Consider the following 57671-nt stretch of genomic DNA (forward strand, 5'->3'; position numbering starts at 1 on the left):
CCCCGGCTGAACCCTGAACAATGCTACCGCCATACTGCGTCATGTCGCCCTGACGCGCCGCCGGTTTTCCGCTCATCTGCTCATCCTTGTTTTATCGGGTTATTTGTCTGCTGACAGGCGAAACCCTACAGATTTATAAGAAAGCCTTAAGTGAGATATCTGTCAGATAAGAACAATTAGGAAAATATTTATATCACCATGATAAATATGTGATTTATTGGGAGGTAACAAACCATCAACATTTTCTGCCCTTTTTCCCATCACCAGGCCATACTGATATTTTTCCTCGCACAAAGGACTCGGCATGAAACTCGTCGGTAGCTACACCAGCCCGTTTGTACGCAAACTTTCTATTCTGTTGTTAGAAAAGGGCATAACTTTCGAATTTATTAATGAACTGCCCTATAACGCGGACAACGGCGTGGCGCAATTTAACCCGTTAGGGAAAGTGCCGGTGCTGGTGACCGAAGAGGGCGAATGTTGGTTTGATTCGCCGATCATCGCTGAATATATTGAATTAATGAATGTCGCTCCGGCGATGTTGCCGCGCGATCCGCTGGAGTCGTTGCGGGTGCGCAAAATTGAGGCGCTGGCGGATGGCATTATGGATGCCGGGCTGGTGTCGGTGCGTGAACAGGCACGTCCGGCGGCGCAGCAGTCTGAAGATGAATTGTTACGCCAGCGGGAGAAAATCAACCGCAGCCTGGATGTGCTGGAAGGATATCTGGTCGATGGCACGCTCAAAACCGATATGGTCAACCTGGCGACTATCGCCATTGCCTGCGCCGTTGGATATCTCAATTTCCGCCGCGTTGCGCCAGGCTGGTGTGTCGACCGCCCACACTTAGTCAAACTGGTCGAAAACCTGTTTAGTCGCGAAAGTTTTGCCCGCACCGAACCGCCAAAGGCTTGATGCGCGATATGTCCTCCTGACCCATCTCACGTTACAATCCGTGGTTATGTTAAACGCCCTTCTCCGTGTGAGAGGGCCTTGATCAACCAGGTTTCCTATGACAACCGAAACGCGTTCCCTCTATAGTCAACTTCCGGCTATTGATCGCTTATTGCGCGATAGCTCTTTCCTTTCTTTGCGTGATACCTATGGTCACACCCGCGTGGTGGAGTTGCTGCGTCAGATGCTTGACGAAGCGCGAGAAGTGATTCGTGACAGCCAGACGCTACCCGCGTGGTGTGAAAACTGGGCGCAAGAAGTTGATGCCCGGTTGACGAAAGAGGCGCAAAGCGCGCTGCGTCCGGTGATCAACCTGACGGGAACCGTGCTGCATACCAACCTTGGGCGAGCTTTACAGGCGGAAGCCGCGGTGGAGGCTGTTGCGCAGGCTATGCGTTCGCCAGTAACCCTCGAATACGATCTGGATGACGCCGGACGCGGACATCGCGATCGGGCGCTGGCGCAGCTGCTGTGCCGTATTACGGGGGCGGAAGATGCCTGTATCGTTAATAACAATGCGGCGGCGGTCTTGTTGATGTTGGCGGCCACTGCCAGTGGGAAAGAGGTGGTGGTATCTCGCGGCGAACTGGTGGAGATTGGCGGCGCGTTTCGTATTCCTGATGTCATGCGTCAGGCAGGCTGCACCCTACACGAAGTGGGGACCACCAATCGCACGCACGCTAATGATTATCGCCAGGCGGTGAATGAAAATACTGCGCTGTTGATGAAGGTACATACCAGTAACTACAGCATTCAGGGGTTCACCAAAGCGATAGATGAAGCTGAACTGGTGGCGCTCGGCAAAGAGCTGGATGTTCCCGTAGTGACTGATTTAGGCAGTGGCTCGCTGGTTGATCTTAGCCAGTACGGTTTGCCGAAAGAGCCAATGCCGCAGGAGTTGATTGCGGCGGGTGTCAGTCTGGTGAGCTTCTCCGGCGACAAGCTGTTAGGCGGGCCGCAGGCAGGAATTATTGTTGGTAAAAAAGAGATGATCGCCCGCCTGCAAAGCCACCCGCTGAAGCGTGCATTACGCGCGGATAAAATGACCCTCGCGGCGCTGGAAGCCACGTTGCGTCTTTATCTACACCCTGAAGCACTGAGTGAAAAATTACCGACTCTGCGTCTGCTTACCCGCAGCGCAGAGGTCATTCAAATCCAGGCACAACGTTTACAGGCCCCCCTTGCCGCACATTACGGCGCGGAGTTTGCGGTACAGGTTATGCCATGTCTTTCGCAGATTGGCAGTGGTTCGCTGCCGGTTGATCGCCTGCCGAGCGCGGCATTAACGTTTACACCCCATGATGGACGCGGTAGCCACCTTGAGTCATTAGCCGCCCGCTGGCGTGAATTGCCAGTGCCGGTGATTGGTCGTATTTATGACGGACGATTGTGGCTGGATTTACGCTGCCTTGAAGATGAGCAACGGTTTTTGGAGATGTTGTTGAAATGATTATTGCGACTGCCGGACACGTTGACCACGGCAAAACGACCTTATTGCAGGCGATTACTGGCGTAAATGCCGATCGTCTGCCGGAAGAAAAAAAGCGCGGCATGACCATCGATCTCGGCTATGCCTACTGGCCGCAGCCGGATGGTCGTGTTCCGGGTTTTATCGACGTTCCCGGTCATGAAAAGTTTCTTTCCAACATGCTGGCGGGCGTCGGGGGTATCGATCACGCGCTGTTGGTGGTGGCGTGCGATGACGGCGTGATGGCACAGACTCGTGAGCATCTGGCGATTTTGCAGCTGACCGGTAACCCGATGCTGACAGTGGCGCTGACCAAAGCCGATCGCGTGGACGAAACGCGTGTTGATGAAGTTGAACGCCAGGTAAAGGAGGTGCTGCGGGAATACGGTTTTGCTGAGGCAAAACTGTTTATCACCGCAGCAACCGAAGGCCGGGGAATTGATGCCCTGCGCGAGCATCTGCTTCAGTTACCAGAACGTGAACACGCCAGCCAACATAGCTTCCGCCTCGCTATCGACCGTGCTTTTACCGTAAAAGGTGCCGGGCTGGTCGTCACCGGTACGGCGTTAAGTGGGGAAGTGAAGGTAGGCGATTCACTCTGGCTGACTGGTGTAAATAAACCGATGCGCGTGCGTGCGCTGCATGCGCAAAATCAGCCAACAAATGCAGCTCATGCCGGGCAGCGTATTGCGCTTAACATCGCGGGTGATGCGGAAAAAGAACAGATTAACCGTGGGGACTGGTTGCTTGCCGATGCGCCGCCGGAGCCGTTTACGCGGGTGATAGTCGAGCTTCAAACTCATACACCGTTGACCCAGTGGCAGCCGCTGCATATTCACCACGCCGCCAGCCACGTTACGGGACGCGTTTCGCTGCTGGAAGATAACCTTGCCGAGTTGGTGTTCGACACGCCGCTGTGGCTGGCAGATAACGATCGCTTAGTGCTACGCGATATCTCGGCCCGCAACACGCTGGCGGGGGCGCGCGTGGTGATGCTTAACCCGCCGCGTCGCGGTAAGCGTAAGCCGGAATATCTGCAATGGCTGGCGTCTCTTGCACGGGCGCAGAGCGATGCCGATGCGTTAGCTATTCATCTGGAACGCGGAGCGGTTAACCTTGCTGATTTCGCCTGGGCGCGCCAGCTCAACGGCGAAGGGATGCGTGAACTGCTGCAGCAACCGGGCTATATTCAGGCCGGTTACAGCTTGCTGAATGCACCGGTTGCCGCTCGTTGGCAGCGGAAAATTCTCGATACCCTGGCGACTTATCATGAGCAGCATCGCGATGAACCAGGTCCTGGGCGCGAGCGTCTGCGGCGCATGGCGTTGCCAATGGAAGATGAAGCGCTGGTGCTGTTGCTGATTGAAAAGATGCGCGAAAGCGGCGACATCCTCAGTCATCACGGTTGGCTGCATCTGCCGGATCATAAAGCGGGATTCAGCGAAGAGCAGCAGGCTATCTGGCAAAAAGCGGAGCCGCTGTTTGGTGACGAGCCGTGGTGGGTGCGTGACCTGGCAAAAGAGACGGGAATCGACGAGCAGGCAATGCGTTTGACGCTACGCCAGGCGGCCCAACAGGGGATAATCACTGCGATCGTCAAAGATCGTTATTACCGTAACGATCGGATTGTCGAATTTGCCAATATGATCCGCGATCTCGATCAGGAATGTGGTTCAACCTGCGCGGCGGATTTCCGCGATCGCTTAGGCGTAGGCCGAAAGCTGGCAATTCAAATTCTGGAATATTTTGACCGTATTGGCTTTACGCGTCGCCGTGGAAATGATCATTTATTGCGCGACGCATTATTATTTCCAGAAAAATAAGGGAACGATTAATTCATAATAAATATGAATTAATACAAAGTTCTTATTAATGTTAAGGAAGCACGTTATTTGATGAATGTAACGTGCTTTTTATTAAAAATATTTTAATAAACGGTAATGTTGATCATATTTTCAAATGAAAATCCTCAGTAAGCTGCCGGCCCTTTTTTACTCTTTCAGGAGTGTGTTATGGCAGCTTCAACCTTTTTTATTCCTTCCGTGAATGTTATTGGTGCTGATTCATTGAATGATGCAATGAATATGATGGCAGATTATGGATTTACCCGTACCTTAATTGTCACTGACAATATGTTAACGAAATTGGGTATGGCGGGCGATGTGCAAAAAGCACTGGAAGAGCGCAATATTTTTAGCGTTATTTATGATGGCACCCAGCCTAACCCAACCACGGAAAACGTCGCCGCAGGTTTGAAATTACTTAAAGAAAATAATTGCGATAGCGTAATCTCCCTGGGCGGTGGTTCTCCGCACGACTGTGCAAAAGGTATTGCGTTGGTTGCAGCTAACGGCGGCGATATCCGCGATTATGAAGGCGTTGACCGCTCTGCAAAACCGCAGTTGCCGATGATCGCCATCAACACCACGGCGGGTACGGCATCAGAAATGACCCGTTTTTGCATCATCACCGATGAAGCACGTCACATCAAAATGGCGATTGTGGATAAGCACGTCACTCCGCTGCTTTCTGTCAATGACTCCTCGCTGATGATCGGTATGCCGAAGTCACTGACCGCTGCAACGGGTATGGATGCCTTAACGCACGCTATCGAAGCGTATGTGTCTATTGCCGCCACGCCGATCACCGACGCTTGCGCACTGAAAGCGGTGACTATGATTGCCGAAAACCTGCCCTTAGCCGTTGAAGATGGCAGCAATGAGAAAGCGCGCGAAGCAATGGCTTACGCTCAGTTCCTCGCGGGTATGGCGTTCAACAATGCGTCTCTGGGTTATGTTCATGCGATGGCGCACCAGTTAGGTGGTTTCTACAATCTGCCGCACGGTGTATGTAACGCCGTTCTGCTGCCGCACGTTCAGGTATTCAACAGTAAAGTCGCTGCTGCACGTTTGCGTGACTGCGCTGCCGCGATGGGTGTTAACGTGACAGGTAAAAACGACGCGGAAGGTGCAGAAGCCTGCATCAATGCCATCCGTGAACTGGCGAAGAAAGTGAATATCCCGGCAGGCTTGCGTGACCTGAACGTGAAAGAAGAAGATTTCGCGGTACTGGCGACCAATGCCCTGAAAGATGCCTGCGGCTTTACTAACCCGATTCAGGCAACTCACGAAGAAATTGTGGCGATTTATCGCGCGGCGATGTAATCATCATTCCCACAATGGCTGGCTAATTGTCAGCCATTTTTTCAACTCTCTCAAAATTTGCGATTTTTGAGAGAGTTTTAGTTATCTCTGTAATCCTTGCCCGTAAATTCGTGATAGCCGTCGTAAAGCTATCACCAGCTGGCGAAGATTTCGCCAGTCACGTCTACCCTTGTTATACCTCACACCGCAAGGAGACGATCATGACCAACAATCCCCCTTCAGCACAGATTAAGCCCGGCGAGTATGGCTTCCCCCTCAAGTTAAAAGCCCGCTATGACAACTTTATTGGCGGCGAATGGGTCGCGCCCGCCGACGGCGAGTATTACCAGAACCTGACGCCGGTGACCGGGCAGCTACTGTGCGAAGTGGCGTCTTCGGGTAAACGAGATATCGATCTGGCGCTGGATGCTGCGCATAAAGTGAAAGATAAATGGGCGCATACTTCGGTGCAGGATCGCGCGGCGATTCTGTTTAAGATTGCCGATCGAATGGAGCAGAACCTCGAACTTTTAGCGACGGCTGAAACCTGGGATAACGGCAAACCCATTCGCGAAACCAGTGCTGCTGATGTGCCGCTGGCGATTGACCATTTTCGCTATTTTGCCTCGTGTATTCGGGCGCAGGAAGGTGGGATCAGTGAAGTTGATAGCGAAACTGTGGCTTATCACTTCCACGAACCGTTAGGCGTGGTGGGGCAGATTATCCCGTGGAACTTCCCGCTGCTGATGGCGAGCTGGAAAATGGCACCCGCGCTGGCGGCGGGCAACTGCGTGGTGCTGAAACCCGCACGACTCACTCCGCTTTCCGTTCTGCTGCTAATGGAAATTGTCGGTGATTTACTGCCGCCGGGCGTGGTGAACGTGGTCAACGGTGCGGGCGGAGAAATTGGCGAATATCTGGCGACCTCGAAACGCATCGCCAAAGTGGCGTTTACCGGCTCAACGGAAGTGGGCCAACAAATTATGCAATACGCTACGCAAAACATTATTCCGGTGACGCTGGAGCTGGGCGGCAAATCGCCAAATATCTTCTTTGCTGATGTGATGGATGAAGAAGATGCCTTTTTCGATAAAGCGCTGGAAGGCTTTGCACTGTTTGCTTTTAACCAGGGCGAAGTTTGCACCTGTCCAAGTCGTGCCTTAGTTCAGGAGTCTATCTACGAACGCTTTATGGAGCGCGCCATCCGCCGTGTCGAAAGCATTCGCAGCGGTAACCCGCTCGATAGCGTGACGCAAATGGGGGCGCAGGTTTCTCACGGGCAATTGGAAACCATCCTTAACTACATTGATATTGGTAAAAAAGAGGGCGCAGACGTGCTCACCGGCGGGCGGCGCAAGCTGCTGGAAGGCGAACTGAAAGACGGCTACTACCTCGAACCGACGATTCTGTTTGGTCAGAATAATATGCGCGTGTTCCAGGAAGAAATTTTTGGTCCGGTGCTGGCGGTAACCACCTTCAAAACGATGGAAGAAGCGCTGGAGCTGGCGAACGACACGCAATATGGCCTGGGCGCGGGTGTCTGGAGCCGCAACGGTAATCTGGCCTATAAGATGGGGCGCGGTATTCAGGCAGGGCGCGTGTGGACCAACTGTTATCACGCTTACCCGGCACATGCGGCGTTTGGTGGCTACAAACAATCAGGCATTGGCCGCGAAACCCACAAAATGATGCTTGAGCATTACCAGCAAACCAAGTGCCTGCTGGTGAGCTACTCGGATAAACCGTTGGGGCTGTTCTGATGTAAGAAGCTGGTCGCATCGGGTATTCATTGCCTGATGCGACGCTTTCGCGTTTTACCAATTCAAATGTCTACGTCTTGAATGACTGAATATTGATTGAACTTAATTACGAGTCTCCTCGCATCTTTTCAACAAGTTACTGCACACCGTTATTCTTCTTCCGAACGGCATTCCTGAGTCAACTTTATCCCCCTGACGGCCCATATAAATCGCGCTATCGTGATTGTTATTGCTAAATGTGTGTGTGTCGTGTGTATAATCATGGAAGGGCAGGGATGTGAAAAGTGCAGACGTGATCGCCATCCTGAAGCAGCATGGCTGGGAACATATTCGAACCCGTGGTAGTCATCATCAGTTCCGCCACCCTGTTCATCCGGGTCTGGTGACGGTTCCGCACCCTAAAAAAGATATTAAGCCCGGTACGCTGGCGCAAATTGGGCGTCAGGCTGGTTTAACATTTTAAAATTTCAGGAGGCAATATGTTTTATCCCGCCTATATCCACAGTGATCCTGACGGCAGCGCCAGCGGTTTTTTCCCTGATGTTCCAGGCTGTTATTTTGCTGGTGATACGCTGGACAACGCTTTCCAGGATGCGCGAAGTGCACTGGTCGCGCACTTCGAAACCTTATGCGAGATGAATGAAGAGTTGCCGCTTCCAGGCTCTGTGGAAACACATCTGGTCCAGCGTGCGCAGGACTTTATTGGCGGGCAATGGTTGCTGGTGGATATCAATATGAATCAGTTCGAAGGTCGGGCTGAACGTATCAATATTACGATGCCGAAAAGATTACTGAACAAGATTGATACCTACGTGCGCAATAACCCAGACTACGCCAACAGAAGTGCGTTTCTGGCGGAAGCTGCCCGGCGTGTATTGCCGGGCGTTTAATCTCGCGTTTCGATGGTGAGCGGGCGGACCAGGCTGTACAGCCACAGACCAAAACAAGCGATGGTGCCAATCACCACGGTGAGGAACACACTGACTGACAGGCCTGCAAGCAATCCCGCAGGCAGGGCCAGCAGGCCGTGGATCACGGTGTCGTTCCATCTCACCTGATCGTAGCCAAACATGCCTAAAACGCCGCAAACCAGACCGTAAATCACCATTGGTGTTCCGAGGCCAATCAGCAATAAACGGTAGATAATTGAAGGTTTAATACGCTTTATCTGTACTGTGGATGTTTTACTGGGGTTATTCATTAGTTTGGTCAATAGTTCCATTATTTCAATATGATAAACCTCGACCTGTTGAAAAGCCAGGTAGCACACTTCAGAAAGTATATAAAAAACAATATGTCGTTATATAAATAAGGAAATTGCACTGCATCATGGCATTTCATAATATGCGTTAATTGTTCTTTTTTATATTCTCTGAGGGAAATATGTTCCTGGACTATTTTGCACTGGGAGTGCTTATTTTTGTATTTCTGGTGATATTCTATGGGATTATTATTTTACATGATATTCCCTACCTGATTGCTAAAAAACGTAATCATCCTCATGCCGACGCCATTCATGTTGCTGGTTGGGTGAGTCTTTTTACGCTGCATGTTATCTGGCCATTTTTGTGGATTTGGGCCACGCTTTACCGCCCGGAGCGGGGATGGGGAATGCAAAACCATGACTCCTCCGTTGTGCAACTACAACAGCGTATTGCCGGGCTGGAGAAACAGCTCGCCGACATCAAATCCTCTTCTGCCGAGTAATACTTATGGATTTACTGATTATTTTGACCTATGTGGCTTTCGCATGGGCAATGTTTAAGATCTTCAAAATTCCTGTAAATAAATGGACCATTCCCACCGCGGCCCTGGGTGGCATATTTATTGTCAGCGGTCTAATTCTGTTAATGAACTATAACCATCCGTATACCTTTAAAGCGCAAAAAGCGGTTATTTCTATTCCTGTTGTCCCGCAGGTGACAGGCGTGGTGATCGAAGTGACGGACAAGAAAAATACGCTGATTAAAAAAGGTGAGGTGCTATTTCGACTGGACCCGACGCGTTATCAGGCGCGGGTGGATCGGCTGATGGCGGATATCGTTACCGCAGAACATAAACAGCGGGCGTTGGGCGCAGAGTTAGATGAGATGGCGGCGAATACTCAGCAGGCAAAGGCCACGCGGGATAAATTCGCTAAAGAGTACCAGCGTTACGCACGCGGCAGCCAGGCGAAAGTAAACCCGTTTTCAGAACGCGATATTGATGTGGCGCGGCAAAATTATCTGGCGCAGGAAGCCTCCGTAAAGTCATCGGCGGCGGAACAAAAACAGATCCAGAGCCAGCTGGATAGCCTGGTGTTGGGTGAACATTCTCAAATCGCCAGCCTGAAAGCGCAGCTCGCGGAAGCAAAATATAACCTTGAGCAGACGATAGTGCGTGCGCCGAGCGATGGTTATGTGACCCAAGTGCTGATTCGTCCGGGTACCTATGCCGCATCGCTGCCGCTACGTCCTGTGATGGTGTTTATACCCGATCAGAAACGACAAATTGTGGCGCAGTTCCGTCAGAACTCCTTGCTGCGACTGGCTCCCGGCGATGATGCGGAAGTGGTGTTTAATGCTCTGCCAGGTAAGGTATTCAGCGGTAAGCTGGCAGCCATTAGTCCAGCTGTTCCCGGCGGAGCTTATCAGTCGACCGGCACCTTACAGACGTTAAACACAGCATCGGGTTCAGATGGCGTTATCGCGACCATTGAACTGGATGAGCACACTGAGTTGAGCGCTTTACCAGACGGTATTTACGCCCAGGTGGCGGTTTACTCTGATCATTTCAGCCATGTCTCGGTGATGCGCAAAGTGCTGTTACGCATGACCAGTTGGGTGCATTACCTTTATCTCGATCATTAATCTTCGCTTTCCGCCGCTTGTTCAGGCCGCAGTTGCTGCGACTGAGCAAGCTGGTGGCGAATTTCACGCAGCATTTCATCCAGCACATACTGGACCCGCCAGGGCTGGTATTCCCGTTTACGGAAGATAGCCACCAGATCCAGCCACCATTCATACGGTTGCTGAAAGCAGGGCACCAGCGTGCCGTCTTGCAGGTCGCTCTGCACACTTTTGTCTGGCGCAAACACAATCCCCAGGTGATTTCGTGCCAGCTCCAGCGCCGATTGCGTGTTGTCGCAAACGTAATTTCCCTTCACGCGATAATCCCGCACCTCTTTACTCCCGGCGACGTTGAAGCGCCAGATATTCGCGTCGTCGATCATCATCGAGTCGATCAAAATACAGGAGTGATGTTCGAGTTCGTCAGGACGGCTAATGGGATGTTTCGCAAGATAGCGCTGACTGGCATAAGCGGTTACGGCATATTGCGTAATAAAACTGGCAACCAGCGATTCATCTTTTGGTGGAGCATAGCTGATTAAAACATCACAATCATCGGGAAATTCGACACCTTCATAAAAGGCATTACGCTCAAGATTGCAGGTTTTTAGCGATAAGGTGATATCACCGATATCTTTAATTTTATCGATAACATGTTTGGATAAATAGGTAATTATGCCGGTTGGGGCGTAGATGGTGACCCGACCACGTTTCTCATGCTTATAATCTGCAATAAAATTATTAAGTTGCTCGTTTCTGTCCAGCATGTCGTTGATGTACGGTAACAGCGCGGTACCAAAAGGTGTGAGCATCAGCTGCCGGGTGGTTCGGTCAAAGACTTTTAAACCTACTTTTGATTCAAAATCAGCAAGATATTTGCTGACGTTGGCCTGTGCGAATCCAAGTACAGTCGCGGCATGGCTGATATTTTCACTGGCAGCGATTACCGAGATAATTTTTAACTCCCGGTACTTAAGTTGTAATTTTGTCATCGCAACAGCCCAATTATATATAATTTTATATATTACTATATAAATATGAATCTTGCACCGGAGAAATTGTAAGCATTATTATGCCGACTCTTTTTTATCTTATTTTAAAATGGAATACCGGACATGTTAATTAACCGCAATATTGTGGCGTTATTTACGTTGCCTTTTATGGCAAGCGCAACTGCTTCTGAATTATCCATTGGTGCTGGTGCAGCTTATAATGAATCGCCTTATCGTGGTTATAATGAAAATACAAAGGCAATTCCGCTGATTAGTTATGAAGGTGATTCATTTTATGTTCGTCAGACCACGTTAGGTTTTATTCTGTCGCAAAGTGAAAAAAATGAACTTAGCCTGACCGCATCCTGGATGCCGCTGGAATTTGACCCTGCAGATAATGACGATCATGCCATGCAACAGCTTGATAAGCGTGATAGTACGGCTATGGCGGGGGTTGCCTGGTATCACCACGAGCGTTGGGGAACCGTGAAAGCCTCTGCGGCTGCGGACGTTCTGGATAACAGCAACGGCTGGGTGGGGGAGCTATCGGTATTTCACAAAATGCAGATAGGTCGCCTGTCGCTGACACCTGCACTGGGCGTTCTCTATTATGACGAGAATTTCAGTGACTATTACTATGGCATTTCAGAGAGTGAGTCCCGTCGTAGCGGTCTGGCAAGTTATTCCGCGCAGGATGCCTGGGTGCCCTATGTCAGCCTGACGGCAAAATACCCGATAGGAGAGCACATCGTATTGATGGCGAGTGCCGGATACAGCGAGCTGCCGGAAGAGATTACCGACAGCCCGATGATTGATCGTAATGAGAGTTTTACCTTTGTCACCGGCGTGAGCTGGCGTTTTTAATTTACCGGTGGATGTCGGTGCGGCTGGCCTACGCTCTCGCACTGACCTTCAGGCTTGATAAGACGCGTTAAGCGTCGCATCAGGCAATGTGCACCCTACGTTGGATGCGGCGCGAGCGCCTTATCCAACCTACGGATGGCAATGCTTTTCCTCATTCACCCAGATCCGCATTTCGCCTTCACCCCGGTTGGCCCAGCTAAACCACGGGATAAACGTCAGAGTTTGCGGCTGGCGTTTGGCTGGCGCACTATCGTAATGCCACAGCTGTTGCTGCTCTGGATTGCTCTGTTCATACCGGTAACCCGGTGCCTGGATTAAGATCTTATGGTGGAACAATCCATTACCTTCAAATGTCGTAAATAGCGCATCGGCGGGCAGCCACAGGTTATGCAGTGACTCGCCGTTGTCGGCCTGTTCCAGGCAATACACCAGCGGGCCGCGCTGAATCGCCACTTTTCCGGCGACGTGACGCACCAGCGGGTTACCGTAAACGCGACGTACCGGCATTGGCAAAGTCAGATTCAGCGTGTCGCCCTCCTGCCATTCGCGGGTAATGTGCAAATACCCTTTACGAATATCCTGCTCGACCTCTTCCCCATTCAATGTAATCTGCGGCTGTGTGCACCAGTCCGGCAGACGTAAAGCCAGCGTATGACGCACCGGCTGGGGCGATTCAACCGCAATTGTCACCTGTTCCTGCCACGGATAGTTTCCGCTAACCCGCAGACGCAGCGTGCCATTTTCTACCGGCACTTCCATGCTGTTTCCTGCGTAGATGTTGATATACAACGCATCTTCACGCGGCGTGTAGAGATAATGACCAATCGAGGTTAGCACACGGGCGATATTTGGCGGACAACAAGCGCAACCAAACCAACGCTGGCGGATCGGCTTAACGTGATCGTAGATATGGTTGAATTTCAGCGATTTTGGATGTACTTCCAGCGGATTCACATAGAAGAAATGTTTGCCATCCAGCGCCATGCCGCCGAGCACGGTGTTGTACAGTGCGCGCTCCATCACATCGGCATATTGACTGTCGCCTTCCATTTCCAGCATTCGCCGGGCGAACATCATCAGACCGATGGAAGCACAGCTTTCGGCGTATACCGTGTCATTCGGCAGATCGTAATCGCTGCTGAACGCTTCGCCGCTGCTTTGTGAGCCAATGCCGCCGGTAATATATAACTGACGCTGGGCCATATTGTTCCACAGCCGCAGGCAGTCCTGACGCTTGCTTTCATCGTGACTTAAACGCGCGAGATGCGCGACGCCGGTCATCAGGTAGACAAAACGTACCGCGTGACCAATGGCGGTTTGCTGCTGTGCGATGGGCAAATGTGCCTGGCTGTAGGCTTTGTCTTTCACCATCCACGCCGGGCCGTAGGTGTGCCAGTGCGAGGTCTGCCCGCGCTTTTCATATTCCTGGTCGTAATAGTGCGGTTGCGCACCACGCTGTTCGACAAAATAGTGGGTCAGCGCCAGGTAGCGCGGCTCTTCGGTCACTTCATACAGGCGCATTAGTGCCAGTTCAATTTCCGGGTGACCAGGATAACCGTGTAACTTACTTTCACCTGGACCAAATACGCTGTCGATATGATCGGCCAGACGGCAAACCACTTCCAGCAAGCGCCGCTTGCCCGTGGCCTGGAAGAAGGCGACTCCGGCTTCAATCAGATGACCGGCGCAGTAAAGTTCATGACACTCCGCCAGATTGCTCCAGCGTTCTTCGGGCGCTTTTACCGTAAAGTAAGTATTGAGATAGCCATCTTCGCACTGGGCGGAAGCGACCAGTTCGATTACCTCGTCAGCAGTTTTTTCCAGTTCGGCATCCGGCTTCTGGCACAGCGACCAGGCTACCGCTTCCAGCCATTTGGCGACGTCGCTGTCCTGAAACACCATCCCGTAAAATTCACCGTCTTGCAGTCCTGCGGCAATGCGAAAGTTTTCAATCGCATGGCTGGGTTCCGCTTCTGGGATACGATCGTTCAAGGCATCCCACTGATAAGGAATCACCACGTCGCGGACCAGTTGTTGGTACTGACCGAGGAACGGATCGCTGACCGTCAGTTTATGCAGATCGACTTCCGAAATGTTCATCTTGTGCTCCTTAAGGCTGTACATGACGCTGACGCAGGTCGCTAGCAATGCGTGACATCATAGGGTTATTGAGTTTGCAAAAGCGGATCGCCATCGCCAGCAGCAGGTGGAACAGCGCAGGCAGCAATGTTTCCATCGCCGCGATCCCGCCAAGCGAACTGGCGGTCTGGTTTTCCACGCCTGGCTGGTAGGCGACAAAAATAAACAGCAGGCTGATGATCCCGGCGCTGGAGGCCCAGGCCAGCTTGATGAAAAACAGATTGAAGGCGAAGTTCATGCCGGAAGAACGTACGCGGGTTTTCCACTCGCCGTAGTCATCGGCAAAGGCCATCAATGAGAAGTGCAATGGCAATGTGAAGCCAAGAATCACGCCATTACCAAGGATCACCGCCAGCCACAGCGTTTGATAAGCCGGGCCAGAAGGCAGGAACCACATCAACACCGCCAGCGCGGCGAGGAGCAGGTTGGTGTAGTAGTAAATTTTGACGGTATCGAAACGTCGCGTTAACGGGCTGACAATCACCGAGCCGATAATGGAGGCGAAGGTGACCATAGTGAAGAACAGCGACGTGTAGCCCGTACTGCCTTGTAAGACGTAGGTAATGAAGTACATATACCCACCGCCGCGAATATTAAAGACGTTAATCAGCAGGAAAGACATGACCAGCATCAGCAGCAGTTGGTCGTTGTTTCGCAGCCCGGCAAGATGTTCGCGCAGGGTAAATTTCCCCATTGTGGAGAGTGGCACCCGTTCACGAACCCAGAAGAAACAGCACAGGAACATCACCACAGCGATGGCGCACAGCACGCCGACGCCCAGTTGATAGCCGCGCGCGGCATTACCCTGACCGAAGAGATCTACCATCCACGGCAGGCCAACCGAAACCAGAAATCCCGCTACGCCGCAGAGAACGAATCGCCAGGACTGGCAGGAGATCACTTCATTGTGGCGGGTGGTCATGGTGTTGATCAGCGCGCAGTACGGCACGTTGATGGCGGTATAACCGACTGAAAGGAGCAGGTAAGTGCCGAACGCCCAGGCGATTTTTACTCCCATGCTGGCATCTGGCACGGTGAACGTCAGGATGCCGATAATGCCGATGGGAATGGCAATCCACAACTGCCACGGACGAAAGCGCCCCCAGCGACTTTGCGTCCGGTCGGCAATGACGCCCATCACCGGGTCGGAGATGGCATCAAACACGCGCAGTGCAATAAACAGCGTGCCGACCAGCGCCGGAGTTAAGCCAAAAACGTCGGTGTAGAAAAAGGTGAGAAAGTTCATGATCAGGCAAGTTATTACGGTGCCGCCTGCGTCACCCAGGCCGTAGCCTATTTTTTCCCGTACAGATAACGCATCGTCAATTTTACCTTTAGCGATATCAGCGGTAGTAATCGGTGTAGAGGTCATAGATATTCCTCGTGCATAGGGAGCAATTTTTAGTTTTATTGAAATGACATGATTAATTCTGCCGTGAACGGGAATATCAACAAGGCGAGAAAAGAGTAAAAAAAGGTGACGATTCCGACCTGAATTTAAAAGTGTGAATTGGATCAGGTGAAATTAATGTTTTTGATTAATAATCAAAAGGTAATGTGTTTAATCATTAATGAATAAGCGGGAAATTACATATCAATGCTCGAATTATCCATGACGTTACCGATTAAAGTGCAAAATGGTGGATTATTTATTTCCCGTGGCGTAGGGAGGCATCCTGCAAGGCGGCTGGAGTCATGGGAAATTATCTTTGTCGAAAAAGGTCGATTAACGATTCAGGAAGAAGAGCAGATATTTCAGGTTGATGCGGGAGAGAGTTTATTGCTCTGGCCGAAACGTCAGCACGTTGGTGTTGAGGATTTCCCCGCTGACCTTAAATTTTACTGGCTACATTTTGAGGTTAAAGCGCCGGACAACGATCCGCGCTGGCTCACTCATCTTAGCGTGCCGCAGCACACCAAAGTCGCCGACCCTCAGGCGTTGAGTGCACTGTTTCGCCAGTTTTTAAGCGAGCAGGAAAAACATCAGCGTAGCCCTGCGCTGGAGTTTATTGTGTTGTTGATTTTACAGCAGCTTACCTTCGACGTACGTCTTGATGAACAAGCCGATACTGCAGGCACCGCCCTTGCCTGGAAAGCACAAAAGCTGATCCGCACGCAATATCATCGCCCGCTTTCTACGGCAATTTTGGCCCGCGAGCTCTACTGTAATGCCGATTATCTTGGGCGCGTGTATCGTCGGGTATTTCGTTTGACGTTGACAGAAGCTATCCATCGCCAAAGAGTGCGCGAAGCCGAAAAGCTGTTAATTAGCGAAGCGCGATCGCTCACGGAAGTGGCGGCGTTGTGCGGGTTTAATGACGTTGGCTATTTCCGACAGATTTTTCGCAAACACACCGGTTTAACGCCAGCTGCGTGGAAGCGACGTTACAGTAAGGAACATATCAATTCGTAGTGCCGGGGCAATGAAGCCCCGGTCTGAGAGATTACTGCCCGTAATAGGCATTGGCCCCATGCTTACGCAGGTAATGCTTATCCAGAAGTTCGTTTTGCATCGCAGGAAGCTGCGGCGCAAGCTGGCGCGAGAACAGGCCCATATAGGCGCACTCTTCGAGTACCACGGCATTATGCACCGCATCGGCGGCGTTATTGCCCCAGGCGAACGGACCGTGAGAATGCACCAATACCGCCGGGATTTGTGCCGGACTCCTGCCGCGTTCTTCGAAAGTTTCAATGATCACTTCGCCGGTCTGATATTCATATTCGCCGTTAATCTCCGCTGCGGTCATCTGTCGCGTGCAGGGGATTGCGCCATAGAAATAATCGGCGTGCGTAGTGCCCCAGGCAGGGAGATCCAGCCCGGCCTGTGACCAGATGGTGGCGTGGCGCGAGTGGGTATGCACAATGCCACCGATTTCGGCATAGCGACGGTAAAGCGCCAGATGCGTTGGCGTATCGGACGAGGGCTTTTTGCTACCTTCCACCACCTTGCCGCTGGCTATCTCAACCACCACCATATCGTCGGCGGTCATCACGTCGTACTCGACGCCGGAAGGCTTAATTACCATCCATTGCCGCGTCTCGTCTACCGCACTGACATTGCCCCAGGTAAACGTCACCAGATGGTGAGCGGGAAGCGCCAGATTTGCCGCCAGTACGTCGGCTTTCAATCGCTCTAACATATAAATCCAGCCTCCTGCATACGCGCTTCAATCCAGCGCCGTGCCTGAATAATCTCCAGCACCGGCTCTTTGGCTTTTTCGGTCCACATCTCAATCAGAAATGATCCGCGATAGTTCAGTTCATGCAGCGTTTTGAAGATGCCAACGAAATCGACGCAGCCTTCGCCAAACGGCACGTCGCGGAACTGTCCGGGGCTTTGCTCGGTGACTGGCTGGGTGTCTTTCAGGTGGATGGCGGCGATACGGTCAATGCCCAGTTTCAGTTCGGCGGGAACATCATTGCCCCAGGCGCTAAGGTTGCCGACGTCCGGGTAGACGGTGAACCACGGCGAGGCGAGCATCTCGTCCCACTTTTTCCATTTGCTGATGGAGTTCATAAACGAGGTATCCATAATCTCCACCGCCAGCATTACTTGTGATGCCGCCGCCTGTTCGACAGCCCACGTCAGCCCTTCAGCAAAACGTTGCCGGGTACCTTCGTCATGGTCTTCGTAATAGACGTCGTAGCCCGCCAGTTGAATGGTGCGAATACCGAGATCGCGCGCCAGATGAATTGCTTTGCTCATGATCTCCAGTGCTCGCTGGCGTACCGCGTCGTCACGGCTACCAAAGGGAAAACGACGATGTGCGGACAGGCACATCGACGGGATCCCAACGCCCGTTTCGATCATCGCGGCAACCAGCGAAGTCCTTTGTGCGGCGCTCCAGTCAAGGCGCGACAGACGCTCGTCAGTTTCATCCACCGACATTTCGACAAAATCAAAGCCACAGCTTTTCGCCAGCACCAGCCGCTCCGGCCAGGAGAGATCTTTCGCCAGTGCTTTTTCATAAATCCCTAACGGATGATTACGCACGCGCGCCTCCCCAGATAGCGTCGATTTGCGCATGGAAGTCGGCCGCCACCTGCGCCGGATTTGCTGCGCCTGCCAGCGCCCGCCCGGCAATAAACGCTTTCACGCGGATATCTTTAAACAGCGGCAGGTCAGCAGGCGTAATCCCGCCGGTAACGGAAAGCTCAAGGCCGATATCGGAAAGCGCCTTCATGCGTGCCAGATCGGCTTCGCCCCACTGTTGCCCGCTGGCCTGCGCGTCACGGCCACGATGATAAATGGCCTGCCGCACGCCAATACGATGCCAGTCGCGGGCGTCGTCCAGCGTCCAGTTACCAAAAAGCTCTATCTGGATTTCACCACCGCAGCGTTGCGCCATCGCGTGGCCTTTTTCCACCGTCGCGAGCGGTGCGGCGCAGATGATGGTCATCCAGTTAGCGCCTGCACCAAACGCCTGTTGCGCGAGCGTTTCACCCGCGTCGGCGACTTTCCAGTCAGCAACGATGATTTTGTCCGGGCACTGTTCGCGCAAGGCTTTCACCGCGCCAAGCCCTTCGTTTAAACAGAGAATGGTGCCCGCTTCGACGATATCGACGCTGTCTTTTAACAGCGCAACGTCGCGCTGTGCGGCTTCAAGTGATGAGTGGTCGAGGGCCAGTTGCAGAAGTGGTCTGCTCATAATGTGTTCTCCTTAACGCGGGCATGAAAGCCCTGTAGTGCGGCAATGAGGTGCTGATAGCGTTGGTATTTTTGTTGGTAAAGCTGATGGGCGGTCATATCCGGTAACAGGGTGCGCACCGGGTGCTGTTGATCGCGCTGGGCTTCGCTGAAATCGCGATAAACACCGGTGCCGACGCGGGCGGCAAGCGCCGCGCCAAAACAGCCGGTTTCTTCCACCTGCGGCAGTTCGATACGTAAGCCGCTGACGTCCGCCAGCATTTGCATCCAGACATCGGAGTGCGCCGGGCCACCAGTCACGCGCAGGGTGTGAACATCAGTAAAACGTTCGCGCATCCGGTTGAGATGGGTCATATGGCTGAACACCACCCCTTCATAGATGGCCTGCAACAGGTGTGCGCGGGTGTGTATGGCCTGCATCCCGTAGAAACCGCTGGTCATCTCGAGTCCGGCGTTGCTGCCGTACAGGAACGGCAGGAAAAAGAGATCGCCACCGGCTTTCGGTAAGCTGACAACAGCCTGGTTGATCTCAGCAAACGAGATTTCTCCCCACTGCGCGGTAAACCATTCGAGATTGCCGGAAGAGGTAGGGCTGGCTTCGTGAACGATAAATTCACCGTCGTTAACGTAGCGGCCATAGACATACGGATGCGCTTCACCGTCACGTAAACCGCAGGTTATGCCGCTGGTCACCGCCCAGGTGCCCATTACCGCATTGAGGGTAAATTCGTCTTCGATTCCGGCGCAGAGTGCGGTAGAAACCACATCAAACAGGCCGCCGACAACGGGCGTACCCGCTTTCAGACCGGTCAGTGCGGCTGTCTGAGCGGTGATTTCCCCGCAGATTTCGGCAGATCCGACAACAGGCGGCAGGGCGAGATTGATTTCACTGATCCCCAGACAGTCGGTGAGGCACGGGTCATATTCCCCGCGACTCATGTTGTAGAGATTGGATTCGGAAATATTGCTCTCTTCGCAGCCTTTGACACCGGTTAAACACCAGCGCAGGTAGTCGTGCGTCATCATCACGCAGCCAATTTGCGCGTAGCGTTCTGGTTCGTGCACTTTCAGCCAGCGTAACAGCGACACCGGATGCCCGGTCCACAAGGTTTGTCGGGTCAGCGGGTAGAGTTTTTCCGGGATGCTATCTTCCTGCCAGCGACGAACGATTTCCATCGCCCGGCGATCCGAGGATAAAATGGCGTTACCGAGCGGCTTGTCGTTTTTATCCAGCAAAAACAAGCCCTTTCCCTGTGCGGAGATACCGATGCCGACAATTTGCTCCCCGCTAACGCTGGAATGGGTAAGCAGGGCGCGAATGACAGCCATGCAGCATTGCCACAGTTCTGCCATATCGCGCTCTGCCCAGCCTGGCTGCGGGCTTAATGCGCACAGCGGCAGGCGCTGCACGCCTGCCTCCCGGCCTTCGCGGTCATACAGTCCGGCTTTTAGCCAGCTTCCGCCACAATCTAACCCCAGCCAGTATTGCGTCATGGCTTATTGCACCTCATCCACGGCTTTCAGCAGTTCATCGCCCTGCGGAACATCTTTTACAAACATGTCGCGGACCTGAGTACCCAGTACGTCGCTAAAGGCTTTGCGATCAAGTTCGGTGATGACTTCCACGCCAGCGTCTTTCATGCCGTCGATGATTTTTTGCTGATTTTCGGCGACCAATTTGCGCTGGTAATTACCCGCTTCTTGTGCAGATGAAATTAGCGCTTGCTGGAACTCCGGGCTTAAGCCATCAAACTTCGCTTTGTTGATCACCACCAGAAGTGGGGAATAGGCATGGTGCGTCAGAGAAAGGTACTTCTGCACTTCATAAAATTTGGCTGACCAGACGACGTTGATGGGATGTTCCTGAGCGTCGATAGTGCGCGTTTCCAGCCCGGTATAGACTTCGGCAAACGGCATCGGAATCGGGTTAGCGCCAAAGACTTTGAATGCGGCGATATTCATCGGGCTATTGTTGGTGCGTATTTTCAGCCCTTTCAGGTCGGCAGGTGTTTTAACTGGCTGGCGTGAGTTGGTGACATCGCGCCAGCCGTTTTCCCAGTAGGCCAGTACTTTCAGTCCCTTACCTTCAAGGGAGGCCTTCAGTTCATCGCCGACTTTGCCGTCGAGCGTTTTATGCGCGTGGGCGGTATCGCGGAACAGGAACGGGACATCAAGCAGGTTCATCACTGGTGATAACCCGGCAAAGTTATTCGACCCGGACATCTCCATATCAATAGTGCCGCCACGCACGCCGCTGATCATCGCTTGCGCGTTGCCGAGAGTACTGTCCGGGAACAATTTTAATTTCAGCTCACCTTTGGTTCTCTCCTGTAATAATTCATTAAATTTTTTCGCTGCAATATGTTGTGAGTCGATTTGTGAAGTTTCATAACCGAAACGTAATGATTGTGCCGCCAGCGAAGATGTGCTGAACGCCGCCACTCCGGCAATTAATAAAGCGTAGGTTACAGAGCGTAATTTCATTATATTTTCCTTTTAATTAATCCATTTCAACGGGAGGATGATGAGATCGGGAATAAAAACAAATACGACTAATAATGAATATAAAACCAGGACGTAAGGGAAAACGCCTCTGACTGCATCATCGAATTTGAGTTTAGCCACCCCTGAAATAACGTTAAGCACATTACCGATAGGCGGTGTAATTAAGCCGATTGAGCAGTTGATGATAAACATGACTCCGAAGTAAATCGGATCGATTCCTGCCTCTTTAACTAAAGGCATTAATACCGGGGTAAGAATTAACACCGTCGGCGTTAAATCCATGACCATGCCGACAATCAGGATAGCCACCATAATGACGATAAACAGCAGACGCGGTGAATCGACCAACGGTTGCAGTAAATCAGAAACCATCATCGGCAGTTCAGCAATGGTGATCAGCCAGGCGGAAACTTGTGCCGAGGCCACCAGAAACATTACCACTGAGGTGGTTTTCGCCGCGCCAATAAGTACATGCCAAAGTGTGGCGAAGGTCATTTCACGGTAAATAACCGTGGCGACAAATAACGCATAGAAAGCAGCAACGGCCCCGGCTTCGGTAGGGGTAAACAGACCGGAGCGAAAGCCGCCAATAATAATGACCGGAAGAAATAGCGCCCAGATACCGGAAACAAAAGAGTGCCAGATTTCTCGTTTCGTTGCTTTTTGCTGACGGGGTAAATTAAGACGACTGGCCTGCCACCACCATGTGAGCATCAGCGTTGCGCCCATCATAATGCCTGGGGCAATGCCCGCCATAAACAACTTACTGATGGATAATCCGCTGGAAACACCGAAGATAATAAACGGAATGGAAGGGGGAATAATTGGCGCGATAATCCCGCCAGAGGCAATCAGCCCCGCAGCACGGTTGACCGGGTAGTTAGCGCTGCGCATCATCGGCACCAGTAGCGCGGCAACGGCGGCGGTATCCGCAACAGCAGAACCGGAAAGGCTCGCCATAATCATTGCCGCCAGCACGCCTACGTAGCCCAACCCGCCTGGTTTATGCCCGACCAGTTTCATCGGCAGGTCAACAATGCGTTTTGATAAGCCGCCCGCATTCATGATTTCACCCGCCAGTACAAAGAACGGAATCGCCAGCAGGGAGAAGCTGTCAGCACCGTTTACCAGCGTTTGCGCCATGATCTGGACATCAAACATATCCAGCCAGAACATAAGCGCCGCCCCGCACAACAGTAGCGACCAGGCAATAGGCAAACCGATGGCAATGCCACCCAACAGGCAGCCCAGAAAAATCAGCACAGCCATGATTAAGCTCCTTGCGGTGGCGGCGTTAGAGAATTGCTACGCGTGATGAGTTGATATAAAAGGCGCAGCTCAAAGAATGCGATAACGAGGCTGGTGGGCAGACAAGCGGCATACATCAGGCCGATGGGCAAGCCGAGGATCGGTGAATAATCGCTCCAGTCCTGAATTGTTTTTAGCGTTGCGCCCCAGGCCAGTGCGCCACAAATAAATAATATTAAGGAGTGGGTAACCAGAGCGACTCGTCGCTGCCACGCGGGGGAGAGTTTCTCCACCAGAAAGGTAACCTGAACGTGGGCGTTATCCATAAAAGCCACAATCGCGCCAATAAAGGTTAACCAGACAAATAAATAACGCGACAATTCATCTACAGATAAAATACTTGTCTGAAAACCATATCTTAAAATAATGTTTATAAACACAATACAGGAAAGTACGGCGAGATTAATCGCCAGTATTGCTTCAAGTATTTTTTTCATAGCTATTCCTTGAGGCTATGTTTGTCATAATTCAAGTTGCATGTGCAGCAACCTGAATTATTAATATAGTTAGAGCAATAACATTACCCAGGCGTTCTGGTGTTCGATTAATTCAGCGCCGTTAATGCGACTTTAACCACAACTTTTCGTATCTCAGAGGCTGTTTGCAGAATACAGCCTGGTCGATGAACATCCTGAGGAAAGAAAATAGCGTAGCTACCCGGTATCATTTCTATAAATGATTCATGTTCACTATCGTGATAAAAAATAATATCGCGCTGCTCTAATAGTGATTCGCTGACTTTATTATTTCCTGTATCAATAGCAATGCCGATTTTCTCTTTGCCCCACGCCAGAAATTGAATATCAATATAGCGACGATGTACTTCCGGGCGATTTTCCTCCGCCGGACGTGTCGTTAAATCGATAATTTGCGCATAAATATTTTTGCCGTCAATTTTGACAACGCCCGGCTCCAGGACGTTGAAATCAGTGGCGCGCAGAAAATCGAGCGCCTTTTCAATAGCAGCGGGCAAACGGCACGGGTTAGGCTGCGCGATATGTCCAAAAATCATGGCTTATCTCCTTATAACGCCTGGATTTTTGCCCATACGCTATCATCAACGGTAATACCGTTACGGCGGTTTTCTGCCAGCAGGGTGGTAAATTCGTGGCCGGGTAAGCGAATGGCCTGGTTTTCATCGGCGCGTTCAGCGGTAGTAACATAATCCATGATGCGTTGCAGCTTGGCATCGCGGGTGGGGCCGTCGATAAGCTTGTCCACTTCAATGGCGATAAAGATTTGCGAAACGCCATATTCGTCGCTGTTATCCTGGGTGACTTCGGCAACGGATGCGCCGTCGGAAAGGAGAGTAGCGATCATATCCAATACGATCGACATACCGGAACCTTTCCAGTAACCCATTGGCAAAATGCGGCGATTTTTCTCGATTACACCAGGTTCTTTGGTGAGGTTGCCTTCATCGTCAAAGCCGCCATCGACCGGAAGCTGACGACCTGCAAGGCGGTTAACTTCTAACATGCCGTAGGAAAACATCGACATCGACATATCGACCATGGTGATTGGGGTAGAAGGAATGGCGACGATCAGCGGGTTAGTGCCGATGCGACACTCTTTTGCGCCCCACGGCGGCATTACGGCGATGGAGTTGGTCCAGCAAATGCCAATATAGCCTTTTTCCGCCGCCTGCCAGCCGTAGCTGCCGCCGCGCATCCAGTGGTTGGCATTACGTAGAGCCACCAGACCAATACCGTGATCGGCAGCCAGTTCAATGGCGCGATCCATCATCTTTTTCGCTGTCAGGTTACCGATCGAACGCTGGGCGTCCCACTGTTCAATTGCGCCGAGGCTGGTTATACGTTTGGCCTCGGCATCGGGAATGATATCGCCATTACCCAGTTGTTGGATGAAGCGTGGGAAGCGGTTAACACCGTGAGAATAAACACCGGATTCGGTGGTGCGGGCGAACATCTCTGCACAGGCATCAGCCGTTTCGCTGTCAACACCGCGTGAAATTAAGACCCGATTAAAGGCTGCTTTTAACTGCTCAAATGTCACTTTCATCCCTGGCTTCCTTGTTTTTTTGATCGCTTTTTTGGCTTAAAATTTCAATATGCGAAATCTGATTTCAAATATATCGATCGCTTTTTAACAAAGCAATCTGATTGATGAATTTCAAAAAACTTAAAAATCAAGTGGTTATAAATTATCTGTCGAGATCGTGAACTACGACACACTTTGCGCTACCATCAGGACGCGACAAAATGGGGAAAGAAGTGATGGGAAAAAAAGAGAACGAGATGGCGCAGGAAAAAGAGCGTCCAGCCGGAAGCCAGAGTCTGTTTCGCGGGTTGATGCTGATTGAGATTTTGAGCAACTATCCGAACGGTTGTCCGTTGGCGCATCTTTCGGAGCTGGCTGGTTTAAATAAGAGTACCGTCCATCGCTTATTGCAGGGATTACAATCCTGCGGCTATGTGACCACCGCGCCCGCCGCAGGGAGTTACCGCCTGACTACCAAATTTATTGCCGTCGGGCAGAAGGCGCTGTCTTCGCTGAATATCATTCATATCGCCGCTCCGCATCTTGAGGCACTGAACATCGCCACTGGTGAAACCATTAACTTCTCCAGCCGCGAAGACGATCACGCTATTTTGATTTATAAGCTGGAACCCACGACCGGGATGCTGCGAACCCGAGCTTATATAGGCCAGCATATGCCGCTCTACTGTTCCGCAATGGGCAAGATCTATATGGCGTTTGGTCACCCGGACTACGTGAAGTCATACTGGGAAAGCCATCAGCATGAGATCCAGCCGTTAACCCGCAATACCATTACCGAGCTGCCCGCGATGTTCGACGAACTGGCGCACATTCGTGAAAGCGGAGCGGCGATGGACAGAGAAGAAAACGAACTCGGCGTCTCCTGTATTGCTGTTCCGGTGTTTGATATTCATGGGCGGGTGCCGTACGCCGTGTCGATTTCTCTTTCGACATCACGTCTGAAACAGGTGGGGGAGAAAAATCTCCTGAAACCACTGCGTGAAACCGCGCAGGCTATTTCTAATGAACTGGGATTTACTGTCAGGGACGACCAGGGCGCGATCACATAACGCTCTGGACAAGTGCCAAAACTTTAACATTTCCTTCGTTGGATCAAAGCAGTAGGGACGCGCTCTCTGGCACTCTGCTGTTTTAGTGCAAAGGAGTGATCATGAACCGGTTTATTATTGCGGATGCGACGAAATGTATCGGTTGCCGTACCTGTGAAGTGGCTTGCGCAGTGTCGCATCAGGAGAATCAGGATTGCGCTGCGTTGTCACCCGGTGAGTTTATTTCGCGTATTCGTGTCATTAAAGATCATACTTACACCACGGCAGTAGCCTGTCATCAGTGTGAAGATGCACCGTGCGCAAATGTGTGCCCTGTTGACGCGATAAGTCGCGAACATGGGCATATTTTCGTTGAACAATCACGTTGTATTGGCTGTAAAAGCTGTATGCTGGCTTGCCCGTTTGGTGCGATGGAGGTCGTTTCTTCACGCACAAAGGCGAGGGCGATTAAGTGCGATCTGTGCTGGCATCGGGCGACGGGACCGGCTTGTGTTGAAGCTTGCCCAACACAAGCGTTGCAATGCATGGATGTCGAGAAAGTGCAGCGGCATCGGCTACGGCAGCAGTCTGTTTGAAACGTTTTTCCGGCGTTTTTTAACGCAGGAATAGTGCGCTTTGTTTATGCCGGATGCGGCTTAAACGCCTTATCCGGCCTACAAATTATTCCAAATTCAATATATTGCAGAAATGATGTAGGCCTGAAAAGCGTAGCGCATCAGGCAATTTTTAATGACTTTCAGCCCAGGCGCGTTCAATCTCTTCCGCCAGAATCTTCACCCCCGCTTCAATTTTATCCGGCTCCGGCACGTAGTTCATACGCATACATTGATGTGTATGTGGCCACGGTTTATCCAGCCCTGGGAAGAAGTTGTGCCCCGGCACCATCAGCACGCCCCGTGCTTTCAGGCGCTGGTAGAGCTGCTCGGTCGTAATTGGCAAATCCTTAAACCATAGCCAGAGGAAAATGGCTCCTTCCGGTTTATGAATCAGGCAGCGATCTTCCGGTAAATAGCGGCGAATGATAGCGATAGTTTCCTGAACACGCTGGTAGTAAAACGGTTTGATGACTGTTTCAGACAGGCGCAGCAGATCGTTACGTTTAATCATTTCACACATTATCGCCGGACCAATACCGCCAGGCGCCAGGCTGATAATGCCGTTCATGTTGGTGATGGCGGTGATGATTTTTTCATTGGCGATGATAATGCCGCAGCGCGAACCCGGTAGTCCCAGCTTGGAAAGACTCATGCACAGTACAATATTCGGATTCCACAGCGGGCGCGCTTCGCTGAAGATGATGCCTGGGAACGGGACGCCATAAGCGTTATCAATCACCAGCGGAATACCGTGCTGATTCGCCAGTGCGTCCAGTTTCAATAATTCTTCGTCAGTAATCACATTGCCTGTTGGATTCGTCGGTCGGGAGACGCAAATCATCCCGGTTTCTTCGCCAATATGCAGATGCTCAAAATCGACGTGGTATTTAAACTGGCCTTCCGGCAGCAGTTCAATATTCGGACGCGCAGAGACAAACAGATCTTCTTCCAGTCCGGCGTCAGCGTAGCCAATGTATTCCGGTGCCAGCGGAAACAGCACTTTTTTGATCCGACCATCGGCACGGCGTCCGGCAAACAGATTAAATAAGTAGAAAAACGCGCTCTGGCTGCCGTTTGTTAGTGCAATATTCTGTGGTTCGATATCCCAACCCAACTTCTCGCGTAGCATTCCGGCAAGCAGTGTGAGTAGCTCCGTTTTCCCCTGTGGACCGTCGTAATTGCACAGTGCATCAGTCGCTTTGCCACTTTCCAGCATGTCGGTCAGTAGCGTCTGGAAGTAGTCCTGCATTTCCGGGATCTGCGCTGGATTACCGCCGCCGAGCATAATCGCGCCAGGCGTGCGTAAACCGTCGTTCAGATCTTCCATCAGCAGCGTAATGCCGGAGTGGCGGGTAAATTTGTCACCAAAAAGGGAGAATGTCATAGCGGGATATCTGTCGAACTCTGTAGCAAGGAAGGTAACAATAACGCTACATTTGCTGGGGTGCAAATCGGTCTGTTGAAGTGGGAGTGGTGCTTTATCCTGCAACTCTGATTAGGGCTGACATTTTATCCTGGTTGGCGGCTTCCCGAGGTACTGACGAACGGGAAGCCGGAAACGTTACTGTTGCCCCGCCCAGACGACCAGCACTTTATCGTCGCCATGCTCACGAACAAAGCCGTAGCCCTGCTTCAGCGAAAGTGTCGTTTGTTTGCCCGCGCCAATTGCGGGATGACGGGCGCGGAACTGGCTGATTTTCTGCCAGTGCGCGACGCTAGCGGCAGATTTACCGCTAACATCCTGCCAGTTCATATCCGAACGCGTGCCTTGCAGCGGATCAGAACCGGTAGGACCGAACGGACGAGAGGATTCATCACCATAAAAGATTTGTACTGCACCTGGCGCTAATAACAATAACTCTGCTGCTTTGTCGCCCCCTTCACGAAACAAACGAGTATCATGCGACGAAAGATAGCTCAACACGTTGAAATCCTGCAATTTCTCTGCCATTTGCTGCCAGGTCGTATCCATCTGCGCCAGACAATCGACCGCTTTCGCCGCCTGCTCCTGATAATCGAAATTGATCATCGCATCGAAGCCGTGGCGATAGTAGTCACTTTGCATCACGCCGTGGCCCCAGGCTTCACCGGTCATCCAGAACGGTTTGTCATCTAACGCTTTATCGGGATTCGCTTTTTTCCATTCGCGAAGTGCGGCGCTGGCTTCGGTTTTCAGTTGCTGCCAGGCGGGCAACTCAACATGCCTGGCGGTATCGACCCGAAAACCATCAATTCCGTAGTCACGGACCCACTGGCTTAACCAATGGGTTAAGTAATCTCGAGGGGTAAAGCCGTCAATGGCTTTAGCGTGGGTATCCGTTTTGTTGTTATAGAACACTGGCAGGCCAGAAGCGGTCGTTGATTCGGTTTTGATATCCGGTAAAAAGGCCAGCGACATGGTGAGATCGTCAAATCCAGGATTGTCGTAGTCGCCGATATCCGTTCTGATCCAGTTTTTTCCCCACCATTTATCCCAGCCTGTTTTGTCGCTGAAATTAATGTAATCGTTAAAGCTATGCCAGGTTTGCCCGGCGGCGGGCTTCCAGTCGCTCCAGCGGTCACCTAACGTTTTTTTCAGCTCATCACCAGAAAGGTATAACGCGCCAAACTGATACTCCTGCATATCCGCCAGTGTGGCATAGCCGGTGTGGTTCATCACGACATCAAAGAGAATACGAATACCGCGCTGATGCGCGCTATCAACCAGCGTCCGGAGATCGGTTTCGCTGCCCATATTGGCATCAAGATTCGTCCAGTCCTGTGTGTAATAACCGTGGTAGGCATAATGCGGGAAATCGCCTTTTGTACCGCCGCCGACCCAGCCGTGAATTTGCTCAAATGGGGCACTTATCCATAAAGCATTGACGCCCAGCTGCTGGAGGTAATCCAGTTTGTTGGTCAGGCCGCGTAAATCGCCGCCGTGAAAAGTGCCAATTTCTGCCATACCGTCTTTATGACGTCCGTAACTCTGGTCATTACTGGGATCGCCGTTTTCGAAACGATCTGTCAGCACAAAATAAACCGTGGCGTTATGCCAGTCGAAAGGGGCGGATGTGTCAGTTTCTGCCCGTTCCAGCAGGAGTAAACCGTTGCTGGTGGCAGCGGGTTGTAACGTTATTTGACCGTTCTTCACTATCGCAATTTGCTGGCTGTAATAATCCCGGACTGCGGCTCCCTCCGGAAAAGTGGCGCTGACATCCAGCGTGAGCGGTAATCCATCCCATTTCGGGCATTCACGGACCAGGCTTGCTACCGGTTCGACGGCGTTCTGGATGGAAATCATCAATGTTGGTGTACCGGAGCGGGTGTCTAGTTGCAGCGTATATTCGCCGTCCCTGAACAATCGCCACTGAGGCGGCGTGTTGCTACAAGGTTGCAGGGAAAGCATCTGATTGAGTTTTATCGCATCCGCAGGCTGCCAGCACTGTTGGTCAAAATTTAGCGTTAGTGGACGCGTACCTTTGGGCAACTGCGCGTGGCTGACAAATGTTCCCGTTCCCTGTTCGCTAAAGGCAGGGAACCCCGGAGAAGTCCAGCTGGCGGCAACGGCGAAGCCAGGAAGGAGTGTCAGAAAACAGGCGGCGAGTTTCATGGCGGATGAGTCCTTATTGCTGCGATTTCAGACAGTTTGCCAGCGATAAGCCAGACAAAACTCATCCCTGAGCGGTAAGTCCACAGGATGAGAAGCAAGGGTGAGCGATCGCGCGCAAAAAACGGCTGAATTTTGCGATAAACCCCACATTTTCTGCGATTTAGCGCCAATCTGAATCGTTAACTCGTGACATAGTTTCAGATTTGGACTATTCCTTGGGGTGCTCTTGACAGCTATTTTTGATATGATTTGAGATTCAACTCTCAAATTTGTGAAAAATATAAGGTGTTGGAATGATTAAATCCGACCAGGAGACCTGATGATTTTGACTCCCATACGACGATATGGGGCGATGATTCTTATGTTACTCACTCTGGTGTTTTCGAGTGAGGTGTTAGCGAAGACGCACACAACAACAGCGAGTCAAAAGTCCCACTTAATTAAAGCTAGTAATAAACAGGTAAGCAGTAAACAAGAGTATTCTCGCAATAGTGCAAAGAGTAGTTCACTTCCTGATTTGCGAAAATACCCTTCCGGAACACCAAGGAAAAAAGCGTTTCTCCGGACCGTAATGCCTTACATTACCAGCCAAAATGCGGCCATTACTGCGGAACGTAACTGGCTCATTTCAAAACAGTATCAGGGCCAATGGTCACCTGCTGAGCGTGCGCGTCTGAAAGACATCGCCAAACGCTACAAGGTGAAGTGGTCTGGTAATACGCGAAAAATCCCGTGGAATACCTTGCTGGAACGCGTAGACATTATTCCTACCAGTATGGTGGCGACGATGGCTGCAGCAGAAAGCGGTTGGGGAACGTCGAAGCTGGCGCGTAGCAACAACAACCTATTCGGCATGAAGTGCATGAAAGGACGTTGTACCAATGCGCCGGGTAAAGTGAAGGGGTACTCACAGTTCAGTTCTGTCAAAGAATCGGTGAGCGCCTATGTCACTAACCTGAATACTCACCCGGCTTACTCTTCGTTCCGTAAATCGCGTGCACAACTGCGTAAAGCGGATCAGGAAGTGACTGCCACAGCGATGATTCACAAGCTGAAGGGCTACTCGACCAAAGGGAAGAGTTATAACAACTACCTGTTCGCAATGTACCAGGATAACCAACGGTTAATCGCGGCGCATATGTAATTGTATTCCCTGAAGCCTTATCCGACTTGTTGGTCGGATAAGGCGTTCACGCCGCATGCGACAACCACGCAGCGTTGCCTGATGCGACGCCGACAATTCTCATCATCGCTACAACATGACCTCGCTATTTACATCGCGATACTCTTTTGGCGTCGTGTCATATGCTTTTTTAAAAACAGAGTAGAAATATTGCAGCGATGGATAACCGCACATTTGCGATATCTCATTGATCGATAAGGTGGTTGAAATCAGCAGACTGCGCGCTTTCTCCAGCTTCTCGGCATGAATCATGGCATGGATGGTTTCACCCACCTCCTCTTTAAAACGCTTCTCAAGATTGGAGCGCGAGATCCCGACGGCATCGAGTACCTGATCCACTTTAATCCCTTTACAGGCGTGATTACGAATGTAATGCATGGCCTGAATAACGGCGGGATCGGTCAGCGAACGGTAATCTGTTGAGCGCCGTTCAATGACGCGAACTGGTGGGACCAAAATCCGCTGTAGCGGCATTTCTTCTTTATCTAATAATCGATGCAACAGTTTTGCCGCCTGATATCCCATTTGCCGTGCGCCCTGAGCGACCGAAGAAAGGGCGACACGCGATAGATAGCGGGTCAGTTCTTCGTTATCGATGCCAATCACGCATAATTTTTCCGGTACGGGAATATGTAGATGTTCACATACTTGCAGAATATGCCGCGCCCGGGCGTCAGTAACGGCAATAATCCCGGTTTGCGGTGGCAGCGTTTGTAGCCAGTCTGCCAGCCGATTTTGCGCGTGTTGCCAGTTCTCTGGCGCTGTTTCTAACCCCTGATAAACCACTCCGCGATACTTTTCTTCGGCGACAAGCTGACGGAATGCATATTCGCGTTCAGTGGCCCAACGTTTGCCGCTGGATTCCGGAAGACCATAAAAAGCAAAGCGGTTAACGCCTTTCTCTTTTAAATGCAAAAATGCGCTTTCAACCAGTGCATAGTTATCGGTGGCAATGTAATGAACGGGTGGGTAACTTTCGGCAAGGTGATACGAACCACCAACCCCAACAATGGGGACGTCGACGTTAGCCAGTGCTTGCTCGATTTGTTTGTCATCGAAGTCGGCAATGACGCCATCTCCTAACCAGTCCTTGATTTTATCAATGCGGGCGCGGAAATCTTCTTCAATGAAAATATCCCATTCCGATTGTGACGCCTGTAAATATTCCCCTACGCCTTCTACTACCTGACGGTCATAGGCTTTATTAGCATTGAACAGCAATGTGATGCGGTGACGTTTAGTAAACATGGTTCTTTTCCTGCTGAATCATGCAAAAACTCAAAACCGGTAATAAGTTACCGGTTTTGAGAAAATTTTTATCAAAATCAAGAACGGCGTTTGGTTGCGGAGTCCATCCATACTGCCAGCAACAGAATCGCACCTTTAACGATATACTGCCAGAAGGTCGGTACATCCATCATACTCATGCCGTTATCCAGTGAAGCCATGATGAATGCCCCCATTACCGCTCCAGCCACGCTCCCGACGCCGCCTGCCAGACTGGTGCCGCCAATCACACATGCTGCAATTGCGTCCAGCTCGGCGATATTTCCCGCAGAAGGTGAACCAGCGCCAAGTCGAGAACTGAGGATTAATCCGGCGATGGCTACCATTAATCCGTTAATAGCGAACACGGCAAGTTTGGTGCGTTCAACGTTAATCCCGGAGAGCCGTGCTGCTTCCAGATTGCCGCCGATGGCATAAATGCGTCTTCCAAATGCCGTCCGCGTTGCCATAAACATTCCGCCGAGTAACAGCAACGTCAGCAGCAGAACAGGAGTGGGAACGCCACGGTAATCGTTCAACAGCCAGATTGCGCCTAAGATGATAATCGCCGTTAATGCCTGGCGACCGACAACTGCGGTAGAGGCCGGAGACTGCAAACCCAAAGCCTGACGGCGCATTCTTCCGCGCCATTGCCAGCCAACAAAAGCCATTAAGCCAAGCGCGCCAATGATGAAGCCGGTGCTGGCGGGTAGATAGCTTTGCCCGATTTGTGACATCGCGGCGCTGGTGGGGGATACAGTCGTGCCGTTGGTGATGCCAATGAGTATGCCGCGAAATGCCAACATGCCCGCGAGGGTGACAATAAATGAAGGGACTTTGCGGTACGCGACCCACCATCCGTTCCAGGCACCGAGAAGCAGTCCCAGAACCAACGTCACAATGATGGTAAGTGGCAAAGGCCAGCCTAGCCAGACGTCACAAATCGCCGCGACGCCACCTAATAGCCCCATCATTGAGCCGACGGAAAGGTCGATTTCAGCAGAAATTATGACGAACACCATTCCTACCGCGAGGATGCCGGTAATCGCGGTCTGGCGTAACAGGTTGGAGACGTTACGGGCGCTTAAGTAGGCACCATCGGTGGTCCAGGTAAAGAACAGCATGATTGCGATGATAGCTGCAATCATCACGAAGACCTGCAAATTCAGTGACTTCAGCCCGGAAAAGCCACCGGATGTCGGTACGGCCAATTTCACTTCAGACGGATTGCTTTTCGACATGATGTTCGCTCCTCAATGCGGCTTCCATCACCTGCTCCTGAGTCAGGTTATGATTTATCAGGTTGGCTTTTAGTTTCCCTTCATGCATCACCAGTACACGATCGCTAAGGCCGAGCACTTCAGGTAATTCGGAAGAGATGACAATAACGGCAATACCCTGCTGGACGAGTTGGTTAATTAATTTGTAGATCTCGTATTTCGCGCCAATATCGATACCCCTGGTAGGTTCATCAAGAATGAGAATGCGCGGCTTGAGTAACAGACAGCGAGCGAGGATCGCTTTTTGCTGATTGCCGCCGCTCAAACGTCCAATAGCAAGGTCGGGGGACGACGTTTTAACTTTGAGTTGCTGGATTGATTCCAGAATACATTTTTGCTCTGCCGCGTCATCAAGCTGGCTAATACCGCCGGTAAATTTATTGAGTGCGGCGAGGGTAATATTTTTACCAACCGCCATTACCGGAACGATGCCGTCGCGCTTTCTGTCTTCGGGTACCATCGCAATCCCCTGGGCGATGGCTTGCTGACAGTTACGAATATCTACCTGTTTGCCATCAATATAAATTTTTCCTTCCCATTGTCCGGGCCACACGCCAAACAGGCACTGAATGGTCTCGGTACGTCCGGCACCAACGAGTCCGGCAATACCCAGTATTTCGCCACGTTTCAGGGAAAACGAGACATCATTAACTCGTTTAATATGACGATTAACCGGATGCCATGCCGTCAGATGTTCAATACGTAATATTTCATCTCCGGTGGTATGTGGTTCATTAGGGTAAAGCGCGGTTAACTCTCGCCCGACCATCATGGTGATAATATCGTCTTCACTCATTCCGGCAGCATCACGCGTACCAATGTGCTGACCGTCGCGAATAACGCAAATCGTATCGGAAATCGCTTTGACTTCGTTGAGTTTGTGCGAAATATAAATACAGGCGATACCGTGCTGTTGTAGATCGCGAATAATATCCAGTAAAACCGACGTTTCCTGCTCAGTTAATGAGGCTGTCGGTTCATCGAGAATTAACAAGCGCACCTGTTTATTAAGTGCCTTAGCAATTTCAACCAGTTGTTGTTGCCCTAGCCCTAAATCGCCAACGCGGGTATCTGGTGAAATAAGTAAACTGACCTGTGCGAGCAGCTTCTGACAGCGTAGCGTCATCAGATCATAATCCATAATGCCATTATGGGTTATTTCGTTACCCAGGAAAATATTTTCCAGTACGGTCAATTCTTTCACCAGGGCCAATTCCTGGTGAATGATAGCGATACCTTTGCGTTCGGTATCGCGGATGTGACTCGCCTGAATCTCTTCTCCCGCAAAAATAATGTCGCCTTCGTAGGAGCCATGGGGATAAATACCACACAGCACTTTCATCAGCGTTGATTTACCAGACCCATTTTCCCCGCAGAGTGAGACTATTTCGCCGGCATTCAACCGCAAGCTAACGTTATCAATCGCCTTCACACTGCCGAAGGTTTTGGTAATGTTCTTCATTTCAAGTAGATAAGGCATAACGACTCCACCTAAGCCAATTAATTTACACGGCATGGAGAGAAATCACGCCCCCGCTCTGTGCCGGGGCGTAACGCTTACAGCTCGCTCTCTTTGTGGAATCCGTCTTTAACTACCGTATCTTTGATGTTGTTTTTATTCACATCGATCGGTGTCAGCAGGCGGGAGGGAACATCTTTCAGACCATTATTCAGTGTGGTATCTGCTTTTGGTTCCTGACCATTGCCCAACTCAACGGCAATTTCTGCGGCAGTATTTGCCAACAATGTAATAGGTTTATACACCGTCATAGTTTGCGTACCGGCAGCAATACGTTTAATACCTGCGAGATCCGCATCCTGGCCGGATATTGCTACTTTCCCTGATAAACCTTGCGCGCTTAATGCCTGAATTGCCCCGCCTGCGGTGGCATCGTTTGAGGCAACCACGGCATCAATTTTGTTATTATTGGCGGTCAGCGCGTTTTCCATAATTTTCAGTGCGTTTTCCGGTAACCAGCCATCAACCCATTGGTCACCAACGACTTTAATTTTTCCGGAATCAACGTAAGGTTTTAACACTTTCATTTGTCCGGCGCGGAACAGCTTAGCGTTGTTATCTACCGGCGAACCGCCCATCAGGAAGTAATTACCTTGCGGAACAATATCGACCAGGGCTTTTGCCTGCAGTTCACCGACTTTTTCGTTATCGAAAGAAATATAAAAATCGATATCCGCATCGTTAATCATACGGTCGTAAGCTAATACTTTAATACCTTCTTGTTTGGCTTCTTTTACAACGTTACTTAATACCTGACCGTTATACGGAATAATGACAAGAACATCGACACCCCGGTTAATCATGTTTTCAATCTGCGACATTTGTGTTTCTTCATTGCCATTTGCAGACTGTACAAATACTTTCGCGCCGAGAGATTCTGCCTTTTTCACAAAGATATCTCGATCTTTTTGCCAGCGTTCAAGACGGAGATCATCAATCGCCATACCTATTTTGACTTCTTTGGCGTGCGCCGCAACGTTGGTAAGCAGAAGTGAGGTGCAAAGGGTGAGTAGAATGTTCTTTATTTTCATGGTGTAGGGCCTTCTGTAGTTAGAGGACAGCTTTAATAAGTAACAATCACCGCGATAAACGTAACCAATTTTTAGCAACTAAACAGGGGAAAACAATTACAGATTTTTATCTTTCGATTACGATTTTTGGTTTATTTCTTGATTTATGACAGAGATCTTACTTTTGTTGCGCAATTGTACTTATTGCATTTTTCTCTTCGAGGAATTACCCAGTTTCATCATTCCATTTTATTTTGCGAGCGAGCGCACACTTGTGAATTATCTCAATAGCAGTGTGAAATAACATAATTGAGCAACTGAAAGGGAGTGCCCAATATTACGACATCATCCATCACCCGCGGCATTACCTGATTATGGAGTTCAATATGCAAGCCTATTTTGACCAGCTCGATCGCGTTCGTTATGAAGGCTCAAAATCCTCTAACCCGTTAGCATTCCATCACTATAATCCCGACGAACTGGTGTTGGGCAAGCGTATGGAAGAGCACTTGCGTTTTGCCGCCTGCTACTGGCACACCTTCTGCTGGAACGGGGCGGACATGTTTGGTGTGGGGGCGTTTAATCGTCCGTGGCAGCAGCATGGTGAGGCACTGGCGTTGGCGAAGCGTAAAGCAGATGTCGCATTTGAGTTTTTCCACAAGTTACATGTGCCATTTTATTGCTTCCACGATGTGGATGTTTCCCCTGAGGGCGCGTCGTTAAAAGAGTACATCAATAATTTTGCGCAAATGGTTGATGTCCTGGCAGGCAAGCAAGAAGAGAGCGGCGTGAAGCTGCTGTGGGGAACCGCTAACTGCTTTACAAACCCTCGCTACGGTGCGGGTGCGGCGACGAACCCAGATCCAGAAGTCTTTAGTTGGGCGGCGACGCAAGTTGTTACAGCGATGGAAGCAACCCATAAATTGGGCGGTGAAAACTATGTTCTGTGGGGCGGTCGTGAAGGTTACGAAACGCTGTTAAATACCGACTTGCGTCAGGAGCGTGAACAACTGGGCCGCTTTATGCAGATGGTGGTTGAGCATAAACATAAAATCGGTTTCCAGGGTACGTTGCTTATCGAACCGAAACCGCAAGAACCGACCAAACATCAATATGATTACGATGCTGCGACAGTCTATGGCTTCCTGAAACAGTTTGGTCTGGAAAAAGAGATTAAACTGAACATTGAAGCTAACCACGCGACGCTGGCAGGTCACTCTTTCCATCATGAAATTGCCACCGCCATTGCGCTTGGCCTGTTCGGTTCTGTCGACGCCAACCGTGGCGATGCACAACTGGGCTGGGACACCGACCAGTTCCCGAACAGTGTGGAAGAGAATGCGCTGGTGATGTATGAAATTCTCAAAGCAGGCGGTTTCACCACCGGTGGTCTGAACTTCGATGCCAAAGTCCGTCGTCAAAGTACTGATAAATATGATCTGTTTTACGGTCATATCGGCGCGATGGATACGATGGCGTTGGCGCTGAAAATTGCAGCACGCATGATTGAAGATGGCGAGCTGGATAAACGCATCGCGCAGCGTTATTCCGGCTGGAATAGCGAATTAGGCCAGCAAATCCTGAAAGGCCAAATGTCACTGGCAGATTTAGCCAAATATGCTCAGGAACATAATTTGTCTCCGGTGCATCAGAGTGGTCGCCAGGAGCAACTGGAAAATCTGGTAAACCATTATCTGTTCGACAAATAACGGCTAACTGTGCAGTCCGTTGGCCCGGTTATCGGTAGCGATACCGGGCATTTTTTTAAGGAACGATCGATATGTATATCGGGATAGATCTTGGCACCTCGGGCGTAAAAGTTATTTTGCTCAACGAGCAGGGTGAGGTGGTTGCTTCGCAAACGGAAAAGCTGACCGTTTCGCGCCCGCATCCACTCTGGTCGGAACAAGACCCGGAACAGTGGTGGCAGGCAACTGATCGCGCAATGAAAGCTCTGGGCGATCAGCATTCTCTGCAGGACGTTAAAGCATTGGGTATTGCCGGCCAGATGCACGGTGCAACCTTACTGGATGCCCAGCAACGGGTATTACGCCCTGCCATTTTGTGGAACGACGGGCGCTGTGCGCAAGAGTGCACTTTGCTGGAAGCGCGAGTTCCGCAATCACGGGTGATTACCGGTAACCTGATGATGCCCGGATTTACTGCGCCTAAATTGCTATGGGTTCAGCGGCATGAGCCGGAGATATTCCGTCAAATCGACAAAGTATTATTACCGAAAGATTACTTGCGTCTGCGTATGACGGGGGAGTTTGCCAGCGATATGTCTGACGCAGCTGGCACCATGTGGCTGGATGTCGCAAAGCGTGACTGGAGTGACGTCATGCTGCAGGCTTGCCACTTATCTCGTGACCAGATGCCCGCATTATACGAAGGCAGCGAAATTACTGGTGCTTTGCTACCTGAAGTTGCGAAAGCGTGGGGTATGGCGGCAGTGCCAGTTGTCGCAGGCGGTGGTGATAATGCAGCTGGTGCGGTTGGTGTAGGAATGGTTGATGCTAATCAGGCAATGTTATCGCTGGGGACGTCGGGGGTCTATTTTGCTGTCAGCGAAGGGTTCTTAAGCAAGCCAGAAAGCGCCGTACACAGCTTTTGCCATGCGCTCCCGCAGCGTTGGCATTTAATGTCTGTGATGCTGAGTGCAGCGTCGTGTCTGGATTGGGCCGCGAAATTAACGGGCCTGAACAATGTCCCAGCTTTAATCGCGGCTGCTCAACAGGCTGATGAAAGTGCCGAGCCAGTTTGGTTTCTGCCTTATCTTTCCGGCGAGCGTACACCACACAATAATCCCCAGGCGAAGGGGGTTTTCTTTGGTTTGACCCATCAACATGGTGCTAATGAACTGGCGCGAGCAGTGCTGGAAGGCGTGGGTTATGCGCTGGCAGATGGCATGGATGTCGTACATGCCTGCGGCATTAAACCGCAAAGTGTTACGTTGATTGGTGGCGGGGCGCGTAGTGAGTACTGGCGTCAGATGCTGGCGGATATCAGCGGTCAGCAACTCGATTACCGCACGGGGGGGGATGTGGGGCCAGCACTGGGCGCAGCAAGGCTGGCGCAGATTGCGGCGAATCCAGAGAAATCGCTCATTGAGTTGTTGCCACAACTGCCGTTAGAACAGTCGCATTTACCAGATGCGCAGCGTTATGCCACTTATCAGCCACGACGTGAAACGTTCCGTCGCCTCTATCAGCAACTTCTGCCATTAATGGCGTAAACGTTATCCCCTGCCTGACCGGGTGGGGGATAATTCACATCTATATATATCAGTAATTAATTAATATTTAGTATGAATTTATTCTGAAATCATTTGTTAATGGCATTTTTCAGTTTTGTCTTTCGTTGGTTACTCGTAATGTATCGCTGGTAGATATGGAGATCGTTATGAAAACCTCAAAGACTGTGGCAAAACTATTATTTGTTGTCGGGGCGCTGGTTTATCTGCTTGGGCTATGGATCTCATGCCCATTGTTAAGTGGAAAAGGCTATTTTCTTGGCGTGTTAATGACGGCAACTTTTGGCAACTATGCATATCTTCGCGCAGAAAAACTCGGGCAACTGGATGATTTTTTTATCCATGTCTGCCAGTTAGTTGCGTTAATCACTATCGGTCTCTTGTTTATCGGTGTTTTAAATGCGCCTATCAATGCTTATGAAATGGTGATTTATCCCATCGCCTTTTTTGTTTGCTTGTTTGGTCAAATGCGTTTGTTTCGCTCGGCATGAGCAACATAAAGCTCTTACACATTCAGGAATGAAAGGAATACTGTGATGGACAACAAAATATCAACCTATTCTCCGGCATTTAGTATTGTGTCATGGATAGCTCTTGTTGGTGGTATCGTTACCTATCTGTTAGGGCTATGGAATGCAGAGATGCAGTTAAATGAAAAAGGATATTATTTTGCCGTGCTGGTGCTAGGACTGTTTTCTGCGGCATCTTATCAAAAGACCGTTCGGGACAAGTATGAAGGCATACCGACCACCTCCATTTATTATATGACCTGCCTGACTGTCTTTATTATCTCTGTTGCGTTATTGATGGTAGGTCTGTGGAATGCGACGTTATTACTCAGCGAAAAAGGTTTTTATGGGCTGGCTTTCTTCTTAAGCTTGTTTGGTGCAGTAGCGGTGCAGAAGAATATTCGTGATGCCGGAATAAACCCACCAAAAGAAACACAGGTTACCCAGGAAGAATACAGCGAATAATTCACGTAAGCCCGGTCAGTCCAATGTGACCGGGCTTTTATTTAACTCACTAGTCTGTTTCTGTCGATTCGTTGTACCAGCACAGAAAGTAACAAACTCGCTGCCAACGTCGCGCAAAAGATCCAAATAATATCGAGTATTGGCCAGTTTTTAAGCTCAATCCCCCGGGTACGCAGTGCATGGATAATCAAGGCGTGGAATCCGTATATACCCAACGAATGGCGGGAGATTAAGCCAAGTCCGCGAATGGTACGCGTATCCAGCGTGTTTTTAACCAGAGTCAATAGCGTGATTGCGCAGATAAAAACCATCGGCCCACAGTAAAGATACCAGGTATCGGCAAAATTTCCGCGCCACTGCAATTCATATAATGTCCCGCGAGAGATAATAAAAACCCCCGTCGCAAACAGTGCGGCGCACACCCACGACAGTGCTTTATGCTGTGTGTCCATCATCCCTATAGCGCGGCCCAACATGCCATACAGGATGTAGTAAAAAGTATCGCCATTGATATATAAGTTAATTGGCAGCCATTCAAAACCGTCAATTTTCTGCGGCACTGTGTTTGGGTTAGCGATAATACCAATCACCACCATTAGTACCAGCAACATTTTTCCGCCGACGTTCTTCACCTGAATCAGCGGTGAAACCAGATAAATCACCGCAATCGCGAAGAAAAACCATAAGTGGTAAAACACTGGCTTTTGCAGCAGGTTTTTCAGCGCTAACTCCACATTGATGGAGGTAAACAGCGCAATGTAGAGCAGTGCGATTGCGCTATAAAAAAGCAGACATAAGCCGATACGTAAGAAATGGCGCGGCTGGGCGCTGCGTTCGCCAAAAAAGAGATAGCCGGAAATCATGAAAAATAGCGGCACGCTGACACGAGAGGCAGAATTCAGAACATTGGCGATATCCCAGGTGACGGGGCTAACACTATGAGCATTGGTCACATACCAGGTAGTGGTGTGAATCATCACCACCATTAAACATGCTATCCCTCGCAGGTTATCAATCCAGTAAATTTTGGGCTGCATCTGTGTCTCTGTATCTGGTTAAAAAAAGTCTGACCGATAAATCATTCGGTTGGCGCACTGGAATAATCTGAGTTTTATCACTACAGCTTATAGAGGCTTAAGGAAATTCGTAAGATATCAGCCACTATACCGATATAAATAATAAGACTCACCTGCAAACCAGACGGTAATTTAATGATGATGAACTCTTTCTTTCCGGCAATGGCGCTTATGGTGCTTATGGCGCTAGTGGGTTGTTCTACACCGCCACCCGTGCAGAAAGCACAACGGGTAAAGGTTGATCCTCTGCGTTCGTTGAATATGGAAGCGTTATGCAAGGATCAGGCGGCAAAACGTTATAACACCGGCGAGCAAAAAATCGACGTCACCGCCTTCGAACAGTTCCAGGGAAGCTACGAAATGCGTGGTTATACCTTCCGGAAAGAGCAGTTTGTCTGTTCTTTTGACGCGGATGGCCATTTTTTGCATCTTTCCATGCGTTAAGCCCTGCTTTTTCCCGTTTCGTACTGTATATCTTCCATCCAGCGGGTATACTGATCCCTTCCTTTAAATCCACACGTATCCAGCACGAAATAATATGCAAAAGTTTGATACCAGGACCTTCCAGGGCTTGATCCTGACCTTACAGGATTACTGGGCTCGCCAGGGCTGCACCATTGTTCAACCATTGGACATGGAAGTCGGCGCGGGAACCTCTCACCCAATGACCTGTCTGCGCGCGCTGGGGCCAGAACCGATGGCGGCTGCTTATGTTCAGCCTTCTCGTCGCCCGACCGATGGTCGCTACGGCGAAAACCCCAACCGTTTACAGCACTACTATCAGTTCCAGGTGGTCATTAAGCCATCGCCGGACAATATTCAGGAGCTGTACCTTGGTTCTCTGAAAGAGCTGGGCATGGACCCGACTATCCACGATATCCGTTTCGTGGAAGATAACTGGGAAAACCCGACTTTGGGTGCCTGGGGGCTGGGCTGGGAAGTGTGGCTGAACGGCATGGAAGTGACGCAGTTCACTTACTTCCAGCAGGTTGGTGGTCTGGAGTGTAAACCGGTTACCGGCGAGATCACCTACGGTCTGGAACGTCTGGCCATGTACATTCAGGGCGTAGACAGCGTTTACGACCTGGTCTGGAGCGACGGCCCGCTGGGTAAAACCACCTACGGCGACGTGTTCCATCAGAACGAAGTGGAGCAGTCCACTTACAACTTCGAATACGCGGATGTGGACTTCCTGTTCACCTGCTTCGAGCAATACGAGAAAGAAGCGCAGCAGCTGCTGGCGCTGGAAAATCCGCTGCCGCTGCCAGCCTACGAGCGTATTCTGAAAGCCGCCCACAGCTTCAACCTGCTGGATGCGCGTAAAGCCATCTCCGTCACTGAGCGTCAGCGCTATATTCTGCGCATTCGCACCCTGACCAAAGCAGTGGCAGAAGCATACTACGCTTCCCGTGAAGCCCTCGGCTTCCCGATGTGCAACAAAGATAAGTAAGAGGCGGCTATGTCTGAGAAAACTTTTCTGGTGGAAATCGGCACTGAAGAGCTGCCACCAAAAGCACTGCGCAGCCTGGCTGAGTCCTTTGCTGCGAACTTTACTGCGGAGCTGGATAACGCTGGCCTCGCACACGGCACCGTTCAATGGTTTGCTGCTCCGCGTCGTCTGGCGCTGAAAGTAGCTAACCTGGCGGAAGCGCAACCGGATCGTGAAATCGAAAAACGTGGCCCGGCAATTGCTCAGGCGTTCGATGCTGAAGGCAAACCGAGCAAAGCGGCAGAAGGCTGGGCGCGTGGTTGCGGTATTACCGTTGACCAGGCTGAGCGTCTGACTACCGATAAAGGCGAATGGCTGCTGTATCGCGCCCACGTGAAGGGCGAAAGCACTGAAGCACTGTTGCCGAATATGGTTGCGACTTCGCTGGCGAAACTGCCGATCCCGAAACTGATGCGTTGGGGTGCAAGCGACGTGCACTTCGTGCGTCCGGTGCACACCGTGACCCTGCTGCTGGGCGACAAAGTCATTCCGGCAACCATTCTGGGCATTCAGTCCGATCGCGTGATTCGCGGCCACCGCTTTATGGGCGAGCCGGAATTCACTATCGACAATGCTGATCAGTATCCGGAAATTCTGCGTGAGCGCGGGAAAGTCATCGCCGATTACGAAGAACGTAAGGCGAAGATTAAAGCCGATGCCGAAGAAGCGGCGCGTAAGATTGGCGGTAACGCTGACTTAAGCGAAAGCCTGTTGGAAGAAGTCGCTTCGCTGGTGGAATGGCCGGTTGTGCTGACCGCAAAATTCGAAGAGAAATTCCTCGCGGTGCCGTCTGAAGCGCTGGTTTACACCATGAAAGGTGACCAGAAATACTTCCCGGTGTATGCGAACGACGGCAAACTGCTGCCGAACTTTATCTTCGTTGCCAATATCGAATCGAAAGATCCGCAGCAAATTATTTCCGGTAATGAAAAAGTCGTTCGCCCACGTCTGGCGGATGCCGAGTTCTTCTTCAACACCGACCGTAAAAAACGGCTGGAAGATAACCTGCCGCGCCTGCAAACCGTGTTGTTCCAGCAACAGCTGGGTACACTGCGCGACAAAACTGACCGCATCCAGGCGCTGGCTGGCTGGATTGCTGAACAGATTGGCGCTGACGTTAACCACGCAACCCGTGCGGGCCTGCTGTCCAAGTGCGACCTGATGACCAACATGGTCTTCGAGTTCACCGACACCCAGGGCGTTATGGGGATGCACTACGCGCGTCACGATGGCGAAGCGGAAGATGTTGCCGTGGCGCTGAACGAGCAGTATCAGCCGCGCTTTGCCGGTGATGACCTGCCGTCTAACCCGGTAGCCTGTGCGCTGGCGATAGCTGACAAGATGGATACTCTGGCGGGTATCTTCGGTATCGGCCAGCATCCGAAAGGCGACAAAGACCCGTTTGCGTTGCGTCGTGCCGCACTTGGCGTGCTGCGTATTATCGTTGAGAAGAACCTCAATCTTGACCTGCAAACCCTGACCGAAGAAGCAGTGCGTCTGTATGGCGATAAGCTGACTAATGCCAACGTGGTTGATGATGTTATCGACTTTATGCTCGGTCGCTTCCGCGCCTGGTATCAGGACGAAGGTTACACCGTTGACACCATCCAGGCGGTACTGGCGCGTCGTCCGACTCGTCCGGCTGATTTCGATGCCCGAATGAAAGCGGTATCGCACTTCCGTACCCTGGATGCAGCTGCAGCACTGGCGGCGGCGAACAAGCGTGTATCTAACATTCTGGCGAAATCTGACGAAGTGCTGAGCGACCGCGTGAATGCCTCTACTCTGAAAGAGCCGGAAGAAATTAAACTGGCGATGCAGGTTGTGGTGCTACGTGACAAGCTAGAGCCGTACTTTGCTGAAGGTCGTTACCAGGATGCGCTGGTCGAACTGGCTGAGCTGCGTGAACCGGTTGATGCCTTCTTCGATAAAGTGATGGTCATGGTTGATGACAAAGAATTGCGAATCAACCGTCTTACCATGCTGGAGAAACTGCGCGAATTATTCCTGCGAGTTGCGGATATTTCGCTGTTGCAGTAATAACGTCGTTATTAAAAAGCCTGCCATCTGGCAGGCTTTTTTATCGCTAAATAATAGAGCAACCTTTAATAATCTTCTGATGAATAAAGATTGTCTCATATATTAATTTTATGAGATTTTTTTAGGATTATATCAAGGAGAAGAAACGAACTTATTAAGCTAGAATAGCTGCGGGTGCTTGAGACTGTTTGTCTCAGGTATTCACCGAAAGGCAGACAGAGAAAAGCCCCACCTGACTATAAATCAAAGTGAGGCTACCCTATGCCTGAACACCATAAGGTTAGCCTCTTACTCGTTGGAAATCAACACAGGAGGCTGGGAATGCCGCAGAAATATAGATTACTTTCTTTAATAGTGATTTGTTGCACGCTTTTATTTTTCACCTGGATGATAAGAGATTCACTGTGTGAATTGCATATTAAACAGGGGAGTTATGAGCTGGCGGCATTTTTAGCCTGCAATTTGAAAGAGTAAGAGTCTTCGGCGGGAAGTTATTCCCGCCTTTCTTACGGCGTTGCGCATTCTCATTGCACCCAAATTTATTCTTCACAAAAATAATAATAGATTTTATTACGCGAACGATTATTTATTTCCTGAATAAACAAATAAAAAAATCCCCGCCATTTGGCAGGGATCTTAGATTCTGTGCTTTTAAGCAGAGATTACAGGCTGGTTACGTTACCAGCTGCCGGGCCTTTAGCGCCGCTTTCGATGGTGAAGGACACTTTCTGACCTTCGTCCAGAGATTTGTAACCATCGTTCTGGATAGCAGAGAAGTGTACGAACACGTCTTTAGAGCCATCGTCAGGAGTGATGAAGCCGAAGCCTTTGTCAGCGTTGAACCATTTTACGATACCAGTCATTTTACCGGACATAGTGTATTACCTTTAATAATTTAAATGTGCCTTTCGGCGATATGGCGTGCTTTACAGATTTTGAAGCGTTAAAGGAAATGCACTACGAGGGGTATCAACGATAACTCTTGAAGGGACTTGCCTTACTACACTGCTTTAATGGTCTGTACGTCAAACCGTTGATGTGCATTAAGCCACGCATTGGCGGGTGATGCAACAATTATTTTTCATATTTATGATTAATCGGTTGGAAAACGGTCCTGTCATCAGGACCGTAAACAGAAATAAAGTGGATAAAAGTCTATTCCATCAACTGCTTACTTAACGCTGGGTTAGCTTGAATCAGACGCATCAATTTTAGTTCGGCACTTGAAGGCTTAACGCGTCGGGATTCCCATTCCTTTACCATGGCGACGGAAACGCCCAAAACCCGAGCGAAATCATCGATTTTTAACCCCGTACCTTTACGTAACTGCTCAATCTCGGTACAGGACGTTGTTCTGTGCGTCAGAGTAATCTTCTGCGTTTCATCTTTAAAAACAATCTGTTCCAGGCTGCTCAACAGCTCATGCATTGGATCTTTATATTCCATTGAAAACTCCTCAAATCACACTGCGGGATCGTGAATTGCATCGAAGCTCATTAAGAATAGTCGGGAAAAACAGACACAGCGGGGTGTAGTCAGGGCATGCTCTGGCTATGATTCGATTCAGCCAGTCATTTAGCGTGACTTATAGCCACCTAACGATCTGATAAATGCCGATATATCTCTTACCACTCCCGGTTTGTAAAGATTTCGAAAATCTAACGTTCTGAGAAGGCGTAAATCTCTGGCTACAAAAAAAGCAACGGCACTATCATTTTTTAACAATGAAACAACAAATTAACCTTGTTTCGTTTTCTCCATGATTTTACCAGGAAGATTACGTAGAAAGGGTATCCTGCAAGCCTGTCCTGGACTATCCTTGTCACGTCAGACACGCGTGTGTCGTTGTGCGCTTTTTTTGGGTGAAAGGAGTAAGAAAATGGCGACAGGAAAGTCCTGCTCTCGCTGGTTTGCGCCTCTTGCGGCGTTATTAATGGTAGTTAGCCTGAGTGGGTGTTTTGATAAAGAAGGCGATCAGCGTAAAGCGTTTATCGACTTCCTGCAGAATACAGTGATGCGTAGCGGTGAACGTCTACCAACCCTGACTGCCGATCAGAAAAAACAGTTTGGTCCTTTTGTCTCTGATTACGCGATTCTGTATGGTTATTCTCAGCAGGTGAATCAGGCGATGGATTCCGGTCTGCGCCCGGTTGTAGACAGCGTTAACGCAATTCGCGTACCGCAGGATTACGTTACGCAAAGCGGCCCATTGCGTGAAATGAACGGTTCTCTGGGTGTGCTGGCGCAACAGCTGCAAAATGCGAAGTTGCAGGCCGATGCTGCGCACTCTGCGCTAAAACAGAGCGATGACCTGAAACCGGTCTTTGATCAGGCATTCACCAAAGTGGTAACGACGCCAGCTGATGCTTTGCAACCGTTGATTCCGGCGGCACAAACTTTCACGCAACAACTGGTGATGGTTGGAGACTACATTGCTCAGCAAGGTACTCAGGTGAGCTTTGTCGCAAATGGCATCCAGTTCCCGACTTCGCAGCAGGCAAGTGAATATAACAAACTGATTGCGCCATTACCGGCACAGCATCAGGCGTTTAATCAGGCCTGGACTACAGCAGTTACTGCAACCCAATAAAGAGTAAAAGCCCGGGCGATTATCGGGCTTTACTCCACGCAGTCGCGGCTTAGTCCGCGACGTGCGGATTTACACAGTTCTTCTCAACCTTTCCTTGTAACGCATCAATCAAGTTATCCACGGCGCAGGCGGCCATGCCATAACGCGTCTCATGGGTGGCAGAACCAATATGCGGTACGGCGACGACGTTGGCCATTGAGAGCAACGGCGAATCTACGGACAGTGGCTCTTGTTCGAAGACATCCAGCCCGGCGGCGTGAATTTCCCCTTTCTGCAATGCAGCAATCAGTGCATTTTCATCAACCACCGGGCCACGTCCGGCATTAATGAAAATGGCGGAGGATTTCATTTTGGCGAATTGTTCTGCGCCAAACAGATGATGCGTCTCATCCGTTAACGGCAGGATCAGGCAAACGAAATCTGACTCTTGTAACAGAGTATCCAAATCGCAGTAGCGGGCGTTGAAGCGTTCTTCTGCTTCTTTATGGTGGCGACGCGCGTTATAGAGGATGGGCATGTTGAAGCCAAGGTGCGCACGTTGTGCCAGCGCCATGCCGATCCGTCCCATCCCGACAATGCCCAGTGTTTTATGGTGAACGTCAGTGCCGTACCAGTCCGGGCCTATGCTCGCGGTCCATTCGCCTGCTTTTACCCGTTCTGCTACCTCCACAACCCGACGAGCGGTAGACAACACCAGCGCCATCAGCGTATCGGCGACGGTTTCTGTTAATACGGTTGGTGTGTGCATCAGCAGAATTTTTCGGGCGGTAAGCGCATCGACATCAAAATTGTCATAGCCGACGGAGATCGTTGATGTGGCACGCAGTTTCGGCATTTTTTCCAGCAATGCGGCATCAACATTCTCGTTTGAACCCAGTAAACCTTCAGCTTCGGCAAAAATTGCTGCATTTTGTTCGATGGTTTGTGGGCTGAGGTTTGCCACCTGATGAACGGTGAAATGCTCTTGCAGGCGTTGCAGTAAATCATCAGGTAAGGCTTTGTAGAGGATAACGGACGGCTTCATTCTTCTCTCCATTCACTGATAAGGCGATCACCTTAGCCTGAAATATGATGAAGGAAAACTGAAGAATGCCAGGTGATTTTTGCATCACCTGGCATGAAAGGGATTACAGCGGGCTTAAGGTAATTTCTACACGGCGGTTTTGCGCCTTACCTTCTGCGGTGCTGTTGCTGGCGATTGGGTTAGCCGGGCCAAGGCCCTGAGTACGGATGCGGCTGGCGTCCACGCCCTGGGTGATCAACGCGCTGGCAACGGAATCCGCACGCTGCTGGGAGAGACGCATGTTCAGGTCGTGACCACCCGTGCTGTCGGTATAACCAATCACGTTAACCGCCGTTTTCGGATACTCTTTCAGCACCATTGCCACGCCGGTTAGGGTGTTAGCGCCTGCCGGTTTCAGGGTCGCGCTGCTGCTGTCGAAGGTTACATTGTTCGGCATATTGAGGATAATGTTATCCCCGCTGCGGGTTACGCTAACACCAGTGCCGCGCATTTTGTCACGCAGCTTCGCTTCCTGCACATCCATGTAATAACCAACGCCGCCGCCCAGAGCTGCGCCTGCTGCTGCACCAATCAGCGCGCCTTTACCGCGATCTTTCTTCGAAGAAGAGAGCGCACCAATACCCGCGCCAACGAGAGAGCCCAGACCTGCACCGATAGCAGATTTACCTGCTTCGCGTTCACCTGTGTAAGGGTTAGTGGTGCAGCCAGATACCGCCAGAGCGCCACTCACTACGGCGGCAATAAGATAAACACGTTTCTTCATTGTTAATCCTTAATAACCTTTTTATTCTTTGCCACGGGTTCCGTGGCGGGAGATTATGCCGCGTGAACATGAAGATTATTCCTGGGAATACTCGGAAATTTGTAAGTAATATTTAACTGCTCAATACATCTAACCTTTCAGGAGCCTTCGGTTTGGCCAACTCATCCTCACGATATTCCGTTCTGACTGCCGCCCACTGGGGGCCCATGCTGGTTGAAACCGACGGCGAAACCGTGCTTAGCTCGCGTGGCGCGTTAGCCACAGGAATGGAAAACTCCTTGCAGAGCGCGGTTCGCGACCAGGTTCACAGTAATACGCGGGTACGATTTCCAATGGTGCGCAAAGGCTTTCTTGCGTCACCGGAAAACCCGCAAGGCATTCGTGGGCAGGATGAATTTGTTCGCGTGAGTTGGGATGAGGCGCTGGATCTCATCCATCATCAACATAAACGCATTCGTGAGGCTTATGGTCCGGCGTCGATTTTTGCGGGTTCCTACGGCTGGCGTTCAAACGGCGTACTGCATAAGGCCTCGACATTATTGCAACGTTATATGGCACTGGCAGGCGGTTATACCGGGCATCTGGGGGATTATTCGACCGGCGCGGCACAGGCGATCATGCCGTATGTCGTGGGGGGCAGCGAAGTTTATCAACAGCAGACCAGTTGGCCGCTGGTGCTGGAACATAGCGATGTCGTGGTGTTGTGGAGCGCTAACCCACTCAATACGCTGAAAATTGCGTGGAATGCATCCGATGAGCAGGGGCTTTCTTACTTTTCCGCACTGCGTGACAGCGGGAAAAAGCTGATCTGCATTGATCCAATGCGATCGGAAACCGTCGATTTCTTTGGCGATAAAATGGAGTGGGTGGCACCGCACATGGGCACCGATGTTGCGCTGATGCTGGGGATCGCCCATACGCTGGTGGAAAATGGCTGGCACGACGAAGCGTTTCTGGCGCGTTGCACCACAGGTTATGACGTCTTCGCCTCTTATTTGCTGGGCGAGAGTGACGGAATAGCGAAAAATGCCGAATGGGCGGCAGAGATTTGTGGGATTAACGCAGAGAAAATCCGCGAACTGGCGGCTATTTTTCATCAAAATACCACCATGCTGATGGCTGGCTGGGGAATGCAGCGCCAGCAGTTTGGTGAGCAAAAACACTGGATGATCGTCACCCTGGCAGCAATGTTAGGGCAAATCGGCACGCCTGGCGGGGGCTTTGGTCTTTCTTACCATTTTGCCAATGGTGGTAACCCTACGCGCCGCGCTGCGGTGCTTTCATCTATGCAGGGCAGCTTGCCAGGTGGCACCGATGCGGTAGATAAAATCCCCGTAGCCCGTATTGTTGAAGCTCTGGAAAACCCTGGCGGTGCATACCAACACAATGGCATGAACCGTCACTTCCCGGATATTCGTTTTATCTGGTGGGCGGGCGGCGCCAACTTTACTCATCATCAGGATACCAATCGCCTGATTCGTGCCTGGCAAAAACCGGAGCTGGTGGTGATCTCCGAATGCTTCTGGACGGCAGCGGCGAAACACGCCGATATCGTCCTCCCTGCAACCACCTCGTTTGAGCGTAATGACCTCACCATGACCGGCGATTACAGTAATCAGCATCTGGTGCCGATGAAGCAAGTGGTGCCTCCACGTTATGAAGCGCGTAATGATTTTGATGTCTTTGCCGAGTTGAGTGAACGTTGGGAGAAGGGCGGCTATGCGCGGTTTACGGAAGGAAAAAGTGAGCTGCAATGGCTGGAAACGTTTTATAACGTTGCACGGCAGCGCGGGGCAAGCCAGCAGGTTGAATTGCCGCCATTTGCTGAGTTCTGGGAAGCCAACCAGTTAATTGAGATGCCGGAAAACCCGGACAGCGAGCGGTTTATTCGCTTCGCCGATTTTCGCCGCGATCCGCAGGCGCATCCATTAAAAACCGCCAGCGGCAAGATTGAAATCTTCTCGCAGCGTATTGCCGATTACGCTTATCCGGATTGCCCTGGGCATCCAATGTGGCTGGAGCCGGACGAATGGCAGGGCAATGCCGAACCGGAACAGTTGCAGGTACTTTCTGCTCATCCGGCACATCGTCTGCACAGCCAGCTGAATTACAGTTCTCTGCGCGAATTGTACGCGGTGGCAAATCGTGAGCCTGTCACCATTCATCCTGACGATGCCCAGGCGCGCGGCATACAAGATGGCGATATTGTTCGGTTGTGGAACGCACGCGGGCAAATTCTTGCCGGAGCGGTCATTAGCGAGGGAATTAAACCTGGCGTGATTTGCATTCATGAAGGGGCATGGCCGGATCTGGATTTAACCGCTGACGGTATTTGTAAAAACGGCGCGGTGAACGTTCTGACCAAAGATCTCCCCAGCTCGCGGCTGGGGAATGGCTGTGCGGGTAATACGGCGCTGGCATGGCTGGAAAAATACAACGGTCCGGAACTGACACTTACAGCGTTTGAACCACCGGCCAGCTCATAATCCAGGTGGGTAGTTGGGTTTCATCCTGCCATGCGCAGTCGACAATGTGAAAACCCTGCGCATGGTAAAAATCTATCGCCGGTTGATTTTTTTGATAAACCTCCAGCATCAGATGGGGATGGCGCTGCTGCACATACTGCATTAGCGCCTTACCAATACCGCGTCTGACGGCCTTCGGTGCGACAAACATTGCAGCCAGAAATCGGCCTTCCATAATGCTGACAAAACCGAGAAGCTTACCGTCTTCTTCCCAGACCCAGTTTTGCGCGTTGGCAAGATAGGCATCCCGCACCAGCGGAATGCAATCACGCCAGTAACTTGCTTTTATAAAGGGATGCCCCCAGGTTGTACTTTCCAGCCACAATTCGAGGATCGCGGGGAGTTCTGAACGTTGCGCTTCCCGAATCATTCTTTATTTCCCGGATAGCAACAGCAGCCAACCACATGATCATTCACCAGCCCACATGCCTGCATAAAGGAGTAACAGATTGTGGTACCAACAAACTTAAAACCACGCTTTTTCAGGGCTTTAGATAGAGCGTCGGAGGCGGGCGTAGATGTAGGGATTTCGCTCAACGTTGTGGCTTGTGTCACCTGTGGTTGATGATTGACAAACGACCAGACAAAGTCGGCAAACGGTTCGCCGTTCTGTTCCATTTGCAGGTACGCCCGCGCATTACCAATAATTGCCTGAATTTTCCCGCGATGGCGGATAATCCCGGCGTCCTGTACCAGTCTTTCGACATCCTCTTCCTGCATTGCAGCCACCTTCACCGGATCGAACTGATGAAAGCTGGCGCGATAGTTTTCGCGTTTTTTGAGGACGGTGATCCACGATAACCCTGCTTGTTGCCCTTCAAGGCAGATCATTTCGAACAGTTTTTTACTGTCAGTTTCAGGCACGCCCCACTCATTATCATGGTAGGCAATATAAAGCGGGTCCTGACTCACCCAGCCGCAACGTTCCATACTTTCCCTCGCTATGTACCCGATCGTAAAAATTTCAGCCGCTTTTCTTGACGCATCGGTGAAAAAGTCAATATTTAATACAGGGCTACTATGCCCGATATCCTTCATACAATGACAATAATATTGCCGAATTCGGCTCTTCCCTGGAGTCGTGTTAATGATCATAAAAAAAAGCGGTGGTCGCTGGCAGTTAAGCCTGCTGGCGAGCGTGGTAATCAGTGCCTTTTTTCTCAACACAGCTTACGCCTGGCAACAAGAATATATCGTTGATACGCAACCCGGACATTCCACAGAGCGCTACACCTGGGATAGCGATCATCAACCTGATTACAACGATATTCTGTCGCAACGTATTCAAAGTAGCCAAAGGGCGCTGGGACTGGAAGTCAATCTGGCGGAAGAAACCCCTGTGGATGTGACCAGCAGTATGAGTATGGGCTGGAATTTTCCTTTATATGAACAGGTTACAACCGGTCCGGTCGCGGCATTACATTACGATGGTACAACCACCTCGATGTATAACGAGTTTGGCGACAGTACTACTACACTGACTGATCCGTTATGGCATGCCAGTGTGAGTACCTTAGGCTGGCGTGTTGACTCCCGGCTTGGCGATCTCCGACCCTGGGCGCAAATCAGCTATAACCAGCAATTTGGCGAGAATATCTGGAAGGCGCAATCAGGCTTAAGCCGGATGACGGCGACAAACCAGAACGGCAACTGGCTGGATGTCACGGTAGGTGCTGATATGTTGCTCAATCAAAATATTGCCGCCTACGCTGCGTTATCTCAGGCAGAAAATACCACGAACAATAATGACTATCTGTATACGATGGGGGTTAGCGCCAGATTTTAACGTTATAGATACAATTGAAACCCATAAATAACAACTAATGTGGCGATAGTGGGGACTAACTTACTAAATAATAAATTTGGTGAATAATTGTCGAGTCATTCATTCCTGAACTAATGCATTTCATTCCGTTCTGATGGCATTTCATGCCGTTTTTCCCCAGGCATAAAGTGCACTTCGTTATGGTTGTCAGCAGAGATTTTTCCTTTTTATTACTGCAGGAATACTGCCATGACACCTTCAAATTATCAGCGTACTCGCTGGCTGACACTCATCGGTACTATCATTACCCAGTTTGCCCTGGGGTCGGTTTATACCTGGAGTCTGTTTAACGGCGCGCTTTCTGCCAAGCTGGGGGCTCCGGTAAGCCAGGTTGCTTTCTCTTTCGGCTTGTTAAGTCTGGGGCTGGCAATTTCGTCTTCTGTTGCGGGCAAATTGCAAGAACGTTTTGGTGTTAAACGCGTCACTATGGCTTCCGGCATTTTGCTGGGATTAGGTTTCTTCCTGACAGCACATTCCAACAACCTGATGATGCTGTGGTTAAGCGCCGGTGTGTTGGTTGGTCTGGCGGATGGTGCGGGCTACCTGCTGACGCTCTCAAACTGCGTGAAGTGGTTCCCGGAGCGTAAGGGACTCATCTCTGCGTTCGCTATTGGTTCTTATGGACTTGGTAGTCTGGGTTTCAAATTTATCGATACGCAACTGTTGGAAACGGTCGGTCTGGAAAAAACCTTTGTTATTTGGGGCGCGATTGTACTGGTGATGATTGTCTTTGGCGCAACATTAATGAAAGATGCGCCGAAGCAGGAAGTGAAAACCAGCAATGGCGTGGTGGAGAAGGATTACACGCTGGCAGAGTCGATGCGTAAACCGCAGTACTGGATGTTAGCAGTTATGTTCCTGACCGCCTGCATGAGTGGCCTGTATGTGATTGGCGTGGCGAAAGATATCGCTCAAAGTCTGGCGCATCTTGATGCAATTTCCGCAGCCAATGCTGTGACGGTTATTTCCATCGCCAACCTTTCTGGTCGTCTGGTGCTGGGCATTCTGTCTGACAAAATCGCCCGTATCCGTGTTATCACCATTGGTCAGGTCATTTCGCTGGTGGGCATGGCGGCCCTGCTGTTTGCACCATTGAATGCAGTGACGTTCTTTGCAGCGATTGCCTGCGTGGCATTTAACTTCGGCGGCACTATCACGGTGTTCCCGTCACTGGTCAGTGAGTTCTTCGGCCTAAATAATCTGGCAAAAAACTACGGTGTGATTTACCTCGGTTTCGGTATCGGCAGCATTTGTGGTTCGATTATCGCTTCACTGTTTGGCGGATTCTATGTGACTTTCTACGTGATTTTCGCCCTGCTGATTCTGTCACTGGCGCTTTCTACGACGATTCGCCAGCCAGAGCAGAAAATGTTGCGTGAGGCGCATGGCTCCCTTTAATGACCTGCCGCGAGCTACTGGGCTTTAGCCTTAGTGTGAATCAAACGCTTCAACGCAATGTATAAACAATGACGCGTAAAATTTGGGCCAGTGAACTGGCCCTTTTTACTGCTTTTTGTAACGCTAAAGTCTCTTTTCAAACTTGCATTTTTGTAAATTTGTGCTTCATGCACACTCTTTCCCCACACTTTTTCCCTTTGCTGTGGTCTACTTATTCGCGCGTGTAGATTTTACTTATCTGACTACCTCCGCACTTTTCCCCTGCCGGGCCTGAAAAGCCACTAAGCAGGGTGTTATCACCTGTTTGTCCAGGGTTTGTTTGCATGAGATACATCAAATCGATTACACAGCAGAAGCTGAGCTTTTTGCTTGCAATCTATATTGGCCTTTTTATGAATGGCGCGGTTTTTTACCGCCGCTTCGGCAGCTATGCGCACGATTTTACCGTCTGGAAAGGCGTTTCTGCTGTTGTTGAACTGGTCGCTACCGTACTGGTGACCTTCTTTTTACTGCGTCTGCTTTCGCTGTTTGGCCGCCGCAGCTGGCGAATTCTGGCATCGCTGGTGGTGCTCTTTTCTGCAGGTGCCAGCTATTACATGACTTTCCTTAATGTGGTCATTGGTTATGGCATCATCGCATCCGTCATGACCACCGATATCGATCTGTCAAAAGAAGTTGTTGGTCTGAACTTTATTCTCTGGTTAATCGCCGTAAGCGCATTGCCTCTTATCCTTATCTGGAATAACCGCTGTCGCTACACCTTGCTCCGACAACTGCGAACCCCAGGGCAACGTATTCGGAGTCTGGCGGTCGTCGTACTGGCGGGTATTATGGTTTGGGCACCGATTCGTTTGCTGGATATCCAGCAGAAGAAAGTGGAGAGGGCGACAGGTGTTGATTTGCCGAGTTATGGCGGCGTTGTCGCGAACTCTTATTTGCCATCAAACTGGCTTTCGGCATTAGGTCTTTATGCCTGGGCGCGGGTCGATGAATCTTCCGATAACAATTCTCTCCTTAACCCTGCGAAGAAGTTTACGTACCAGGCTCCACAAAACGTTGATGATACATATGTCGTTTTCATTATTGGTGAAACCACGCGCTGGGATCATATGGGCATTTTCGGCTATGAACGCAATACCACACCGAAACTGGCTCAGGAGAAAAATCTGGCGGCGTTTCGTGGCTATTCTTGTGACACGGCGACCAAACTTTCTCTGCGTTGCATGTTTGTGCGTCAGGGTGGAGCAGAAGATAATCCGCAGCGCACATTAAAAGAACAGAACATTTTCGCGGTATTGAAGCAGTTAGGATTCAGTTCTGATCTCTACGCTATGCAAAGCGAAATGTGGTTCTACAGCAACACGATGGCGGACAATATTGCTTATCGTGAGCAGATTGGTGCGGAACCGCGTAACCGCGGCAAGCCGGTAGATGATATGTTGCTGGTAGACGAAATGCAGCAATCGCTGGGGCGCAACCCGGATGGTAAGCATCTGATCATTCTGCATACCAAGGGGTCGCACTTTAACTACACCCAGCGTTACCCGCGCAGCTTTGCGCAGTGGAAGCCAGAATGTATTGGTGTTGATAGCGGCTGTACCAAAGCGCAGATGATCAACTCCTACGACAACTCGGTGACCTATGTGGATCACTTTATTTCCAGCGTGATTGATCAGGTTCGCGATAAGAAAGCGATTGTGTTCTACGCAGCTGACCACGGTGAGTCAATTAACGAACGCGAGCACCTGCACGGCACACCGCGTGAACTGGCACCGCCGGAGCAGTTCCGCGTACCGATGATGGTCTGGATGTCGGATAAATATCTGGAAAATCCAGCCAACGCGCAGGCATTTGCGCAGTTGAAAAAAGAAGCTGATATGAAAGTGCCACGCCGTCACGTAGAGCTGTACGACACCATCATGGGTTGTCTTGGCTATACTTCACCGGACGGTGGTATTAACGAAAACAACAACTGGTGTCACATCCCGCAGGCGAAAGAGGTCGTGGCTAACTAAGAGGCCTGCTGACTTTCTCGCCGATCAAAAGGCATTTTGCTATTAAGGGATTGACGAGGGCGTATCTGCGCAGTAAGATGCGCCCCGCATTCGGTGATTGGCGCAGCCTGGTAGCGCACTTCGTTCGGGACGAAGGGGTCGGAGGTTCGAATCCTCTATCACCGACCAAATTCGAAAAGCCTGCTCAGCGAGCAGGCTTTTTTGCATTTGAAGCCCATGAGGATGAGAACCTCCGGGGGCGGGGAGGTTCGACTCGAGCGAAGCGAGAGAACGTTGCGCCAGCAACGGCCCGCAGGGCGAGCCACGAAGTGGCGAGTAATCCTCTATCACCGACCAATTTAGAAAAACCAGCCTACGGGCTGGTTTTTTGCTTTCTGCGGCCTGAAGAGGATGAGAACTTCCGGGGGCAGGGAGGTTCGACTCCAGCAAAGCGAGAGAACGCTGCGTCAGCAACGGCCCGCAGGGCGAGCCACGCAGTGGCGAGTAATCCTCTGGCACCGACCAAATCTGAACGTAGGCCTGATAAGACGCGTTAGCGCCGCATCAGGCAACGGCACCGCACTTATTGTCGGATG

At 50.7% G+C, this 57671-nt stretch carries 55 protein-coding genes, 1 tRNA gene and 2 other RNA genes; 30 read left to right on the forward strand and 28 right to left on the reverse strand.

Features of this window, described 5'->3' with window-relative positions; all coding sequences use genetic code 11:
- On the reverse strand, positions 1–76 hold a 76-nt coding region (locus BGE37_RS26055), incomplete at its 3' end, for a hypothetical protein (RefSeq protein WP_369758995.1).
- 228 nt (positions 77–304) lie between these two features.
- Between BGE37_RS26055 and BGE37_RS22090 the strand changes: the two genes are divergently transcribed.
- The 7 genes from BGE37_RS22090 (at position 305) to BGE37_RS22125 (ending at position 8213) form a co-directional block, all read left to right on the forward strand.
- Positions 305–913, forward strand: coding sequence for a glutathione S-transferase (locus BGE37_RS22090; protein ID WP_000779790.1), 609 nt, complete (start codon positions 305–307; stop codon positions 911–913).
- Positions 914–1010: 97 nt separating this feature from the next.
- Positions 1011–2402 (forward strand): L-seryl-tRNA(Sec) selenium transferase, encoded by a 1392-nt coding sequence (selA, locus tag BGE37_RS22095; RefSeq protein WP_000206247.1) that lies wholly within the window; start codon positions 1011–1013, stop codon positions 2400–2402.
- The gene (selB, locus tag BGE37_RS22100) at positions 2399–4243 is read left to right on the forward strand and encodes a selenocysteine-specific translation elongation factor (RefSeq protein ID WP_032185435.1); all 1845 of its coding nucleotides are present in this window, start codon (positions 2399–2401) and stop codon (positions 4241–4243) included. The genes selA and selB overlap by 4 nt, the downstream gene beginning before the upstream one ends.
- 189 nt (positions 4244–4432) lie before the next feature.
- Positions 4433–5584, forward strand: a complete 1152-nt coding sequence (gene yiaY / locus BGE37_RS22105) for an L-threonine dehydrogenase (RefSeq protein ID WP_000741504.1) — start codon at positions 4433–4435, stop codon at positions 5582–5584.
- A gap of 200 nt (positions 5585–5784) precedes the next feature.
- Positions 5785–7323, forward strand: coding sequence for an aldehyde dehydrogenase AldB (aldB, locus tag BGE37_RS22110; RefSeq protein ID WP_000183978.1), 1539 nt, complete (start codon positions 5785–5787; stop codon positions 7321–7323).
- Between the two features lie 277 nt (positions 7324–7600).
- Positions 7601–7786 (forward strand): type II toxin-antitoxin system HicA family toxin, encoded by a 186-nt coding sequence (locus tag BGE37_RS22120; RefSeq protein ID WP_000833473.1) that lies wholly within the window; start codon positions 7601–7603, stop codon positions 7784–7786.
- 16 nt (positions 7787–7802) lie between these two features.
- Positions 7803–8213, forward strand: a complete 411-nt coding sequence (locus BGE37_RS22125; RefSeq protein ID WP_000499744.1) for a type II toxin-antitoxin system HicB family antitoxin — start codon at positions 7803–7805, stop codon at positions 8211–8213.
- Here the strand turns inward: BGE37_RS22125 and BGE37_RS22130 are convergent.
- Positions 8210–8524: a hypothetical protein gene (locus BGE37_RS22130; protein ID WP_001064341.1), complete on the reverse strand. Its 315-nt coding sequence runs from the start codon at positions 8522–8524 to the stop codon at positions 8210–8212. The genes BGE37_RS22125 and BGE37_RS22130 overlap by 4 nt on opposite strands.
- 182 nt (positions 8525–8706) lie before the next feature.
- On the opposite strand from BGE37_RS22130, the gene BGE37_RS22135 reads away from it, so the two are divergent.
- Together BGE37_RS22135 and BGE37_RS22140 are read left to right on the forward strand one after the other, a co-directional pair.
- Entirely contained in the window at positions 8707–9030 is a 324-nt protein-coding gene (locus BGE37_RS22135) for a DUF3302 domain-containing protein (RefSeq protein ID WP_000478193.1), read from the forward strand.
- A gap of 5 nt (positions 9031–9035) precedes the next feature.
- Entirely contained in the window at positions 9036–10172 is a 1137-nt protein-coding gene (locus tag BGE37_RS22140) for an HlyD family secretion protein (protein ID WP_105288438.1), read from the forward strand.
- Here BGE37_RS22140 and BGE37_RS22145 read toward each other — a convergent pair.
- On the reverse strand, positions 10169–11143 hold the full coding sequence (locus tag BGE37_RS22145) for a LysR family transcriptional regulator (RefSeq protein ID WP_105288439.1): 975 nt from the start codon (positions 11141–11143) through the stop codon (positions 10169–10171). The two genes, BGE37_RS22140 and BGE37_RS22145, sit on opposite strands and share 4 nt — an antisense overlap.
- Before the next feature lie 123 nt (positions 11144–11266).
- Between BGE37_RS22145 and BGE37_RS22150 the strand changes: the two genes are divergently transcribed.
- On the forward strand, positions 11267–12007 hold the full coding sequence (locus BGE37_RS22150; protein ID WP_000906829.1) for a MipA/OmpV family protein: 741 nt from the start codon (positions 11267–11269) through the stop codon (positions 12005–12007).
- A gap of 129 nt (positions 12008–12136) precedes the next feature.
- On the opposite strand, the gene BGE37_RS22155 is transcribed toward BGE37_RS22150, so the two are convergent.
- Both BGE37_RS22155 and BGE37_RS22160 read right to left on the reverse strand, forming a co-directional pair.
- Positions 12137–14107 (reverse strand): glycoside hydrolase family 127 protein, encoded by a 1971-nt coding sequence (locus tag BGE37_RS22155; protein ID WP_105288440.1) that lies wholly within the window; start codon positions 14105–14107, stop codon positions 12137–12139.
- A gap of 10 nt (positions 14108–14117) precedes the next feature.
- Positions 14118–15518: an MFS transporter gene (locus BGE37_RS22160; protein WP_000204811.1), complete on the reverse strand. Its 1401-nt coding sequence runs from the start codon at positions 15516–15518 to the stop codon at positions 14118–14120.
- Positions 15519–15743: 225 nt separating this feature from the next.
- Here BGE37_RS22160 and BGE37_RS22165 point away from each other — a divergent pair, with 225 nt between their 5' ends.
- On the forward strand, positions 15744–16559 hold the full coding sequence (locus BGE37_RS22165; RefSeq protein WP_105288441.1) for a helix-turn-helix domain-containing protein: 816 nt from the start codon (positions 15744–15746) through the stop codon (positions 16557–16559).
- 31 nt (positions 16560–16590) lie between these two features.
- Here the strand turns inward: BGE37_RS22165 and araD are convergent, their stop codons facing one another.
- The 9 genes from araD to yiaK all read right to left on the reverse strand — a co-directional run bounded on the left by araD (position 16591) and on the right by yiaK (position 24629).
- The gene (gene araD, locus BGE37_RS22170) at positions 16591–17286 is read right to left on the reverse strand and encodes an L-ribulose-5-phosphate 4-epimerase (RefSeq protein ID WP_105288442.1); all 696 of its coding nucleotides are present in this window, start codon (positions 17284–17286) and stop codon (positions 16591–16593) included.
- Complete coding sequence (locus BGE37_RS22175; protein ID WP_105288443.1) at positions 17280–18140, reverse strand: L-ribulose-5-phosphate 3-epimerase; 861 nt, start codon at positions 18138–18140, stop codon at positions 17280–17282. Before BGE37_RS22175 ends, araD begins: the two co-directional genes overlap by 7 nt.
- Positions 18133–18795 (reverse strand): 3-keto-L-gulonate-6-phosphate decarboxylase UlaD, encoded by a 663-nt coding sequence (gene ulaD / locus BGE37_RS22180; RefSeq protein ID WP_105288444.1) that lies wholly within the window; start codon positions 18793–18795, stop codon positions 18133–18135. Before ulaD ends, BGE37_RS22175 begins: the two co-directional genes overlap by 8 nt.
- Positions 18792–20288: an L-xylulokinase gene (gene lyxK / locus BGE37_RS22185; protein ID WP_105288445.1), complete on the reverse strand. Its 1497-nt coding sequence runs from the start codon at positions 20286–20288 to the stop codon at positions 18792–18794. Before lyxK ends, ulaD begins: the two co-directional genes overlap by 4 nt.
- A 3-nt stretch (positions 20289–20291) precedes the next feature.
- The gene (gene yiaO / locus BGE37_RS22190) at positions 20292–21278 is read right to left on the reverse strand and encodes a 2,3-diketo-L-gulonate TRAP transporter substrate-binding protein YiaO (protein WP_105288446.1); all 987 of its coding nucleotides are present in this window, start codon (positions 21276–21278) and stop codon (positions 20292–20294) included.
- 12 nt (positions 21279–21290) lie between these two features.
- Positions 21291–22568 carry a 2,3-diketo-L-gulonate TRAP transporter large permease YiaN gene (gene yiaN, locus BGE37_RS22195; protein ID WP_105288447.1) on the reverse strand — a complete coding sequence of 426 codons (1278 nt, stop codon included), beginning with the start codon at positions 22566–22568 and terminating at the stop codon, positions 21291–21293.
- Between the two features lie 2 nt (positions 22569–22570).
- Positions 22571–23044: a 2,3-diketo-L-gulonate TRAP transporter small permease YiaM gene (yiaM, locus tag BGE37_RS22200; RefSeq protein ID WP_000721665.1), complete on the reverse strand. Its 474-nt coding sequence runs from the start codon at positions 23042–23044 to the stop codon at positions 22571–22573.
- A gap of 107 nt (positions 23045–23151) precedes the next feature.
- Entirely contained in the window at positions 23152–23619 is a 468-nt protein-coding gene (locus BGE37_RS22205; protein WP_105288448.1) for a YhcH/YjgK/YiaL family protein, read from the reverse strand.
- A gap of 11 nt (positions 23620–23630) precedes the next feature.
- Positions 23631–24629, reverse strand: a complete 999-nt coding sequence (gene yiaK, locus BGE37_RS22210) for a 3-dehydro-L-gulonate 2-dehydrogenase (RefSeq protein ID WP_105288449.1) — start codon at positions 24627–24629, stop codon at positions 23631–23633.
- Between the two features lie 200 nt (positions 24630–24829).
- Here yiaK and yiaJ point away from each other — a divergent pair, with 200 nt between their 5' ends.
- Positions 24830–25678: an IclR family transcriptional regulator YiaJ gene (gene yiaJ / locus BGE37_RS22215; protein WP_000514241.1), complete on the forward strand. Its 849-nt coding sequence runs from the start codon at positions 24830–24832 to the stop codon at positions 25676–25678.
- Positions 25679–25779: 101 nt separating this feature from the next.
- The gene (locus BGE37_RS22220) at positions 25780–26253 is read left to right on the forward strand and encodes a 4Fe-4S binding protein (protein ID WP_001353579.1); all 474 of its coding nucleotides are present in this window, start codon (positions 25780–25782) and stop codon (positions 26251–26253) included.
- Between the two features lie 151 nt (positions 26254–26404).
- Here BGE37_RS22220 and avtA read toward each other — a convergent pair whose 3' ends face one another.
- Both avtA and malS read right to left on the reverse strand, forming a co-directional pair.
- Positions 26405–27658, reverse strand: a complete 1254-nt coding sequence (avtA, locus tag BGE37_RS22225) for a valine--pyruvate transaminase (protein ID WP_000144350.1) — start codon at positions 27656–27658, stop codon at positions 26405–26407.
- A 177-nt stretch (positions 27659–27835) separates the two neighbouring features.
- Positions 27836–29866, reverse strand: a complete 2031-nt coding sequence (gene malS / locus BGE37_RS22230) for an alpha-amylase (RefSeq protein WP_105288450.1) — start codon at positions 29864–29866, stop codon at positions 27836–27838.
- A gap of 319 nt (positions 29867–30185) precedes the next feature.
- Here malS and BGE37_RS22235 point away from each other — a divergent pair, with 319 nt between their 5' ends.
- Positions 30186–31010 (forward strand): protein bax, encoded by an 825-nt coding sequence (locus BGE37_RS22235; RefSeq protein ID WP_105277714.1) that lies wholly within the window; start codon positions 30186–30188, stop codon positions 31008–31010.
- 108 nt (positions 31011–31118) lie between these two features.
- On the opposite strand, the gene xylR is transcribed toward BGE37_RS22235, so the two are convergent.
- The 4 genes from xylR to xylF form a co-directional block, all read right to left on the reverse strand.
- Positions 31119–32297: a D-xylose utilization transcriptional activator XylR gene (gene xylR, locus BGE37_RS22240; RefSeq protein ID WP_000494495.1), complete on the reverse strand. Its 1179-nt coding sequence runs from the start codon at positions 32295–32297 to the stop codon at positions 31119–31121.
- Positions 32298–32374: 77 nt separating this feature from the next.
- Entirely contained in the window at positions 32375–33556 is a 1182-nt protein-coding gene (xylH, locus tag BGE37_RS22245; protein WP_062864375.1) for a xylose ABC transporter permease XylH, read from the reverse strand.
- Positions 33534–35075, reverse strand: a complete 1542-nt coding sequence (xylG, locus tag BGE37_RS22250; protein WP_032185405.1) for a D-xylose ABC transporter ATP-binding protein — start codon at positions 35073–35075, stop codon at positions 33534–33536. The genes xylH and xylG overlap by 23 nt, the downstream gene beginning before the upstream one ends.
- 77 nt (positions 35076–35152) lie before the next feature.
- Positions 35153–36145, reverse strand: coding sequence for a D-xylose ABC transporter substrate-binding protein (xylF, locus tag BGE37_RS22255; RefSeq protein WP_001296518.1), 993 nt, complete (start codon positions 36143–36145; stop codon positions 35153–35155).
- A 365-nt stretch (positions 36146–36510) separates the two neighbouring features.
- On the opposite strand from xylF, the gene xylA reads away from it, so the two are divergent.
- The 4 genes from xylA to yiaA all read left to right on the forward strand — a co-directional run bounded on the left by xylA (position 36511) and on the right by yiaA (position 40351).
- Complete coding sequence (xylA, locus tag BGE37_RS22260) at positions 36511–37833, forward strand: xylose isomerase (protein ID WP_105288451.1); 1323 nt, start codon at positions 36511–36513, stop codon at positions 37831–37833.
- Positions 37834–37904: 71 nt separating this feature from the next.
- Positions 37905–39359, forward strand: coding sequence for a xylulokinase (gene xylB / locus BGE37_RS22265; RefSeq protein ID WP_000275397.1), 1455 nt, complete (start codon positions 37905–37907; stop codon positions 39357–39359).
- A 167-nt stretch (positions 39360–39526) separates the two neighbouring features.
- Positions 39527–39868: an inner membrane protein YiaB gene (yiaB, locus tag BGE37_RS22270; protein WP_010360977.1), complete on the forward strand. Its 342-nt coding sequence runs from the start codon at positions 39527–39529 to the stop codon at positions 39866–39868.
- A gap of 45 nt (positions 39869–39913) precedes the next feature.
- The gene (yiaA, locus tag BGE37_RS22275) at positions 39914–40351 is read left to right on the forward strand and encodes an inner membrane protein YiaA (RefSeq protein ID WP_001296808.1); all 438 of its coding nucleotides are present in this window, start codon (positions 39914–39916) and stop codon (positions 40349–40351) included.
- Between the two features lie 41 nt (positions 40352–40392).
- On the opposite strand, the gene wecH is transcribed toward yiaA, so the two are convergent.
- On the reverse strand, positions 40393–41388 hold the full coding sequence (wecH, locus tag BGE37_RS22280; protein ID WP_032185402.1) for an O-acetyltransferase WecH: 996 nt from the start codon (positions 41386–41388) through the stop codon (positions 40393–40395).
- Between the two features lie 174 nt (positions 41389–41562).
- Between wecH and BGE37_RS22285 the strand changes: the two genes are divergently transcribed.
- From BGE37_RS22285 to hokA, 4 genes are all read left to right on the forward strand, one after another.
- Positions 41563–41871, forward strand: a complete 309-nt coding sequence (locus BGE37_RS22285; RefSeq protein ID WP_000980157.1) for a YsaB family lipoprotein — start codon at positions 41563–41565, stop codon at positions 41869–41871.
- Between the two features lie 94 nt (positions 41872–41965).
- Positions 41966–42877 (forward strand): glycine--tRNA ligase subunit alpha, encoded by a 912-nt coding sequence (gene glyQ, locus BGE37_RS22290; RefSeq protein ID WP_001168544.1) that lies wholly within the window; start codon positions 41966–41968, stop codon positions 42875–42877.
- A 9-nt stretch (positions 42878–42886) separates the two neighbouring features.
- The gene (glyS, locus tag BGE37_RS22295; protein ID WP_001291786.1) at positions 42887–44956 is read left to right on the forward strand and encodes a glycine--tRNA ligase subunit beta; all 2070 of its coding nucleotides are present in this window, start codon (positions 42887–42889) and stop codon (positions 44954–44956) included.
- Positions 44957–45277: 321 nt separating this feature from the next.
- Positions 45278–45430 (forward strand): type I toxin-antitoxin system toxin HokA, encoded by a 153-nt coding sequence (gene hokA / locus BGE37_RS22300; protein ID WP_001135727.1) that lies wholly within the window; start codon positions 45278–45280, stop codon positions 45428–45430.
- On the opposite strand, the gene BGE37_RS25750 is transcribed toward hokA, so the two are convergent.
- From BGE37_RS25750 to BGE37_RS22310, 3 genes are all read right to left on the reverse strand, one after another.
- On the reverse strand, positions 45407–45478 hold the full coding sequence (locus BGE37_RS25750; protein WP_212734940.1) for a hypothetical protein: 72 nt from the start codon (positions 45476–45478) through the stop codon (positions 45407–45409). The two genes, hokA and BGE37_RS25750, sit on opposite strands and share 24 nt — an antisense overlap.
- Before the next feature lie 140 nt (positions 45479–45618).
- A complete protein-coding gene (gene cspE / locus BGE37_RS22305) occupies positions 45619–45831 on the reverse strand; it encodes a transcription antiterminator/RNA stability regulator CspE (protein ID WP_000014594.1) in 213 nt (70 codons plus the stop codon).
- 280 nt (positions 45832–46111) lie between these two features.
- Positions 46112–46402: an HTH-type transcriptional regulator gene (locus BGE37_RS22310; RefSeq protein ID WP_000455798.1), complete on the reverse strand. Its 291-nt coding sequence runs from the start codon at positions 46400–46402 to the stop codon at positions 46112–46114.
- A gap of 433 nt (positions 46403–46835) precedes the next feature.
- On the opposite strand from BGE37_RS22310, the gene BGE37_RS22315 reads away from it, so the two are divergent.
- Complete coding sequence (locus BGE37_RS22315) at positions 46836–47546, forward strand: DUF3053 domain-containing protein (protein ID WP_000190516.1); 711 nt, start codon at positions 46836–46838, stop codon at positions 47544–47546.
- A 49-nt stretch (positions 47547–47595) separates the two neighbouring features.
- On the opposite strand, the gene ghrB is transcribed toward BGE37_RS22315, so the two are convergent.
- Positions 47596–48570, reverse strand: coding sequence for a glyoxylate/hydroxypyruvate reductase GhrB (gene ghrB, locus BGE37_RS22320; protein WP_105272153.1), 975 nt, complete (start codon positions 48568–48570; stop codon positions 47596–47598).
- A 103-nt stretch (positions 48571–48673) separates the two neighbouring features.
- Positions 48674–49333 (reverse strand): OmpA family lipoprotein, encoded by a 660-nt coding sequence (locus BGE37_RS22325; protein ID WP_000747625.1) that lies wholly within the window; start codon positions 49331–49333, stop codon positions 48674–48676.
- Positions 49334–49485: 152 nt separating this feature from the next.
- On the opposite strand from BGE37_RS22325, the gene bisC reads away from it, so the two are divergent.
- The gene (gene bisC / locus BGE37_RS22330) at positions 49486–51819 is read left to right on the forward strand and encodes a biotin sulfoxide reductase (protein ID WP_105288452.1); all 2334 of its coding nucleotides are present in this window, start codon (positions 49486–49488) and stop codon (positions 51817–51819) included.
- On the opposite strand, the gene BGE37_RS22335 is transcribed toward bisC, so the two are convergent.
- Together BGE37_RS22335 and tag are read right to left on the reverse strand one after the other, a co-directional pair.
- Positions 51788–52228 (reverse strand): N-acetyltransferase, encoded by a 441-nt coding sequence (locus tag BGE37_RS22335; RefSeq protein ID WP_105288453.1) that lies wholly within the window; start codon positions 52226–52228, stop codon positions 51788–51790. The genes bisC and BGE37_RS22335 overlap by 32 nt on opposite strands.
- Positions 52225–52788 (reverse strand): DNA-3-methyladenine glycosylase I, encoded by a 564-nt coding sequence (gene tag, locus BGE37_RS22340; protein ID WP_032185396.1) that lies wholly within the window; start codon positions 52786–52788, stop codon positions 52225–52227. The genes BGE37_RS22335 and tag overlap by 4 nt, the downstream gene beginning before the upstream one ends.
- 157 nt (positions 52789–52945) lie before the next feature.
- Here tag and BGE37_RS22345 point away from each other — a divergent pair, with 157 nt between their 5' ends.
- The 6 genes from BGE37_RS22345 (at position 52946) to BGE37_RS22375 (ending at position 57600) form a co-directional block, all read left to right on the forward strand.
- The gene (locus BGE37_RS22345) at positions 52946–53644 is read left to right on the forward strand and encodes an autotransporter outer membrane beta-barrel domain-containing protein (protein ID WP_000584470.1); all 699 of its coding nucleotides are present in this window, start codon (positions 52946–52948) and stop codon (positions 53642–53644) included.
- Between the two features lie 228 nt (positions 53645–53872).
- Positions 53873–55081 (forward strand): L-lactate MFS transporter, encoded by a 1209-nt coding sequence (locus BGE37_RS22355; protein ID WP_000189051.1) that lies wholly within the window; start codon positions 53873–53875, stop codon positions 55079–55081.
- Between the two features lie 323 nt (positions 55082–55404).
- A complete protein-coding gene (gene eptB / locus BGE37_RS22360; protein WP_001269242.1) occupies positions 55405–57096 on the forward strand; it encodes a kdo(2)-lipid A phosphoethanolamine 7''-transferase in 1692 nt (563 codons plus the stop codon).
- A gap of 91 nt (positions 57097–57187) precedes the next feature.
- A tRNA-Pro gene (locus BGE37_RS22365) sits at positions 57188–57264 on the forward strand.
- Between the two features lie 34 nt (positions 57265–57298).
- A non-coding RNA gene (locus tag BGE37_RS22370) (RtT sRNA) lies at positions 57299–57432 on the forward strand.
- 33 nt (positions 57433–57465) lie between these two features.
- Positions 57466–57600, forward strand: a non-coding RNA gene (locus BGE37_RS22375) — RtT sRNA.
- Positions 57601–57671 lie beyond the last annotated feature (71 nt).

The organism is Escherichia sp. MOD1-EC6300, from assembly GCF_002965045.1.
GTDB lineage: Bacteria > Pseudomonadota > Gammaproteobacteria > Enterobacterales > Enterobacteriaceae > Escherichia > Escherichia coli_F.

Excerpts from the sequence above, each read along its gene's own strand:
- BGE37_RS22150 (WP_000906829.1), top strand. The coding sequence starts at position 11,267 with ATGTTAATTAACCGCAATATTGTGGCGTTATTTACGTTGCCTTTTATG.
- yiaJ (WP_000514241.1), top strand. The coding sequence starts at position 24,830 with ATGGGGAAAGAAGTGATGGGAAAAAAAGAGAACGAGATGGCGCAGGAA.
- BGE37_RS22155 (WP_105288440.1), bottom strand. The coding sequence starts at position 14,107 with ATGAACATTTCGGAAGTCGATCTGCATAAACTGACGGTCAGCGATCCG.
- yiaO (WP_105288446.1), bottom strand. The coding sequence starts at position 21,278 with ATGAAATTACGCTCTGTAACCTACGCTTTATTAATTGCCGGAGTGGCG.
- BGE37_RS22145 (WP_105288439.1), bottom strand. The coding sequence starts at position 11,143 with ATGACAAAATTACAACTTAAGTACCGGGAGTTAAAAATTATCTCGGTA.
- xylF (WP_001296518.1), bottom strand. The coding sequence starts at position 36,145 with ATGAAAATAAAGAACATTCTACTCACCCTTTGCACCTCACTTCTGCTT.
- ulaD (WP_105288444.1), bottom strand. The coding sequence starts at position 18,795 with ATGAGCAGACCACTTCTGCAACTGGCCCTCGACCACTCATCACTTGAA.
- glyQ (WP_001168544.1), top strand. The coding sequence starts at position 41,966 with ATGCAAAAGTTTGATACCAGGACCTTCCAGGGCTTGATCCTGACCTTA.
- BGE37_RS22325 (WP_000747625.1), bottom strand. The coding sequence starts at position 49,333 with ATGAAGAAACGTGTTTATCTTATTGCCGCCGTAGTGAGTGGCGCTCTG.
- hokA (WP_001135727.1), top strand. The coding sequence starts at position 45,278 with ATGCCGCAGAAATATAGATTACTTTCTTTAATAGTGATTTGTTGCACG.
- BGE37_RS22345 (WP_000584470.1), top strand. The coding sequence starts at position 52,946 with ATGATCATAAAAAAAAGCGGTGGTCGCTGGCAGTTAAGCCTGCTGGCG.
- yiaM (WP_000721665.1), bottom strand. The coding sequence starts at position 23,044 with ATGAAAAAAATACTTGAAGCAATACTGGCGATTAATCTCGCCGTACTT.
- BGE37_RS22090 (WP_000779790.1), top strand. The coding sequence starts at position 305 with ATGAAACTCGTCGGTAGCTACACCAGCCCGTTTGTACGCAAACTTTCT.
- yiaY (WP_000741504.1), top strand. The coding sequence starts at position 4,433 with ATGGCAGCTTCAACCTTTTTTATTCCTTCCGTGAATGTTATTGGTGCT.
- eptB (WP_001269242.1), top strand. The coding sequence starts at position 55,405 with ATGAGATACATCAAATCGATTACACAGCAGAAGCTGAGCTTTTTGCTT.
- BGE37_RS22220 (WP_001353579.1), top strand. The coding sequence starts at position 25,780 with ATGAACCGGTTTATTATTGCGGATGCGACGAAATGTATCGGTTGCCGT.
- BGE37_RS22335 (WP_105288453.1), bottom strand. The coding sequence starts at position 52,228 with ATGATTCGGGAAGCGCAACGTTCAGAACTCCCCGCGATCCTCGAATTG.
- BGE37_RS22165 (WP_105288441.1), top strand. The coding sequence starts at position 15,744 with ATGCTCGAATTATCCATGACGTTACCGATTAAAGTGCAAAATGGTGGA.
- xylB (WP_000275397.1), top strand. The coding sequence starts at position 37,905 with ATGTATATCGGGATAGATCTTGGCACCTCGGGCGTAAAAGTTATTTTG.
- yiaN (WP_105288447.1), bottom strand. The coding sequence starts at position 22,568 with ATGGCTGTGCTGATTTTTCTGGGCTGCCTGTTGGGTGGCATTGCCATC.
- ghrB (WP_105272153.1), bottom strand. The coding sequence starts at position 48,570 with ATGAAGCCGTCCGTTATCCTCTACAAAGCCTTACCTGATGATTTACTG.
- yiaB (WP_010360977.1), top strand. The coding sequence starts at position 39,527 with ATGAAAACCTCAAAGACTGTGGCAAAACTATTATTTGTTGTCGGGGCG.
- BGE37_RS22285 (WP_000980157.1), top strand. The coding sequence starts at position 41,563 with ATGATGATGAACTCTTTCTTTCCGGCAATGGCGCTTATGGTGCTTATG.
- yiaA (WP_001296808.1), top strand. The coding sequence starts at position 39,914 with ATGGACAACAAAATATCAACCTATTCTCCGGCATTTAGTATTGTGTCA.
- malS (WP_105288450.1), bottom strand. The coding sequence starts at position 29,866 with ATGAAACTCGCCGCCTGTTTTCTGACACTCCTTCCTGGCTTCGCCGTT.
- araD (WP_105288442.1), bottom strand. The coding sequence starts at position 17,286 with ATGTTAGAGCGATTGAAAGCCGACGTACTGGCGGCAAATCTGGCGCTT.
- wecH (WP_032185402.1), bottom strand. The coding sequence starts at position 41,388 with ATGCAGCCCAAAATTTACTGGATTGATAACCTGCGAGGGATAGCATGT.
- BGE37_RS22160 (WP_000204811.1), bottom strand. The coding sequence starts at position 15,518 with ATGACCTCTACACCGATTACTACCGCTGATATCGCTAAAGGTAAAATT.
- BGE37_RS22130 (WP_001064341.1), bottom strand. The coding sequence starts at position 8,524 with ATGAATAACCCCAGTAAAACATCCACAGTACAGATAAAGCGTATTAAA.
- tag (WP_032185396.1), bottom strand. The coding sequence starts at position 52,788 with ATGGAACGTTGCGGCTGGGTGAGTCAGGACCCGCTTTATATTGCCTAC.
- yiaK (WP_105288449.1), bottom strand. The coding sequence starts at position 24,629 with ATGAAAGTGACATTTGAGCAGTTAAAAGCAGCCTTTAATCGGGTCTTA.
- BGE37_RS22315 (WP_000190516.1), top strand. The coding sequence starts at position 46,836 with ATGGCGACAGGAAAGTCCTGCTCTCGCTGGTTTGCGCCTCTTGCGGCG.
- BGE37_RS22310 (WP_000455798.1), bottom strand. The coding sequence starts at position 46,402 with ATGGAATATAAAGATCCAATGCATGAGCTGTTGAGCAGCCTGGAACAG.
- xylG (WP_032185405.1), bottom strand. The coding sequence starts at position 35,075 with ATGCCTTATCTACTTGAAATGAAGAACATTACCAAAACCTTCGGCAGT.
- selA (WP_000206247.1), top strand. The coding sequence starts at position 1,011 with ATGACAACCGAAACGCGTTCCCTCTATAGTCAACTTCCGGCTATTGAT.
- glyS (WP_001291786.1), top strand. The coding sequence starts at position 42,887 with ATGTCTGAGAAAACTTTTCTGGTGGAAATCGGCACTGAAGAGCTGCCA.
- BGE37_RS22205 (WP_105288448.1), bottom strand. The coding sequence starts at position 23,619 with ATGATTTTTGGACATATCGCGCAGCCTAACCCGTGCCGTTTGCCCGCT.
- xylH (WP_062864375.1), bottom strand. The coding sequence starts at position 33,556 with ATGTCGAAAAGCAATCCGTCTGAAGTGAAATTGGCCGTACCGACATCC.
- BGE37_RS22235 (WP_105277714.1), top strand. The coding sequence starts at position 30,186 with ATGATTTTGACTCCCATACGACGATATGGGGCGATGATTCTTATGTTA.
- avtA (WP_000144350.1), bottom strand. The coding sequence starts at position 27,658 with ATGACATTCTCCCTTTTTGGTGACAAATTTACCCGCCACTCCGGCATT.
- BGE37_RS22140 (WP_105288438.1), top strand. The coding sequence starts at position 9,036 with ATGGATTTACTGATTATTTTGACCTATGTGGCTTTCGCATGGGCAATG.
- BGE37_RS22355 (WP_000189051.1), top strand. The coding sequence starts at position 53,873 with ATGACACCTTCAAATTATCAGCGTACTCGCTGGCTGACACTCATCGGT.
- xylA (WP_105288451.1), top strand. The coding sequence starts at position 36,511 with ATGCAAGCCTATTTTGACCAGCTCGATCGCGTTCGTTATGAAGGCTCA.
- xylR (WP_000494495.1), bottom strand. The coding sequence starts at position 32,297 with ATGTTTACTAAACGTCACCGCATCACATTGCTGTTCAATGCTAATAAA.
- aldB (WP_000183978.1), top strand. The coding sequence starts at position 5,785 with ATGACCAACAATCCCCCTTCAGCACAGATTAAGCCCGGCGAGTATGGC.
- selB (WP_032185435.1), top strand. The coding sequence starts at position 2,399 with ATGATTATTGCGACTGCCGGACACGTTGACCACGGCAAAACGACCTTA.
- cspE (WP_000014594.1), bottom strand. The coding sequence starts at position 45,831 with ATGTCCGGTAAAATGACTGGTATCGTAAAATGGTTCAACGCTGACAAA.
- lyxK (WP_105288445.1), bottom strand. The coding sequence starts at position 20,288 with ATGACGCAATACTGGCTGGGGTTAGATTGTGGCGGAAGCTGGCTAAAA.
- BGE37_RS22135 (WP_000478193.1), top strand. The coding sequence starts at position 8,707 with ATGTTCCTGGACTATTTTGCACTGGGAGTGCTTATTTTTGTATTTCTG.
- BGE37_RS22125 (WP_000499744.1), top strand. The coding sequence starts at position 7,803 with ATGTTTTATCCCGCCTATATCCACAGTGATCCTGACGGCAGCGCCAGC.